Source organism: Providencia rettgeri (assembly GCF_001874625.1).
GTDB lineage: Bacteria > Pseudomonadota > Gammaproteobacteria > Enterobacterales > Enterobacteriaceae > Providencia > Providencia huashanensis.
Genome location: NZ_CP017671.1, coordinates 576715 through 634385, shown reverse-complemented (window position 1 = coordinate 634385; position 57671 = coordinate 576715). Strand labels below are relative to the sequence as shown.

Below are 57671 nucleotides of genomic sequence, written 5' to 3'. Positions count from 1 at the left end.
TAAACCAAACCCCATGGTGCCTAAACCACCAGAAGTCAGCCATTGGCGAGGGCGCGATAATGGATAAGCCTGAGCTGCCCACATTTGGTGTTGCCCAACATCAGTTGTGATAATCGCATCTTCACCCGCAGCCCGCGCAGTAGAAAGAACTAATCCATAATGATTTAACGGGTTGTCTGCCTCGCGGAGATCCAATGGGTATTTATTTTTCAATTCACTAACTTGATTAACCCATTCAGTACGTTCATTACGTTCAACTAAAGGTAATAATAGTTCCAAGATCTGCCCTGCATCTGCGTGAATGGCGATATCTGGTCGTTTAATTTTACTAATTTCCGCTTTATCGATATCCACATGAATGATTTTTGCGTTAGGGCAAAACTTCTCCGCCTTCCCGATTGCTCTATCGTCAAAGCGTGCGCCAATAACAATTAATAAATCAGACTCTTCCATGACCATATTTGTGCTAGCAGCAGCATGCATGCCTAACATACCTAAATATAATGGGTGTCGCATAGGGATAGTGCCAAGCGCCATTAAGGTCATCGTCGTCGGTAATGAGGCTTTTTCCGCAAACGCAATCGCTGTTTCTGTTGAATCAGAACTAATAACCCCACCACCAAAATACAGTACTGGGCGCTTCGCATTATTAATCATTTCAGCTGCTTGCAGAACTTTTTCCATATCAAATGCTGGCGCTTTATCTTTCGGTAATACTTCTGGTATTTCAGTCAGTTCAATAGTGGCAGTTTGAACATCCTTTGGAATATCAATCCAAACAGGTCCCGGACGCCCTGACTCTGCTATACGAAAAGCATCACAAATAACTTGAGGTAATTCATTGATAGAACGAACTAAATAATTATGTTTAGTGACAGGAATAGAAATACCATAGGTATCAACTTCCTGAAATGCATCGGTCCCAATCATTGATGAGGAAACTTGAGCTGTAATACAAACTAGCGGGATAGAATCCAGTTTTGCATCCGCAATGGCGGTCACTAAGTTGGTCGCGCCCGGACCACTTGAAGAAATGCAAACGGCCGCTTTCCCTGTAGTACGCGCGATCCCTTGCGCAATAAACCCCGCACCTTGCTCATGACGAGCCAAAATATGCTGAATTTGCTTACTTTTCCCTAAAGCATCATAGAACGGTAAAGCCGCCCCGCCAGGAATGCCCGAAACAATAGTAATACCATGTTTTTCTAATAAATAGACGATTAACTCTGCCCCTGTAAAACAGGTTTTATGTGGTGATGTAGTGCCCGATCCGCTCATCATAATTATCCTTTGCTAGCCTGCGACCCCAAGCGGAAGGTAATAAAAAACCCCGCTCGGTTTGCGCCGGCGGGGTTTCTAAATCTGCGTTGATTTGTACCCGTTACGGCGCTAAGCCCACGACCACCACCACACGCACGACCACCGCGGCACATGGCGCGGTTAGTAGTAGGTTTGAGTGATTAAAAGTCATGTTCACGGGGTTTTCCTGTTTAGTTTATTTGGTTTAACTTATTTGATTATTGTTCTTGCTTTCTTTAAGAAAACATAAATTTCTGATGATGACAATCATTTTTTTGCGTTTTAATTTCTACTAATCTCAAATGAGATATACATCACACTCCTCCTAAACCAACGAATAAACTGGGTATATCAATAAACTCAGAATTAAATTTTGATTAAATTTTCCTTTTTTACCCTGTATTAAGACTTGACTTAAAGTCAACTTGAAGTAGTACCTTATGTAATATTCTACAGAATTACCCTATTAAAAATATCTTATTACTTGATTTTAATAACTTTTAGTTGAGAGAGGGCTTATGCCAAAATCCGTTTGGTGGTTAACAACGACGCTTGCATTGTTTATAACCGGAAATGCCATTGTACTTTCTGTTGCTGTCGTGGTTGGAGAAAAATTGGCAACAAACCCCACTTACGCAACGCTCCCATTATTAAGCCAGTATATTGGTTTGATCCTCGCAACCATCCCAATTGCCTATGTAATGCAAAGATACTCAAGAAAAATAGGATTTATTATTGGCAACATTGGCGGGTTAATTGGTGCTGGGTTATCTATACTTGGCGTTTTAGAAAGTAGCTTAATTTATTTTTCTATCGGGCTATTTTTCACTGGTATTGCAATAGGCACTGCACAACAATTTCGTTTTGCGGCAATCGAGGAAGCTCCTGTTTCTTTGCGAGCTAAAGCTATTGGGCTTGTTATGAGTGGGGGTATTGCTGCTGCGTTAATTGGCCCAACCCTAGCGGTTACCACCCAAGGATTTTTTGCAGAATACCCTTTTGCTGGCCCATTTATCACATTAGGCATCATTTATCTTATCGCTTTTCTTTTATTATTAATTGTCCCCTTGAAGAAGGCTGTTAAGTCCACAACAGACAAAACCTTAGTTAAACGTAGCTATAAGGATTTGTATTTACAGCCAATTTTAATGCTGATTGCAATTGTTAGTGCTGCAGGTTACGCCATTGTTGTCTTTACTTTTGCCTCAATTCCTTTATCTATGAAGCAACATGATTTCCCCTTTTCTTCAATTGCAATTGTATTTCAGTTTCATGTACTTGGCATGTTCGCTCCATCATTCTTTACGGGCACATTAATTCATCATTTAGGCGCAAAACGCATTATTTTCTGCGGTATTGTTTTATTAATTTTATCTGCTGTTATGAACTTACTCGCTAACCATTTTTATAACTATCTTTTCGCGGGTATTTTTGTCGGTGTAGCATGGAATTTAATTCTTATCAGCACGACCAACCTGCTACCACACACCTATGAAATACATGAACGTGCCAAAGTACAAGGAATGACGGATTTTCTTATTTATTTTTTGGGGGAATTGGCAGCTTAGCTGCGGGTATGTTGTTTTTCACTCTAGGGTGGCAAGTGATGAATATCTTATCCGTTGTTATATCCATCGCAATTTTGGTCGGTTTTTGGCAGTTAAAAAGATATATTCCAACGCACCAATAAACCATTTAATACTCACATTAATTCTGTGCTTATGGTGTAAAAACAAGTTCATGATAGTTTGTTGCTCCATAAATATATCACCATAAGTCAAACAACACTGGTTGAGTACTAATTAAAATTTTGCATTATTGTTATTTCACAAATTAACAGCCTGTATTTATATCTGTTTATCTTTTATTTATTGGTAATTTACATAATCAGAGATATGATTAAAAAGTAACTAGTAGGAAAATATTATGTATAAAGAAATTACTGTTCCCTACCAAGGGAAATACACGGAATTTCAATCTACAGTTGTCAATGAGATATTAGTTTGGATTGAAATGAACTTAACCAATCGTCTATTACTCGACGATATTGCACTAAAATCGGGATATACGAAGTGGCATTTACAGAGGGTATTTCGCAAAGTTGTTGGGATACCTTTAGGTGAATATATTCGCCGAAGGCGGATATGTGAAGCAGCAAAGGACCTCTGCACGACTGATCTTCAAGTTATTGATATAGCACTAAAATACCAATTCGACTCCCAGCAATCATTTGCAAAGCGGTTCAGAGCATATTTAGGTACATCACCGTCAATTTACCGAATTTCCGGTGAAAGCCAAAATGACCCTTTACTACTGGAACCCAAAGTTGCCTGATACGCAATATGAAAATAAAATTTGTATATTCTTTTATTCAACCTTCAATACAAAGCTCCATGTAAGTTAATTACTGGAGCTTTTTCTATTATTACCTTAAGAAAATATTAATTTAAGAAACTCTTAATTTAAAATTAATAATCTCTTAAGGTTTAAAGTTATTATTTAATTTATTAAGATAAAAATAAAGGCCTCACAAGGAAGCCTTCATTATATTTAATATATTCTTCTAATTATATTGATAATTAGAATGGTAGTTCACATAAAGCATGCAAAGATCCATTCAAGCTATTGAAAGAATTTCATTTTATTTTAACATAAGCAAACTTTGTTAAGTTAAACTCAAATATTGTCAACAATTTAGCAAGAACTATGGAGTGTTCACCGCTGAGCGTAAAGATAGCATCTTGACACTTTCGGCGACAAACTGTCAGACCTGGTCTGAACTAGTACAGTTGATGGCCTTCTTATAACAACTGCGAGTCCATTTTATAAGGCGAAAATCAGCTTGGACTCAGGATTTTTGCTAGCAATTATAATTACTTTCTACTCAGCATCTGAAATATGTCTAGGGCTTTTGAACAAGTGTGATACAAATAAGGCTCTAGGATACAAAGCCTTTCGAGCATTACTTCTATTCTAAATATAGCGTCTTCGTTAATTGGTAGATATGCCAATTCTGTGCACCATTGCCCTATAAATTCAGCCCAGTCATTTTTATCCTCAAAGGCAGCAGCTGCAACTAAACCTAGCGAAAGATAGTTTTCTGGCTCAGAATCTACATCAATATAATCACGATATAGTCGGCTTAAGATCATAACTGATGAAGCAATTTTTTCACTTCGAGTCATACAAGCAACTTGTGCCAGACCATTAAGCACCTGATAAACTGAGTCCTTGTCGTTTGCTTCGGCTAATTTGTGCTGTGCACTTTCTAATAGTGAAACTGTACGCTCTAAATGTTTCTCATCAATTTTCCAGAAAAGTGCAGAATTCATCAAAACTCTAAACGATGCTAATGAAACCTCACAACTAACTTGCTCAGCCAGCAAATTCGATATTTCATCGGGAACTTCAGCTGGAACAGAGTTACCTTCCAATGGCCCAGGTAAAAACCAATTCATATTGAATTTTGAACTACTCATTAGTTCTTCTTGCAAACACTTAATCGCCTCATTTTTAGCAGCATTTTGACATGCGATATTTACCCGACCATATAGCTCATTAATAAATTGTTCTGCTGTTAAATATGTTGGTAACCATCTTGGTTCTTCTATTAGATCAATAAAACTTTGACAGTAAAAATAAAGCCCCCTCTGTTGAGTAGCCCATTGTTCTACTTTGTCAAAAGCAACACTTTCTTCCAATGCAGCTTCAACAATTAAGGCTGACTGGGCAAAAGAAGCGAGGCGCCTGTAGAATGGTGGCTTATCTCTGAATATCTGTAGTCGCGCCAGCTCTCCATCAACAAAAACAGTCATAGAGCAAAAAAGACGTAGATTTTCCAGTATTTTTACAGATGAAATACTCTCGAAAAGAGCCTTAAGAGTAGTATCTAATGAATTGGCAAATTTCAAAACCCCAATTTCAAGGCAAGAAACCAAAAGTATTGGATGACAGGTTTCAATTGCCCTCTTTGCGAGAGATTGATACAAAGCTTCGTCAACGATCCCTGTTGAAACAACTCTTGATATTGATTTATGCATACAAACCAATAGATCATTATCAGTCAGTCCATTTTCTATTTTACTGTCGAAATATTGGTTAAACTCATTATTACAAAAGTCCTCAATGTTTTTACTGCCACGATACTTCCCGACAAGTCGTTCATAATAACGAATGTCATTCGGAACCAGTGTCGATACGTTATTTGGCGGTCTTTGAAACTCACTCTTTAGTAACTTCTTAATGCGGATTGGAGATAAATCCAAATCAAGTAACAAGTCAGATACATCATCGTCACTAACAGCCTCCGCTGAAAGCTCAGCTTTCCAGTATTCAATGTCCTCTTTCGAGAGCCAACGATTTTTCGCAACGGTTTCAAATATGCTTAACCGTCTGTCGATATCTCCTAAAAGTGGCCAAAAACTATCATTAACAATCTGCACATCCCCATTGGTTAAAGAAAAGCCTGAACGTTCACCGGGAAGATTACGTAATAACCACATATTATGATTAGTATCTTCCAATGAAAATTCCTCCTCGATATTATCAAAAACACTGCGAATAGCCTTAAAAAGAGCGCTTCTAGCAAAGGCATACTCTTTATCACCAAAACTAATAGTCGCATCTGTTTGTAGCCCTAGCTCTTCGCACACTTTAGTATCCGACAGTAGCTCCAACCTCACCGAACTTGGGAATAAATTGAGAGTGTGAGAAACAATATAAGCACGCATAGAGTTCGAATTACTCATCCTGATCTATCTCCAGTGGATTACTAGCGATATTTTTAATTTTCTGCTTCATCGAATCAATTACAGACTTAAAACTCCACGGATCATTGTCCTTCAAGGGCTCTAAAACAAACTCATCCAACCATGCTTTATAGCTATTCTTTTGCTTGTCTGACAATTGCTCCGGCGACATCAGTACAGAATGAATCGACAAAGCCTCACCTAAATAGGCCATCCCTTCATTTCCCCTTATTTTATGAGATTGGGCCCATTCCCTATACCCCATAAGCTCATACAACCAGCAGGATTTAGCGCGGCTTACTTCGGGAGGAATTTCGTCGGACCACTGAGCTCTTATTGCTTTTGCAATTGTCTTCATAGTTTCATGGAGCCACTGGGCATCTCTTGGGAGTTGAACCAAACCACTAATCCTGATCAAAAACAGATTTTCTCTTATCATTCTTAGCTGTTTAGTTGGCTTAAACTCACCATCTGACATTACTGAATGATTTAGGTGATATTCAAGCTCTTCGTCGGAAATTCTAACAAACGCTAATCCAAACTCCCGAAGTAATGTCCTTGCTTCAAGCTTCTGTTCTTGAGAGATAAGTCCCTTATGGTGTAGCGTCTCAATAAAATCTAATGATGTATAAATTGGTACTGTTTTTTCATCAAATGTAATATTTTGATGCTTATTCATAAATCGATCATCTATCAAAGCTGCATCGCATATTTTAAGCGTCTCAAAAAGCTCTTCTGTTGGCTTGGCATAATTGTTCTTAGAAGCTGCCACTTGGTCTTTATTTAACGGCATTTCGGCAAGGATCACTTTCCCAGATGTAAGCCCACTAGAAAATAGCTTCCTTATGTTTTCTATTTTCGAATCTGCCAGCTCGATGGTTGAATCATAGTTTATCAACGATCTATACCTATCACGCTCTCCCTTGAATACATACACTTCGAATCCGGCCTCGCTGAGCTTGTCGAGCATATCAACGGTAACCAAATAGGTAATTGACAGTGAATCTAGAAATAATTTTGCTCCGCGAGCTACCTCTAAATCAGTAGGCCACTCTTTTTCGTGTTGGTGCAGGTAATTTAAGGCTTTAACACGCTGAGCTTCAGTGATTACAGCTAGGTCTTCGAGCTTTTTGATTAATTGTGAACATGAAATAAGACTGTGATGGAATGAAGAAAGGTCAGCTTCCTCCTGTCTGAAAGAGCCACCGACCTTATACACTGGGCAGGAACACACCACCAATGCCTGCGGCTCATTTGTAGGACTTGTATGCGCCTCTTCAAGCATATATGCAAGCTCTTCACCTACATCTAGCACCAACTCCGGATTGTTGATCTTTTTAGGATGAAAAACGGAAATTCTTCCATCAGATACCAACCGCTCAAAATATTTTGCCTTTTCAATTTGACTCGGCTGGTGAAAAGCAACTTTCTGCTTCTCTTCAAACAACCACTGCATAAACGAATGTGGAATAACGATTTTCACAAAGCAATCAAATAGATGGGTTAGCATCCCAATATTTTCCATAACTAAAGCACTGGATGCATCGACTGCAATCGTCTCACTAATAATAACCTGATCCAGTCTTGTGCCATGAAATATCGGGACTACATTTTTCCGCCTTATATCTTTCGCCTTTTTATTTTCCAGGGGCTGGATCAGATAAAAATCAGACATAGTCCTGTTCAATAGTTCCGCCACTGTAAAAATAGGCGCATCGCCATCAAAATAAGCCTTATAGATCCTTTCATTTTTCTCTCTAGCCTCGGACATCATCTCTTTTAGGTCTTCTAATGAAGCTCTATGCAATGGGCCATTGTCATTAGAGAGAACCATTGCCTTAGTGAGCCATTTAGATGTTTCCTGATTGTCCTCCAAACCCATTGTTGTCGCTATGAAGTATGATGATGCTAACACTTGGGGATCATCCTGATATTTGCCTGTACAGAACTCTAGTATTTGCCTTGTTCGCCTAGGGGAAACAGCCTTAGCTAGCTGGGCAGCCTGTAGGAGTTCATCTGCTTTCAGCTTTTCCCGACAACTCCAACTATCCTCTACAAAAATACTAAGGGATTCCCAGTCACCACCGAATATAGACAAGTTAATTTCTAGCGTTTTAAGATCAGGTAGTTGTGATTTAGACTGTTTTAACCGAGCAATCTGTTCATAAGCACCACTTAAGTCCCCCTTTCTAAATAGACACCAAGCCCAGTGAGCTTGTAGTCCCTCGCTTCTCTTGACGAGATCCATCCTATCTGACAGAAATTGATGAAGCTCAGAAAATTTCCCAAGCGAAGAGGCGGCATTACAGACTCTGATAGCATCAGACTTCTGGCCTGTGCGATCAAAAAGCTCCCGGCAATATAAGTAGTATCTGTCCCCTCGATTGTCCCTTTCTAAAAAATTAACCAACTGAGCAAGATCACTTGTAGCTTCACTTTGTTGATATTGGCTTATTGCTAATGCAACTGGGTCCGCGCCCTTGACTGAATCGATAATATTTTGCAAATTCCTGACTTCGACATCAGACGCCCCCGAATCCCCGGCCTTCTCTAAAAGCTGTTGTGCATCATCAACCAACCCTGATTTCGCCAATGCCTCTATTTCTAGCATACTAATTGCAACGGAATTAACGCTCCTTTCCATTTGATTTCTATGGCGGTTGATATAATCCACTGCTGCCGATATTGGTTTTTGTGTCTGAGCCAATATAAACCGAGCTAAACCGAGAATTGCGTTATTCGCTGAACCTAGTGCTGTCTGTCTATTTACCTCATTTTCAATAGACTCAAAATCAATATCAATTCCAAAAGAAAATGCCAATGGCAAATACTCAAGCGTTTTTTGATTGTAACTTACGAAGTAGCTTTGAAGTTCAGCAATCGCCTGTTCGTGAGTTTCACTGTTTCTAAGTTGTAACCACAGTACATACTGATCCGACATATTCGCTATATCTTCAGCGCCCAGATGCCGTGCATGAACCGAACAAGCTGTGAACAGCTCGACAGCTCGATTTCTAAGTACTATAGATTCAGAATCATCTGCCAGCGGAAAGCGATCTGCTACTAAGGGGATATAAGTCAATACGCTCTCACGGAGCTCAACTGCCTTAATTGCATTTACCAAGAACGTAAGCGCAGAAAGTTGTGCCAGTGCTGGTGCAACAGATAAGGATTCGTCGTCTATCTTTTGCACTAAATCTAAAGCCTTTTCCCATTGATGCTCTGTCAACAAAACAGAGAGCAAAACGACCTGTCCATCATTATCTAAATCGTGAGAGCTTAATCCTGTACTTTCGAACCAGCCCAAAGCAGCGTCGTTTCCCTCCGCCATTTTTTTAATCATAAAAAAAGCAGCATAATTTGAATGGCTACTAACCTTAAGCAAACCAGACGCCGCATCAACATCTTTCGATCCAATAGCATCAATAAAGGCCTGTGCTATCCGTGCCTCCTCCGTTTGACACAGTTTTTTAGAGCTTGATAACCATTTTTCCGCTAACTCGGCTCTTTCCCCTACACACAAGTATCTTGCAAGTAGCGCTAACGCCCTAGCTTTTGCTTGAGGTGTGCCACCGGACAACTCTCCATCAATAATGCTTTCTGCTAAAGCAGTCGCTTTTTCTTCCTTAGGAAAAGATCCAAAAAAACGTAATAAGGTAATTTCGTGAGAAAGCTTTTCTATTTTCTCGTCTTGAAGATGCTGAGCAGTAAATCCTGCACTCTTCATACGTGTTGTTATTTCATGAGCTACTTGTGATGGGAGTTCGATTAATTGATTGGGTAGCTCATTATTTTTCTTTAGCCACACATCAAGAAAATATACAAGAACACTTAAACCTATAAGGGAGGCTCCCAGAGGGTAATTTGGCTGCGCAAGAGGAAACTGATAACCGGGGAAAAAATTCTGGTGGACTAACGCCCAGTTGGCAATATCAATCCATAGAGGGACACTAAGCGACGCTAAACCTACAGTCATTGACGGCCAAATAATATACTTCGCTAATGAGGGCTTCCAATGTGTCTTCAGAAAATCTAACACATCACGGATCGCTTCATTTAGATCAAATTTCATTAAACTCTCCCTGAAGGTGGAATTTCTTTGTCAAACGGCCGGAGGATTTGCGCAGTTTCAGTATTAGAAGGCAGCCTAGCTCCTTCTAGCGGGGCTTTATCAATGTTCATCATTTGTATACCTTTCTGCCGCACATGAAAGGCGATTTGCTGCCAGCGGCGCAGCCACTGTTCTTCCTTTCGCTTGTAGGCTTCTAACTCAGTTTTGAGGCGTTCTACTTCTACCTGAAGCTCTTCAGCCTCTTTAGTGGCCTGCTCTTTAGTTTTCACCAATCCGTCCGACAGTGCTCGTTTGGCGTTGTCATAAGCAGCTTTGATCTCAGATTTGGCCTGGAGCGATTGGCGACTAAAGCCAAAGCGCTCTTCTAGCACAGTCCAGGTGAGTTTAGATCCAAGTTCGCCCAGTGCCCAGCGGTCCAAATCGGTAACGATTGTATTGATGTCACTGTGGGACATTCGCCTGAAGCGCTTAACCATGCTCTACCTCGTTTAAATATTGTTCGGGATCAAAGTGTTCTACCCCGTTATCAGTCAGTTGTACAGCCAGCGTTTTGAGTTTCTTATCATTATGAGCTAACCAATCAGCGCTCTTTTTGGGCTTGTTGCTACTTAACTGTTTCTCAGCATTTTTTCGTGCCAGTACGGTAAGGGCATATTGGCGCTTCTGCTCTTCCAGTCGGCTCTTATCGTCTTTTGCCCAAACATAGTCCTTGCAGTCCGCCGAGCATTGCAAATGGCGTTCACAGGGTGTTTGAGAGAAATTGTGGATACAGATACCCGTACCGACATCATGCACGGCCTGAATTCGCGCTTTCAGGATGGCATCCTGGACTTCTACCGGTACAACTTTGATTTGCTCAGCTAACTGCCCCCCAACCAAGCCTTTTTTGATGTCTTCACGAAGCATCAGTGCTCGTTTTTCGCGGGATGTATGCTGATAAGCTTTGGTGTCTCTTGGATTAGTTCGACCAAACCATTCGGTTTGCAGTAAATCACTTAACCCTCCCTCATCAAGCAAGGTATTGAGCGTGTGACGGAAATGGTGACTGGTAAAATCCACAGCAATACTGCTACTAGAGGTGTATTCAGCTGCAAGTGCAGGAAAATAGCGAAGAAAGGTTGTAAACATAGATTGGCTACAACTTGTAGCAAGCCAGTGTGCGTAGCTCCCACTGGAAAGTCCCAACTGTCTGATAAATAAAAGATCTTCAAGATAATATTCTTTACCAAATTGGTCCGTATGGATGACCGATAGATATGCTTCTGAAAAGTTCCGAAAACAGTATTTAATTATCCCGTTTTTATCTGTGAAGAAAATAGGATTGGCAGGCTTAATGCTCTGCTTGGTTAATGCACTATTATCTGGCCAAACGAGGTTTTGCTTCCTGAGCCAGCCAGTTGTGCTCAAAACAGTATGACTTATCCCCAATTCAGTTAAATCATCCGCATATAGCTTTTTATCTTCCGAGATGCTGTCCAAAAACCTTAGGTCAGGCCCCCTACTTTTTTGCATTTCTTCTGCGGTCGCCCGCACTTTTGCGGTAATTTCTGCTATCTCAATGAGCACATCGCCAACAATAGAGCTTACCTCTGACGGCAAGTACAGCCTACGCTTTGGCGTAAACGCATCTCCTCGGCTAGCTTTCTTCGGGAAGTATTCGATATAGGTATTACCCTCTTCATCAAGAGACAGTTGCTGATTGGGTAATAGTGAAACCTCACTGAATCGTCTTCCTGTGCAAGCAAGTAGCGTCAACATCAGAATATAGAAGCGATACTTATGATCTTGGGGAACTTTTAAGTAGAGTTCACCAATAACTCGAAACACAGAGGAATCGACAAGCTTGTCCGACTTCGTCTCCAGAATCTCTGGATCATCCAACCTTTTGTGATTTATCCCTCCCGTGCTCGCTGGCCGCCTCATCCTAGCGTATTTGTACTGCAATAAAACCCGACATAGACCATTCGAATCACAATGCGCTGCGAACTCTGCAACATGCTTGTGAAGGTTGTAGGCGGTGGTTTCACTGTAGTGTTTTGAGATTAAACCGGACGCATTATCCAGAGCCTCTGGCGTAAGCCCAACTAACTCCTGCCCTAACTGTTTAGCTGCAAATGAGACATATCCAAGCGTGGTTATGAAATTGCGCTGATTCGGTGCTGATTGATGTTTTCTGTGGAACCTGAGAACAAACAACGCTTTGGCAACCAGTTCCCAGCAACCGACTAGTGGCTCAGAACCCAGCCTCGGTGACAGCGAAAAACCAAAAGAAGCTGATTCCGTGTTTTTACCAGTCAACTTGATTAGGCGCCCTGCATTGACTTGCCACTCGGGGTCATCCCAAACAACCGACTCGAACCCTTCAAGCTTCATTAGCTTTGCTTTGTCGATTAAAGATTTTAGGTTTTCATTCCTGTCACACTCCAGACGATCGAGGAAAGGGATGACCTTGGCCTTACGATTAGAGCGACCATCAGACATTGCGACCCCCTTCCTCACAGAGTTTGGCCACTTGTGCGACCGCAGCGATCACCTCGTCAAGCTGTATGCCTAATCGCGCATTCTCGTACTTTTTTAAACGCTCTTTGCGACCGGCCAGCAGGCACTCCAAGACATGCTCATGATCGGCATGACGATATGGCTGAAACTTGGGGCACAAATAACATGAGTAAGGGGGATCAAGATGGCAGACACTGGATTCACCACATACACCAATATCTGCTTGATCGGCAGGGTTTTGATCATCTACAAACGTTAGGTGCTTGTCATCTCGCTCACCATTGACGGCATCTTCATCACTATCGATTAGCCTGCCTTTGAAAAAATTAAGGTACTTCGAGAAGCCTTTCTCGGTTGCTTTGTCTAGGTGCTCAACTATTCTACCAGCCATCTCAAAATAGACATTCACGTGCTGGGTATCGGTATGATCCAGAATTCTGGCCAGCTCACGCTTACTGATTCCCTCAGCTGCTAAACCAGTTGCCAAGGTATAGCGCAACCGCCTTGGCGTAACGCGCATTAACTCGCCAGTAAGCGGTGAGATAATGTTGTGACGTTTTACGAACGCACTAAGCAAACGTGCTATATCGCTGCTTGTCAGATTAAATACGTTATCAATGTCTTTGGATAAAATGGCCGATTTGTTTCCATTCCTGTTAATAAGCAATGGTCGCTCTTCCGGATTCAAAAAGGTCCTATCTGCAAAGCTCAGCGGTACCAACTTACTGATTTCTATCAGCTGCTCAATCATGGCACCAAAATGCGGATCGAGATATTCATCCAAAAGATCGTCTCTCGGATTTACAAATCGCTTTTTAATTCTCGGCATGTGAATTATGTAGCAGGGGTCCTCACTTCTAGGAGCCAGACATTCAAAATCAGACTCACGCAGAAAAGTTAAGTTAGCTGGGTTACGTCCAAATGCTATTGAGAGAGCAACCACAACCCTCTGTTGCAAATACTCTAATGATCGCCCCTCATCCGATTTAAGTGCATTGATTAACAGAGGTAGCTCAAGAGACTTGTGCAGAGGACCACTTTCAGGATCTTCCATCCGAACAGCCTCACCTTTCGGATTTCCTGGCAACTCTAATGCCTCAAGTTCTTGCGCATAAATTTCCGAAAAGCCACATTCTGGCTTGTTGTCCGCACTCCAAATGTACCACTGTATGGGCCTGTACATTGCCCACAACCTTTTTCGTGAGCGGGCGCGATTGATAGCCGTTTCAAACAGACCAATTAAGTGCGACTCTGTATCAACTTGAAATACTGCGTTCCCCCAATGTCTCAGAACTTCTCTCCAAACATCCTGATACGCAGCATAACCCGCATGGGTAGATATTCGTTTGAGTCGGTCGGCAACATGGTCTTTGAACGCGTCTCTGATTCCGGAGTTAATTATCTTTGTGAAATTCAGAGTTGAATTATCCCTCGCAGAATACGGCAATCTCCAAGTATCACCGGATATATCAACTTCCTTTCCTTCACGGGTAATTAGTTTCTCTATTTCAGGCCAAGGCCACTCGACGGCCTGTAGTTTCAATAATTTAGTGTTCACTCCGGCATCCTCCCTGACATTATTTCAGCCTGGTATCGCTTCAGTGACTTGATTGCCTGCTCCTCCACTTCCTGAGCTATGTAAGTATCTTGTGAATCCAAACTACTATCGCCACGAAGCAAGGCTAGGGCTTCTCTTCTGCGCTGCTCATCCATTCCTGAAACACGTAACACCCGTTCAAGCCGGGATGAGAATGCATGCCTTAGAGACTTGGCCGTTAAGTTTTCAGGAAGATGGTCAGTGTATTGCGAGCGCAACAATTGAAAGAACTGTGTAATTGAAGATTGAGACAAAGGCGAACCCTTATCACTCAAGATTAAATAGTCTGATTCCTCTTGGCTTTTACTTTCAAGCACTTCACGCCAAGTAACAATGTACTCATTCAAAGCAAATGCAAGCTGCCTATTCTCAATCGGAATGACTCGGCCATTGCGCTTTATTTGAGGCCTCGGTCGTCTTACATCTAGTGGGTCCGCTGGCCTACGTTCAACCTTTATCGCCGAAATCGCACCAACCTGGACATCTTCTACCCTGAGGCTAAGCAGCTCACCTGGCCTTAAACCACAAAATAGCATCAGCCCAACAGATACATAATTTCTAAATTTTACAGCAGAATCTTGCCCATAACCCTGCTCAGCATCGGGGTTCAATACCGCAAACAAGAAATCAACTTCTGTCTCGTTTAGGCCCTTTCGAAGACTCTTTTTTATTGGTGTGGCAGACATAAAGCTACCATCAAGCATTTTAAGCAAAAATGACTTTCGCTCCCTTAAACGCTCATAGTCTAAGGAAGATAGGGGCAGCTGACTAGTCAGAACGTCCATGCACCAACTGAAAAATTGTCGGATAGTTGTTAACCGTTGATTGAAGGTATTAGGCGCTACTGCACTTATACGCCCATTTGCTTGATCGATTCTTAACGCTTCGACCAAACTACCTTTTAATTCTGCTTCGTTGAATGAGTTCTGAGCCAGCAATTTCGCAGGCAAGTCACAATTTGATTTATCCAGCCAACGATAGAGCACTGACAACTCTCTCAAATTCCGAACCAATGTATTTGTACTGAGTGAGCGTCTGGCAAGAATAAACTCATTAGGTAAGACAACTGGCATACCAGAATCATCCAGCATCATTGGTATCTGTTCGCCCGTTTTGTGTGTGATTAGCTCTATTTTCATTACACCACCCTTATTTACAAAATAAGAATAGCTACGAAACTCTATCTTTACAAGATTATTATTTATACGATTTTATATAACAACAAAGCTGAGGAAAACAAAAAAGCCCTTTAAATGTTTACACACTCAAAGGGCTTTTCATTCCACTCGTTTACTTAAAAAACAATTAGCTAAATAAACAAATTCAAAAGCTACTTAACAATAATTTCTTTATATCATTCAGAATGGAATATCATCATCGAAATCCATTGGTGGCTCATTAGTTTGTGGTGCTGGTGCTTGTGAACGAGCTGGCGCACCACCGCCACTAAATTGTTGAGCAGCTTGAGCTTGTGGCTGCTGAGGCTGACCCCAACCCCCCTGACCGCCTTGCCCTTGTGATGACGAATCACCACCACGACCACCTAGCATTTGCATTGAACCACCGATATTAACAACAACTTCAGTGGTGTAACGGTCTTGACCGCTTTGATCTTGCCATTTACGGGTTTGCAAAGAACCTTCGATGTAGACTTGTGAACCTTTTTTTAAATATTCACCCGCAACCTCAGCTAATTTGCCGAAAATAACCACGCGGTGCCATTCTGTTTTTTCGCGCATCTCGCCGGTTTGCTTATCGCGCCAACTTTCAGAAGTTGCCAGAGTCAGGTTTGCCACAGCCCCACCGTTAGGCATATAACGGATTTCTGGATCTTGTCCTAGGTTACCGATAAGAATTACTTTATTTACGCCTCTGCTGGCCATTTATTACTCCTGATGCATTGAATTTTAATCTCTGGATTAGCCGAGAAGTTTACCACGACCTCGCTGATTTGCACCACGAAATTGAAACTCCCCCTCGAACTTGCGAAACACTTTCCAAATTTTAGTGTAATTTCTGAGTGCAATTTCAGTATAGACACAAAATAATTCACCGTTTCCCCTTCGACAAATTCGTTCTTCCCTTGAGCTTATGTATAATTGTACATTTTTAAGACTAAAACTCCCCACTCTAGACTGTTTAATTCATAGCTAGATGGCAAGCGAAAGCATTACAAAGGTATATATAAGTATGTAACTACCTAGCCAAGCACAACCAACAGCACTAAGAATTTAAATAGGAGTAGTAGAAAAATATGGCAAGTACTGTATATCCATTCAGCCATAATTATGTGATAATGATCGCTTGCGATTGTTCAATATCAAATCATCCGGGAAGTGGTAAATGGATAATATCGAAGTACGCGGCGCACGCACGCATAATCTGAAAAACATCAATCTCGTTATCCCTCGTGACAAACTGATTGTTATTACGGGTTTGTCTGGCTCTGGGAAGTCATCTTTAGCTTTTGATACCCTATATGCCGAGGGTCAGCGCCGCTATGTTGAGTCCCTATCCGCCTATGCACGCCAGTTTCTTTCTTTAATGGAAAAACCGGATGTCGACCATATTGAGGGGCTATCTCCAGCCATTTCGATTGAACAAAAATCGACTTCACATAACCCACGGTCAACTGTCGGGACAATCACTGAAATTCATGATTATCTACGTTTATTATTTGCTCGTGTCGGTGAACCTCGTTGCCCTGATCATGACATACCACTAGCAGCACAAACAGTTAGCCAAATGGTTGACAATGTACTAGCGCAGCCTACCGACCGCCGGATGATGCTATTGGCTCCTGTCGTTAAAGAACGCAAAGGCGAGCACGTTAAGTTACTTGATAACTTAGCAACACAGGGTTATATCCGAGCAAGAATTGATGGCGAAGTCTGCGATCTTTCTGATCCTCCAAAGCTCGAATTACAAAAAAAACACACGATTGAGGTTGTTGTCGACCGCTTTAAAATTCGTGATGATATCGCCCAACGTTTAGCCGAATCCTTTGAGACCGCACTCGAGCTTTCCGGTGGTAGTGCTATTGTTGCCGATATGGATGACCCAAGTGCAGAAGAATTGGTTTTTTCTGCTAATTTTGCCTGTTCGGTGTGTGGTTACAGCATGATGGAACTTGAGCCACGGCTGTTTTCCTTTAACAACCCAGCGGGGGCTTGCCCAAGTTGTGATGGCTTAGGTGTTCAGCAGTTCTTTGACCCTGAACGGGTTATCCAAAATACAGAAATATCCCTATCTGGCGGGGCTATTCGTGGCTGGGATCGCCGTAATTTTTATTATTTTCAAATGATAATGTCATTAGCAGAACATTATAAATTTGACGCAGAAGCGCCATACAGTTCATTAAGTCCTGCTATCCAAAAAATTATTTTATACGGTTCAGGCAAAGAAACGATCGAATTTAAATATCGTAACGACCGTGGTGATGTCACTGTTCGTCGTCACCCATTTGAAGGGGTGCTCAATAATATGGAGCGCCGTTATAAAGAAACAGAATCCACCGCGGTACGTGAAGAACTCGCCAAATACATAAGCAATCGCCCTTGTGTTTCTTGTCACGGAACCCGTTTGCGTAAAGAAGCGCGCTTTGTTTTTGTTGAGAATACAACATTACCTGAAATTGCTGATTACAGCATTGGCCACGCAATGGCGTTTTTCCAAAATCTAAAACTCACGGGTCAACGTGCGCAGATCGCAGAAAAAGTATTAAAAGAAATTGGCGAGCGGCTGAAATTCTTAGTTAATGTGGGGCTTAATTACCTTAGTCTTTCACGTTCTGCGGATACCTTGTCTGGTGGGGAAGCTCAGCGTATTCGTTTGGCAAGCCAGATTGGGGCTGGTTTAGTCGGGGTGATGTATGTTCTTGATGAACCTTCAATCGGCTTACACCAGCGTGATAACGACCGCTTACTCGAAACGTTAATCCACCTGCGTAATCTTGGTAATACTGTTATCGTCGTAGAGCATGACGAAGATGCCATTCGCGCCGCTGATCATGTGATTGATATTGGGCCTGGGGCCGGTGTACATGGTGGGCAAGTTGTCGCTCAAGGCACATTAAATGATATTGTCACGAACCCAGACTCTTTAACCGGTAAGTATTTAAGCGGTGAGCGTAAAATAGAAATCCCTCAGCAACGAGTCCCTATTAACAAAGACAAAATACTCACTGTATTTGGTGCTAAGGGTAACAACCTAAAAAATGTGACGCTAAAAATCCCTGTTGGTCTATTTACTTGTATCACAGGGGTATCAGGCTCTGGTAAATCAACACTAATTAACGATACTTTATTCCCTATAGCTCAACGCCAACTAAATGGTGCAACAACCATTACTCCAGCCCCTTATTTGGATGTAGAAGGTATAGAACATTTCGATAAAGTTATCGATATTGACCAAAGCCCTATTGGCCGTACGCCTCGTTCAAACCCTGCCACCTATACGGGGGTGTTTACACCAATTCGTGAGCTATTTGCCGGTGTTCCTGAGTCAAGAACACGTGGTTACAACCCGGGGCGCTTTAGTTTCAACGTCAAAGGTGGGCGCTGTGAGGCATGCCAAGGTGATGGGGTCATTAAAGTAGAAATGCACTTTCTGCCAGATGTGTATGTCCCTTGCGACCAATGTAAAGGCAAACGCTATAACCGTGAAACGTTAGAAATCAAATACAAAGGGAAAAGTATTCATGAAGTCCTCGATATGACAATCGAAGAGTCTCGTGAATTTTTTGATGCCGTCCCAGCACTCGCTCGTAAGCTACAAACCCTGATGGACGTAGGTTTATCCTATATTCGTCTTGGCCAATCCGCGACCACATTATCCGGTGGTGAAGCCCAACGAGTAAAACTCGCCAAAGAGCTATCTAAACGGGGTACTGGGCAAACTATTTATATTTTAGATGAACCAACAACGGGTCTGCATTTTGCTGATATTCAACAGTTATTAGCTGTTTTACATCAGTTACGTGACCAAGGAAACACCATCGTTGTCATTGAACATAACCTTGATGTGATTAAAACGGCAGATTGGATTGTCGACTTAGGCCCTGAAGGTGGTAGTGGTGGTGGTGAAATTTTAATTTCCGGCACTCCTGAAGAAGTTGCTGAGTGTGAAAAATCACATACTGCAAGGTTTTTAAAGCCTATTTTAGAGCGCGGTTATTAAAAACTAAAGGCACAGGGAAAGCCGCCATGGCTTTCCCTTCATATCATCTGTATTCTTTCTAACCTAACGAATAACTAGTTATTAATACAATAATATCAATTAAATCAGTTTATTGTTCATCCGTCCTCAACAATGAACCTAAATCGCATATGGCTTTCAGTGGATAGCTATTAGAACCAGTTTCTGACGGGGTAGCTCATACTTATTTTATTTTTTGACATCTATTTCATGTGAGGCTGCCGTTATTGATACCGCAACGCTAAAGTTACATGGTGTTATCGATCTCACATCATCGAATCGGGTCGCACAAGAACGTCAAGGGACCTTAACTGGGGATACTGTCTTAAATGTTGAACCCATTAATGATACATTCAGAAATACTTAAGAACTACTCATATATGGGACACTATTTTTCGTCTCAGTGATCAGGTAATGGCTGTTATTACAGATAAAAGATAAAAAAAACGCAGGGCTCAGCCTGCGTTTATTGAATAACTTTCTTTATGGGTAAATAACTATTGGCTAACCGCAGCAAATGCTTCGACAATGCGTTTCACATTATGACGATTGACCCCAGCCATACAAACACGGCCAGTTCCCACTAGATAAACTGCAAATTCGTCTTTTAGGCGAGTAACCTGTTGTTGTGAAAAACCCGTATAGCTAAACATACCGCGTTGTTTTAACAAATGGTCAAAGTTTTGCTCAGGTAAAGCTTTCTTCAGTTCATCAACCAGCACTGTACGCATATCTAAAATACGTAAACGCATTTCTTCCACTTCCGCTAACCATTTCGCTTTTTCTGCGCTGTTGGTCAATACGGCAGCCACAATTTTGGCACCATTTGATGGAGGACTTGAATATAGACGGCGCACGCCTGCTTTAAGCTGACCTAATACACGGTCACGCTCATCTGGGTTTTCGCAAATAACTGATAACCCACCCGCACGCTCACCGTAAATACCAAAGATTTTAGAAAATGAGTTGCTAACAAATACAGGTAACCCTGCTTTGACCATAGTTCTAATCGCGTAGGCGTCTTCGTTGATACCTTCGGCAAAACCTTGGTAAGCGATATCCAAAAATGGGATTAGTTTATGTTCAATCGCCACTTTAGTAACTTCATCCCATTGGGCTGGCGTTAAGTCAGAACCCGTTGGGTTATGGCAGCATGGGTGCATTAAAATGATGCTATTTGCAGTCAATTTTTTGAACGTTGCCAACATTTCATCGAATTTAACACCTTTGGTTTTTTCATCGAAATACGGGTAATAGTGAACTTTTGTGCCAGCACCGGAGAAAATAGACGCGTGATTTTCCCAAGTTGGGTCGCTGCACCAAACCTCTGAATCAGGATAGTACTGGTGTAGGAAATCCGCACCAATTTTTAATGCGCCAGAACCACCAATAGTTTGCACGGTTGCAATACGCTCTTGAGCGATCAGTGGGCTATCTTCGCCAAATACTAGTTTTTGCAGTTCAAGGCGGTAATCTTTCAAGCCTTCCATCGGCAAATACAACGACGCACTGGCAGGGAGTTTGTTTAATGTAGCTTTCGCAGTACCAACAGTACCCAGTTCAGGCGTTTTACCTTCACCATCGTAGTAAAGACCGATACTCAAGTTAATTTTATTTTCACGAGTGTCTTTATTAAATTCATCCATCAACGACAAAATTGGGTCGCCCGGATACGCATCAACATGTTGGAACACAGGACATCTCCTAATCATTATTTAGCATTATTTCGTTTTGTTATTTGAAAATAACCCTTTGCTAACTATTCGTCTACATATTCCATCGCAACTCGTGAGGTTAATTTTGTGAGTAACTCATAGTTAATGATGCCTGTTTGTGCGGCAATTTCTTCAACTGGCAGACCATTGCCCCACAAAATAACGTCATCCCCCACTTTATCTTCGGCATTTGGCCCTAAATCCACGACAGTCATATCCATAGAAATACGCCCAATAATTGGCACTTTTCGTCCATTAATTAACACTGGCGTGCCAGAAGGGACATTACGCGGATAACCATCACCGTAGCCGATTGCGACAACCCCCAACCGTGTATCCCTATCGCTACACCATGTTTCACCATAACCGACGCACTGACCAGCAAAATGCTCCCTAACCGCAATTAAAGATGACTTTAATGTCATCACTGGTAATAAACCGAAACTATCTGCACTTTTCCCCTCTTGTGGGGATGCCCCATACATCATGATCCCCGGTCTTACCCAATCATAATGCGCTTCTGGCCAGAGTAAGATCCCTGCGGATGCAGCGATGGATTTTTCACCGTCTTTGCCTGCTATAAACTGTTTAAAGCAAGCTATCTGATTTGCGGTTGTAGAAAGGAGTGGAGCATCAGCTTGGCAAAAATGACTGACGATATTGATAGGAAGCTTAACATTTTTACAACGTTGCAGCCGTTGGTAAAAACCTTCTGCATCTTTTGGTAGCACGCCAAGACGATGCATTCCCGTATCTAGCTTCATCCAAACTTTCAGTGGGTGTGGAAGGTCGGCCGCTTCCAACATTGCCAGTTGCTCTACACAGTGGATAACAGTATCGATACGCTGTGCAGCCATCACAAGCAAGTCAGATTGCTCGAAGAAACCTTCTAATAAAACAATAGGTTTAGTAATACCATGCTGCCTGAGCAATAAAGCTTCATTGAGCCTCGCTACGCCAAAGCCATCCACCAGCTCTTGAACTGCGATACCGACTCCAGCTAATCCATGACCATAAGCGTTTGCTTTAACAACTGCAATCAATTGGCTATTTGGAGCGATGCTTTTCACCCGTTGCAAGTTGTGTCGCAGAGCGCGGCGGTTTATCAATGCGGTTGCCGCTTTCATTATTTCCTCGTTGTTTCTCTCTAATTTGGCCAAAAATTAAGCTGCACGTTGGCAGCTCAATATATTCTCTATTTGTTATACGCTAAAAAATATCAATTTCCATTCGATATTATTTTTATGGATCATTTAATTTTAATACTCTAATTCTAATGCCCAAATAGTTTGAGTTGTCGCTAGGCGGCGATTGAGCTAAGCCTAGGAGCATACATAAGTATGTGACTAGGATTAGGGAATGAAGCCAACACCGCGACAGCGCAAAAATATGACGAGTAGAACTATTTAATCTTAATACTCTAGCCAATACTCTAAATAGTTTGGGTTGTCGCTAGGCGGCGATTGAGCTAAGCCTAGGAGCATACATAAGTATGTGACTAGGATTAGGGAATGAAGCCAACACCGCGACAGCGCAAAATATGACGAGTAGAACTATTTAATCTTAATACTCTAGCCAATACTCTAAATAGTTTGGGTTGTCGCTAAGCGGCGATTGAGCTAAGCCTAGGAGCATACATAAGTATGTGACTTGCGTAGCTGAGTGTAGCCAGCACCGCGACAGCGCAAAAATATGACGAGTAGAACTATTTAATCTTAATATTCTAGCCAATACTCTAAATAATTTGGGTTGTCGCTAGGCGGCGATTGAGCTAAGCCTAGGAGCATACATAAGTATGTGACTAGGATTAGGGAATGAAGCCAACACCGCGACAGCGCAAAAATATGACGAGTAGAACTATTTAATCTTAATACTCTAGCCAATACTCTAAATAGTTTGGGTTGTCGCTAGGCGGCGATTGAGCTAAGCCTAGGAGCATACATAAGTATGTGACTAGGATTAGGGAATGAAGCCAACACCGCGACAGCGCAAAAATATGACGAGTAGAACTATTTAATCTTAATACTCTAGCCAATACTCTAAATAGTTTGAGTTGTCGCTAGGCGGCGATTGAGCTAAGCCTAGGAGCATACATAAGTATGTGACTAGGATTAGGGAATGAAGCCAACACCGCGACAGCGCAAAAATATGACGAGTAGAACTATTTAATCTTAATACTCTAGCCAATACTCTAAATAGTTTGGGTTGTCGCTAAGCGGCGATTGAGCTAAGCCTAGGAGCATACATAAGTATGTGACTAGGATTAGGGAATGAAGCCAACACCGCGACAGCGCAAAATATGACGAGTAGAACTATTTAATCTTAATACTCTAGCCAATACTCTAAATAGTTTGAGTTGTCGCTAGGCGGCGATTGAGCTAAGCCTAGGAGCATACATAAGTATGTGACTAGGATTAGGGAATGAAGCCAACACCGCGACAGCGCAAAATATGACGAGTATTTAGTCTTCGTCGTTATACGCAGGCCCCGCGTAATTATCAAAGCGCGACCATTGACCATTAAAGGTCAAACGTACCGTACCAATGGGACCATTACGTTGCTTACCAAGGATAATTTCAGCGACACCCTTGAGTTCGCTGTTATCGTGATAAACCTCATCACGGTAGATAAACATAATCAAGTCGGCATCCTGCTCAATAGACCCCGATTCACGTAAGTCAGAGTTAACAGGGCGTTTATCGGCGCGTTGCTCAAGGCTACGGTTTAACTGAGATAGCGCAACAACAGGGACATTTAACTCTTTGGCTAGTGCCTTAAGGGAACGAGAGATTTCGGCAATTTCAAGAGTACGGTTATCGGAAAGTGCAGGAACACGCATCAATTGAAGGTAGTCAATCATGATCAAACTTAACCCACCGTGCTCACGGTAAATACGCCGCGCACGAGATCGCACCTCCGTCGGCGTCAGGCCTGAGGAGTCATCGATATACATATTGCGCTTTTCCATCAAGATGCCCATGGTGCTTGAAATTCGCGCCCAATCCTCATCATCTAACTGCCCAGTACGAATACGAGTTTGGTCAACACGGGATAATGATGCCAACATACGCATCATGATTTGGTTACCTGGCATCTCCAAACTGAAAATAAGCACCGGTTTTTCCTCGGTCATTGCCGCATTTTCGCACAAGTTCATCGCAAAAGTAGTTTTCCCCATTGATGGACGTGCGGCAACAATAATTAAGTCAGAGCCTTGCAACCCAGCTGTTTTTTTATCGAGATCTTGATAGCCAGTAGAAACCCCTGTCACCCCATCGTGCGGTTGCTGATAGAGTTGTTCAATCTTTTCAACGGTTTCAGATAAAATGGCTTCGATGCCTTTTGGCCCTTCGTCTTTATTAGCCCGTGATTCTGCGATTTGGAAAACTTTAGTTTCCGCAAAATCGAGGAGATCTTCACTACTACGCCCTTGAGGATCATAACCCGCATCCGCAATATCATTAGCAACAGAGATCATATCACGCACAATCGCACGTTCGCGGACGATGTCAGCATAAGCATTAATATTCGCCGCACTTGGGGTATTTTTCGATAACTCTGCTAAGTAAGCAAAGCCCCCAACACTATCCAGTTCACCTTGTTGTTCAAGGGATTCTGATAAGGTGATTAAGTCAATGGGCTTGCCCTGCTCAAGCAGGATCTGCATTTGTGCGAAAATAGTACGGTGGGGACGGCTAAAAAAGTCGGCATGAGTGACTCGTTCAGAGACGGTATCCCAACGCTCATTATCTAACATTAACCCCCCTAAAACAGATTGCTCCGCCTCAAGGGAATGCGGTGGAAGTTTCAAACCTTCCATTTGGTGATCCCGGGGGGCATCTGTTTTAAAATTCGATGAGGGTTTTTTAGCCATACATTTGCATCCAAGTCTATAATTAACGAACAGCTTCTAGTATACGCCAATCTGATTTTTGTTGTGGCATTCTTTGCACCTTCACGCGAGAGAATTGCCTGATAACGCTTTCAACAAAAAGCACAAACCAATAATTCTTCTGATTGAAAGATGGCGTTATAGTAAACCTATTGATATTGTAAATAAAATGAATAGTCCTTATTGGAGATTGTCATGGCAAAACGTATTGAGTTCGCACAACATGGCGGCGCTGATGTACTTAACTTAGTAGATTATTCCCCAGTAAATCCGGCAGATAACGAAATTCAAATCGAAAACCGTGCTATTGGTATTAACTTTATCGATACCTATGTCCGCAGTGGTTTATATCCTGTCGCTAAACTTCCCAGTGGCCTAGGTACCGAGGCTGCTGGTGTTGTCGTTAAAACCGGAGCTCACGTTACGGGTTTCAAACCGGGCGACCGTGTCGTTTATGCTCAAGGCCCTTTGGGCGCTTATAGCGATGTACATAATGTCCCAGAGAGTGCGGTTGCGCATCTCCCCGATGGGATAACCTTTGAGCAAGCCGCAGCAAGTTCATTAAAGGGGATGACCGTCTATTATTTATTCCATCAAACTTACCAACTTAAGCAAAATGAAGTATTTTTGTTCCATGCCGCAGCGGGGGGGTGGGCTTAATCGCATGCCAATGGGCAAAAGCATTAGGTGCAAAAATGATCGGTACTGTAGGCTCCGCAGATAAAGCGCTGCGTGCTAAAGAAGCTGGTGCATGGGACGTAATTAATTACCAATCTGAAGATATCGCAGCTCGTGTTAAAGACATCACTCATGGCGAAAAAGTCAATGTGGTTTATGATTCTGTAGGGCAATCCACATGGCTGGCTTCTTTAGATTCACTAAAACGCCGCGGGTTGATGGTAAGTTTTGGTAACGCATCAGGCCCGGTTTCGGGTGTGAATTTAGGGATTTTAAACCAAAAAGGTGGGTTATACGTCACTCGTCCATCACTTGGGGTATATGTCACAAACCGTGCTGAGTTGGACCAAGCCAGCAACGCATTGTTTGACATGATTTTAAGCGGCAATGTGAAGGTAGATGTGCCGCAATCGCAAATTTTTGCTCTGAAAGATGCGCAAAAAGCCCATGAAACAATTGAGTCAAGAAAAACCCAAGGCTCGAGCTTGCTTATTCCATAACATAATAAGTAACGCCGAATAGAGCTGAAAAGCACCTTACGGTGCTTTTTTTATAGGTAAAATATGTTACTCACCCCGGGTAACAAACGCCAACGCTTGCTCAACGACCGCTAAATCCGCGCCTTTTTTATGGGCATTCTCACTTAAATGGCGGCGCCATTGGCGAGCACCAGGAATACCTTGAAAAATCCCTAACATATGGCGCGTCATATGACCTAAATAAGCGCCTTTAGTGAGTTCATTTTCAATATATGGATACATTTCTCGTACTGCATCTACCCCATTCGTAATAGGAAAATGCTCACCAAACAATTGGTTATCTACGGCAGTTAAAATCGATGGGTTTTGATACGCTTCACGCCCGACCATTACGCCATCTAAATGTTGAAGATGCTCTTTCGCCTCTTCCAACGTTTTGATACCGCCGTTAATCGCCATAGTTAAATGCGGAAAATCGCGCTTTAATTGATAAACACGCGGGTAATCTAACTGTGGTATTTCACGGTTTTCTTTTGGGCTCAAACCGGATAGCCATGCTTTACGAGCATGGATAATAAACATTTCACAGCCGCCTTGAGTCGAAACTGTTTCAATAAAATCACATAAAAATTGGTAGCTATCTTGCTCATCAATGCCAATACGTGTTTTAACTGTGATCGGAATAGTTGCCGCATCTTGCATTGCTTTCACACAATCAGCCACCAACTGCGCATCCCCCATTAAACAGGCACCAAAACGCCCATTTTGAACGCGATCTGAAGGGCAACCCACATTTAAGTTAACCTCATCGTAGCCACGCTCTTCGGCTAATTTTGCGCATTGAGCTAATGCAGCAGGGTCGCTTCCCCCAAGTTGTAGAGCAACAGGGTGTTCCTCTTCACTAAATGCGAGGTAATCCCCTTTTCCGTAAATAATCGCCCCTGTTGTCACCATTTCAGTATACAACAAGGTATTTTTGCTTAATAAGCGGTGAAAATAACGGCAATGACGATCGGTCCAATCGAGCATTGGCGCAACGGAAAAGCGGTTTAGGTTATGGTAGCCTTGTTTTGGGGTATTTTGATGCATGCTGCTCTTTTGTGTTGATGTTGAAAGCCATTGAATAGCCCCTAACAATGATAAAGGGCCAATAATAAATAAAGAAGAGTATTATAACATAGACCGTTTGGGATGCGATGTATTCGCACAGATATCAATTAAGGCGTGGATGATATAACAATACCCCGATAGGGATTTCTCCGCTATCAGGGGGCATGTCATTTTTCAGTTGCAATCTTTAAGTAAAATCCGAAATTTTGGACAAAATATTTAATTAAGATTAACAACCCAACATATTATTTAGTTTCTGCGCTCATTGTGACAAAATTACCCATACGTGCACTGGTAATGGTGTAGCTATCTGCACCCGCAGCTTTTGCTTTTGCCGCAATAATCGCTTCTGCTGAGTCTAAGGTATCGCTAGTTGCAGTTAAGGTTGCAGCGGAAGCACCAAAAGCCATTACCGATAATACAGAAGCTGCCATTAAAGTTTTAAACATGTTCATAATATAATTCCTTCGTTCGTTATAGGGGGAGGCAACCCGTGTTGCCTTCGATGGAGGTATGATATCGCCAAACCATATTTAAGTTAAAGCTAATAATATCGCTGTTCATATTCAAATTATTTGAATAATAAAAACGCAATTAAATAAACTCGTTGAAAGAGAATTAAAGTGACCTATCACGTTTTGTGATAGCCTGATTAAATCGTCATTCAGGGTAATAACCCCCTATTCCATAGGATTTTTATATGTCACTTGGTAATCGAAAACTTCCTCATTTTAAATACCACCCAAACCCTATTGAAACCAAAGCGTTTCTCACTGACAAAACTGTCACCTGTGATTGTTGCCAGCAACTTACAGATATTTATTATGAAAGCCCTTTTTACTCCGTTGAGGATATCAACGCATTTTGCCCTTGGTGTATCGCAAATGGCTCTGCTAGTGCAAAATTCGATGGAGAATTTCAAGACCCAGAAAGTGTGGAAGGGATCGATTGTGAATATGATAATAACGGCGAGTTTTTACAGACTATCAACCCCTATCCAAGCGAAATGTTTGATGAGCTAATCAAACGCACCCCTGGTTATCATGGTTGGCAGCAAGAGACTTGGCTGGCTCATTGTAATGAACCCTGTGAATTTATAGGTTACGTTAGTTGGAAAGACATCAAAGATAGGCTCGACGAGTTTGTTTCCCTTGCTGACGATGTGGCTGATTATGGTTTTTCAGTGGAAGAGCTAGCCACTATTTTAGATGAAGATGGAGCCGCACAGGGCTATTTATTCCGTTGTTTACACTGCCAAAAATTACGTTTGCATTTTGATTTCAGCTAATCAATAAAAAGGGCTGCACGAGGCCATATTGACCTCGCATTGACCTTTAAGGAGCCATCAATTCTACGATTTGCTCTGCAAGCTCTGGAGTTGCAGTAGAGAGCAAGCTTCCTGCAAACATGGCTTGTGTGCGTTCACCATTCAGCCCACAAACCTCACCTCCTGCCTCTCGAATACAGGGAATGAGGGCAGCGCTGTCCCATGGTTTCATTATGGTATCAATCGCACCATGAATACGACCAGATGCAACCATAGCATGTTGGTATGCATCATTTGCAAAAATAAAATCACGCGCTTCGCCCACGATGGCATCAAGATGATAAATTTGCGAGCCTTCAGAAGAATTATAATGACTGCTGTGGATCCCAGATGCACTGATTACAGCTTCTGATAATGATTTAGGGGATTGTTCGCCCAATTTCAGTTGCCGTAACGATTGCCCTGAGCTTTCCAACCAGCAACCTTCCCCTTGAGATGCATAGAACATCGTTGATATAGCAGGGAAACTAATGACACTTAGGAGTGGCTCCCCATTTTCAACATAAGCAATTAACGTACTAAAAAGCGGCACACCATAAATAAATGCACGCGTTCCATCAATTGGGTCGATAACCCAACCCGAACTAAACTTTTGTTCACCTTCAAAACCAAATTCTTCACCTAAAACTAAGGTATTAGGTGTACGCTTCGCAAACAGTTCCCTGATTTCTTCTTCAACTCGGATATCCGTTTCAGTCACTACCGAGCGATCGGCTTTATAGTCAAATTTCCCCGCGCTATAGAAAGCTTCTACCGTCATTGTTTTGACTAGTTTAGCGGCTTCAAGTGCGATATCTAACATGAGTATGCTCCTGATTGAAAAAAGAAAACCAGTATAACTGACAGGTCACTAAACCAAAGAGGGTTTAAATGCCTTGTTCACTGCTGAATAAGCCATTCCCGAGCTAAATTTGTTGTAGTGAAACATCACCAAAAGTCATAAAAACCAACGTGTGACCCGCGACACCTCGGTAAACACCTTGCTGGTTGTTTAATTCGCAAGCTAACGCGGTGAGCTGCCAAGCGTCATATTCTTCAATGTCGCTCACTCGTGCGGTCAACAACGGGTTATCACTGCGCTCACCATAGGCTTTAACTGCAATGGCATCATGTGTAAGCGCGGGTTGGATCGAACTATTTGCCCAACTCCACATCCAACTGCCTTGGTTTTGGTCATATGTTCCAACGATTTGTACCGGTGCAGTCGCCATTACATTGTTTGGAGCGTGAAAAATAATCGTCCCTTCGTCTTGGTCTACCGACCAATCGGCTTGGTCCAATTTCCACGTGTCACAATGAAACTGATTTTTAGCTTGTAAGGCATTCATACTGCGTTCAATAAGCGCCTCGTAAGGCATTTGTTCTAATTCGTTATTCATGAGTTACCTAATATTTTTTAACGCATTGATGACCAACTGCCAAAATTTATGGTGGTCTAACTTAACTGCGACCTGTGTATGGCAGTCAGCTGGTGCTGGGTGACGGAAATCAGCTACCGTCATACCTAATGTCAATGACCCTGTTAATTCGATATCAATAGGAACTTTTTGTGTAGTAATAACTGAAGGATCAATCACATAAGCTACAGCGCAAGGGTCATGAACCGGAGGAGCATCAAAGCCTTGAGCTTGTTTGTACATTTTCCCGAAAAAATCCAGAAGTTCCACAACAAATTGCGAACAATCACTACCAATCGCTGCAATTTCATTTACAACATCCGGGGTCGCGAGGGCTTGGTGCGTCAAATCTAACCCCACCATGGTCAGTGGCCATTTTTCATTAAAAACAATATGGGCAGCCTCTGGGTCAATTTTGATATTAAATTCCGCAACTGCGCTCCAATTCCCCACATGGTAGCCACCGCCCATCAGCACCACTTCCTTCACCCGCTCCACAATGCGGGGCTCTAGACGAGCAGCAAGCGCAATATTGGTTAATGCCCCTGTTGGTACTAACGTTACCGTTTTAGGGGGGTGTGACATAATGGTATCAATAATCAATGAAACAGCATGTCTTTCATCTAATTTAAGTGTGGGCGTTGGTAAAATAGGGCCGTCTAACCCTGAGTCCCCATGTATGTCTGGTGCAACTTCGCTATTACGCACTAATGGGCGAACAGAGCCCGCGGCAAAAGGAACCCCCGTGATCTTAGCCATTTCAGCAATCGCTAGAGCATTATAAGTGACTTTTTCGAGGGTTTGGTTACCTGCAACGGTTGTTACAGCCAATAAATCAATGTCTGGATTGCCGTAAGCCAGTAATAATGCAATTGCATCATCATGACCAGGGTCGCAATCAAGAATTATTTTTTTGCTCATACCTTACCTTATCAATAAATGAGGAGTCAGCTATGACTAGTCTGACCCCAATGTAACGAGCTAATAAGATAAAATCTATGCTTACTATCTGAATAACTACAAAATTACTTTAAAACATGTGCATAGACACGTTTTTTCTCACCTTCATTCTTGGAAATATAAACGCCTTGTAATTCAGGAGCAAAACCCGGTAGAGCGTTGATCCCAGCTTCAAGAGCTTTGAAGTAACGCAATACAGGGCCTGACCAAACTTCCCCTGGCACAACACACAATACCCCAGGAGGGTAAGGCAAGGCTCCTTCAACGGCAATACGCCCTTCTAATTCATCCAAGGGTAGTAACTCACAGTTACCCCGAATAAATTCAATATGGGCTTGCTGAGGGTTCATTTTTACCTTAGGGAAATGTTGCTTACGGAACATTTCTTTTTGCAATTGCTTAATATTATCGTCAACGCTGAGTTGGTGCATTTCTTGGCACAGACGGCGTAACGTATAACCATGGTAATGGCTTTCATAACGCTGATAAACCGACGGTAATACGTCAACTAATAATGCATCTTCATCGAGTAATTGCTCAAAGCGAACTAAATGAGACACCAGCAATTCCAGTTTTTCGCGCGTTTCCGCTGGTGTTAATAGAAATAGAATGGAGTTTAAGTCGCATTTTTCAGGGATCACACCATGTTCACGTAAAAAATGCGCCAAAATAGTCGCAGGTACACCGAAAGCCTCATATTCACCACTTTCGACGTCGATACCCGGTGTCGTTAACATTAATTTGCATGGGTCAACGAAGTATTGATCCTGTGCATAACCATCAAATGCATGCCAACGTTGCTTAGGGATAAAATTAAAAAAGCGCTGCTCACTCGCAATTTGCTCAGTAGGATAATCCTGCCATAACTTGCCATCAACCATTTCAGGAACAAAGGGCTTAAAGTAACGACAGTGCTGAAGTATGGATTTTCTGACTTCAATGCCCACTTTTACGCAATCCATCCACATCATATTGCCGGCAGCGCCTTGATGTATACGTGCATTGACATCCAGAGAAGCAAATAGTGGGTAAAATGGGCTCGTAGAGGCATGCATCATAAAGGCATTATTGAGTTTTTTATGAGAAACAAAACGCTCTTGACCTTTGATGTGATTATCTTTTTTATGGATCTGTGAAGCTTGAGAAAACCCGGCTAACTGCTTATGGACGGACTGAGTGACCATAATACCAGGGTCATTTTCAGTTAATTCGAGCAGTAATGGCGAGCACTGACGCATCATCGGTATAAATTGCTCATAACCAACCCATGCAGAATCGAATAAAATATAATCACATAAATGCCCAATTTTATCGACCACTTGTCGTGCGTTATACACTGTTCCGTCATAGGTGCCTAATTGGATCACCGCCAATCGAAACGGCCGTACAGCTTGCGACCGTTCTGGCATAACATCTGTAATTAATTCACGTAAATAAGTTTCTTCAAAGCAATGTGCATCAATACCACCGATAAAGCCAAATGGGTTACGCGCCGTTTCAAGATAAACCGGTGTCGCCCCCGCTTGGATCAATGCGCCATGATGATTTGATTTGTGGTTATTACGGTCAAATAATACGAGGTCGCCCGGTGTTAATAAGGCATTTAATACCACTTTATTCGACGATGAAGTGCCATTTAGGACAAAATAGGTTTTATCTGCATTGAACACTTTAGCCGCAAATTTTTGGGCTTCTTTCGCAGCACCTTCGTGGATCAGCAAATCCCCCATCGCAACATCTGCATTGCAGAGGTCGGTACGAAAAAGGTTTTCACCATAAAATTGGTAAAACTGCTCCCCCGTAGGGTGACGACGGAAAAATTGCCCCCCTTGGTGCCCAGGGCACGCAAAAGTCACATTATGACCCGCAGCATAATCCATCATTCGAGCAAAAAATGGAGGTAATAACTGCTCAAGATACTGATTAGCAGCATCAAGTAATTGGCGGCTATTTTCTTCACGCTCAGCAGGTGCTGGCGGCAAAATGGCCGTTAAATAAGGAGGTAATTTTTCATCCGTTGGTAGCTGTTTATCACTAATGATAAACAGCGGAATACTGAGCTGACTCTCAGCAACCCTTTTCCACAGCCCTTGGTTGGCATCTTGTTCAGATAGCACAACAGCAGCAATATTGTTTAACTGTGCATCGCGAATATCTACCCACTGAAATTCACCAGTAAAATAGATAGCGACCCCCTGGCTACATGCCACATTGATTTTATTCATAACAGTCTGGCTCTTAGTTAGCTGAGGAAAAGAGGCGGTCAATATACTTGATAGGTAGGGGAATTGGAATGACCTGCGCCTTGGCAAAAAATCAGCAAAACAAAAAGTCGATTATTTTTTATAAGCCTCTGGTTAATAGCATAAAAATGCTAACAGCTAGCAGCTCAATTACCGAAATTTTATTTTTACATTTCAAAGATATAAAGATAAACCGACTAATTAATTAATAATTAACAATCAATTAGTCGGCTAATTTATCATGTGCGGAACGTTAGTTGTTTTTTTCCACATACAATGTTTGAGATGGGAATGCGAAGTCAGCATTATGACGTTTTACGATATCGATTATCTTTAAATATACCGCTTGCTGCGCAGCTAACCACTCTGCCCATACGGTTGTTTTCGTAAAACAATACACCATAATATTTAACGAAGAATCGGCAAAGGCATCAAAATATACTAATAATGTTTGCCCTGTATCGATATTTTCATCTTGTTTTAGCATCGTGCGTATCTCATCAACAATCGCACCAATTTTGTCAGCGTCTTCATAACGCAAACCAATTTCTGTTTTAATACGTCGATTAGTCATACGCCCAGGGTTTTCCACACTAATTGAAGAAAAAACTGAGTTCGGTATGTAGAGAGGTCGATGGTCAAAAGTAATAATTTTTGTGATCCGCCAACCAATTTCGACCACGGTACCTTCAATATTTCTATCTGGTGAACTGACCCAATCACCAATATTAAAAGGACGATCAAAGTAAAGCATTAATCCCGAGAAAAAGTTACTGAGAATGTCTTTACCTGCCATACCAATGGCGATACCACCAATACCACCAAATGCCATCAGCCCTGATAAGCTCATGCCAAAATGTTCACCAAAAAGCAGTACAATGATAACAAAAACTGTCGTTTTAAATACCCTAGCCACAATACGTGCTGATGTAGGGTCACTCCCTTTTTGAATTTGTTTCTTTTCTAATCGATTCGCTAATTGAAACAATTTTCGCATTAAAATTAAGGCGATAGCTGAAATTGTTAAAAAATTAACTAAAGACGTTGAAATAAAACTTAAATCAAAGTCTGTTGCTGCCATATCCACATACTGGGCCAATACAATCACAATGCCACAGAGTACAACTGTTTGAATAATATGGATAAGAATGCTTTTATTTTTGTGCTTATGCCTTTTATGGAGCACTTCAAAAACGACATACAGTGCAAGGCATGCTGCAATCAATGTCATTCCAATCGCATATTTTTCAAGTAACGCTTCTATCATCTCTAACCGCCCTAAAATTTAACCGACAGGTATTATTATTGTGAGTTAGTTCATTTTTGCTGCATGTTGTTATCAATTCATTTTGTTATTAAGATAACAATAATAAATATAATTTTCCCAATAATTATCAATTACTTTTTCGATAATCCAATAATGAATAACACACTATTTTCCCCTAACGAAAAAGAAATCTGCAACGTCCAGAAGCTGCGACCACAACAAAAATACACGTATTTTGTAGGCAAAATAGCCGATTGGGAGCAAGTTTGGGCAATCAGTGATGGAAATAGCCTTATTACAGTAAGAAACGGTATGCATGACCTTTCCCTCCCTTTATGGCCAGCTAAAGCATACGTAGAGCAGTGCTTAACCGGCGAATGGGCTCATTTTTCACCCATATTATTTTCCCTTGAGCATTTGATGACGGAAGTATTACCAGATATGCATGAAGCAAATATTAAAGTTGCAATAATGATGCAACCTGATAGAAAAAACATACTACTTTATGATGCAGCGAGGCTACTTTCTGATTTACAAGAAGAATGTCAACAATATGAATAAGGCAGCGAATCGCTGCCTTTTATCAAAGATCCCCTGAAAAATCGTCAATGACTATTTTTCAACCCCCGTTGTTACGGTAAATTGACGTGTTTCACCCGCTTGTAACCAAATTAATGTTTGGTTATTTTTTGCCGCCATAAAGCCTTCTGGCCGGCAAGTTGCAGGGAGTACAAACGCGCCAACCTTTTGGTCTCCATTATATAAAATCCAGCGGGTGGCATAATTAAGTTCATTCGAGTTAAAACGTGTGATGAACGTATTCCCATCTGGCGATGTCATCCTGAACTCTGGCTCGGTAGTATATTGGCTCAAGTTATCCATAAAGAAAACAATTTCAGGGTCACACATATCTGGTTGGTCAAGTTGATTTAACGTCACTTTGCCTGATTTTAAGGACTCATTAAACTCAAGCCACTGCTCGGTTGGATGTACATGACCCGGTATTGATTCACGCAGCTTAATCGCATGTTCTGGGATATTTTGCGTCAATGTTGCCTTATCTACATAAGCATAATTCATATGGCACATATACTGGAGTGGCATAGGAACAGACGCCAAGTTTGTCACTGACATTTGTATATCAAATAACGTACTGTTTTCCTTTAATAAAACTGATGGGGTAGCGCGATAATGATGACCAAAACCCATCACATACTCATATTCACCGACAATTTTTAAGCTATCTTCTGTCAGCTCAAGCCAACTGCTATCCATTGATGCACAAGGCATTTCTCCATGCAATGGGTGAGTATCCTCTGGTGAAGGGCAGCCATTACTGATTAAACCTGAGTGAAAAGCAAAGCAACCATACGTTTCTACGACTGTTGGGACACGTTTCGGGGCTGAAAACATATTTTCCATTTTCAGATTTTGGCCACAAAATTCAGCATCCCAAATCATTTGCCCTAAAAAAGGTAAAATAGTTAAATAACCTTGCTGATTTTCAATACGTAAACCTTCTACGCCCGTTTGATAACGGAAAGCTGTCGCAGCAAATTGGTCATTTTGTAAAATAAGGGTCGGTTTTTCCGTAAATAAGCTTCTGTGAAGTGGTATTAGTGTATTCATTTTCATACTCACGGTTTGATTAAATGGATGGAATTGGGTAGCTCACACTACCCAAATTGATTCGCTGAATTATTTTGCTTCTTGTTTTGCTTTAAAACGGCGTTCACCAACAAAGTAAATACCAACATAAACAAAGCACAACATAGAAACCAAGAATGAAAGCTGTAAAGAGTGCAACATATCAGCGACATAACCTTGTACCGCAGGGACAACTGCAGCCCCAACAATCGCCATCACAATGACCGCACCCGCCATTTCAGTATGTTCATTATCGACTGTATCCAAAGTGCCCGCATAAATAGTCGCCCAGCAAGGTCCAAATAAAATGCTCACCATTACAGCGGCGTACACCGCGGTAAAACTTGGAATAAATGCAACATAAATAAGGAACAGAGCACCAATCACAGAATAGATAATTAATACTTTTTCTGCGTTAAAACGAGTCATTAAGATATTGGCGATAAATTTACCAATAAAGAAACACGCAAAGCTATATACCATGAAGTTCGATGCATCACGTTCGTTAATATCGCCCATTTCTAACGCTAAACGAATAGTGAATGACCAAACAGCAACTTGCATCCCAACATATAAGAACTGAGCAATAATCCCTTTTCTAAAACGGCTATTTTTGGCTAAATACTTTAACGTATCGATCGCAGAGGGGCGTTTGTGATCCTGAGTTTCTGCAACTTTACATTTAGGAAACTTAGTAATAAGGAATAAGATCATCACCACGACCAATACCATGATCATATAACGATAGGGTTCGAGTGTATTTTCTAACATCGCTAGGCGGAATTCATGAATTTGTTCCGCATTCATTCCCGCCATTTGGCTTTGCAGGCTATCTCCTTCGGAGAAAACGAGATATTTACCCAGTAAAATCCCCCCAGCCGCACCAATAGGGTAAAAGGTCTGGCTAATATTCAAACGAAGTGTAGCGTACTGTTTTGGACCAATCATCGAACTATAGGTATTTGCTGCGGTTTCAAGGAAACTTAAACCAATAGCAATCGCGAAAATTGCCGCTAAAAACATCGTATAGGTTGCCATATGTGAAGCTGGGAAGAACAAACTACACCCTGCGATGTAGAGGATTAGCCCCACCATAATAGTGTATTTATAGCTGGTTTTTTTGATCACCAAAGATGCAGGGATCGCAATCAAAAAGTACCCACCATAAAACGCACTTTGCACCAAAGCTGATGCAAAGTTACTAAGTTCAAAAACACTTTTAAACTGTGTGATCAAAATGTCATTTAATGCCGCTGCACAACCCCAAAGAGGAAAAAGGCAGGACAGTAGGATAAATTGAAATAGAGGAGTCTTACTCAGGTAGCCATCCGGTAACTGAGTGATGTTCTTAATGTTCATAGTAACCCTTATAATTTTATAATTTATACCCGATGACTTGCTATTCAGTTCTAGTGACTGATTAATACATCAAAGGGTATACAGCTACGTTGACTATTATTATTTAGCTATTTGTTAACTGTGTTGATTTGCACAAATTCCGTAAATTGCTCAACACTTGGATAAGAAGATTGAGTCCCTTTCCCTGTCACACTAAATGCAGAAAACATCACTGCTTTTTTCAGTGCTTCTTCAATATTCCCGGTGTGTACATAATAATGAGAAAAACAGCCAATAAAGGCATCTCCAGCGCCACTGGTATCAATGGCATTTACTTTGATAGCAGGTATATACAACTCACTATCGCGCGTCATCCACAAAGCCCCTTTATCACCAAGTGTGACAATCAGGTTTTTTAGGCCTTTATCCAATAGTGATTGTGAAGCTCGGCGGATGTTGTCCATCGTGTCGACTGGCATATTGGTTAGAATTTCTAATTCCGTTTCATTGGGTACAAAGAAATCACAACGGCAGGCAAAATCTAGATCGAGCGTTCGTTGAGCGGGGGCCGGGTTAAGTAATACGGGTATCCCATGCTTGTTACCAAAAGCGATCGCGTGATACACCGTTTCGAGTTGGACTTCTAATTGTAGGACGATCAGTTTGCATTTTTTTAGATCTTCAGCAGCCCGATCGATATCCTCTGGTGATAAAAACTTATTCGCTCCTTTAACGATCAAAATACTATTAGACGAATTTTGATTAACAAAAATTGGCGCGACACCACTTGAAGTACACGGAACTTTTTCCACATAGCGCGTGTTAATCCCGTAAGATTCAAGATTACGGATGGTGTTATCTGCAAAGATATCATCGCCGACTTTAGTTAACATAATCACTTTAGAATTCAATTTAGCCGCAGCAACAGCTTGGTTCGCACCTTTACCGCCGCAACCAATTTTGAAAGCTGGCGCTTCTAGCGTTTCGCCTTCTTTTGGCATTTGATCGATATAAGTGATCAAATCAACCATGTTTGAACCAATAACTGCTATATCCATAATGTCCCTCGTGTTAAATAAATCACATAATGATATGATACTAACATTATCATGTTGCAAAAATATCATTTGTGATTAGGATCTCGAATAACGAATGATCAAGTGTTACATCTACCACATTTCCTCATTCTTTGTTGTCTTATCCACATTTATATAGGAAAGTTGAAAATGCAAGACTTAGCAAAATATATTGATCACACTTTACTCGCTGCTAATGCAACTGTTAGTGATATCACAAAATTATGTGCAGAAGCGGCAGAGCACCATTTTGCCTCAGTATGTGTCAATACAGGATATGTGCCTTTAGCCAGTGAGCTGTTAAAAAACAGCGACGTTAAGGTTTGCTGTGTGGTAGGCTTCCCTTTAGGTGCATGTTTAACTGAAGCTAAAGCTTTTGAAGCGGCTGAAGCCGTGCGCCGTGGAGCTGATGAAGTTGATATGGTCATCAACGTCGGGATGCTAAAAAGTGGTGATTTAGACTTTGTTCGTCAAGATATTGAAGCTGTTTTTGCCGCTTGCGGTAACGCAACACTCAAGGTTATCTTAGAAAACTGCCTACTAACAGATGAAGAAATTACACAAGTTTGTGAAATTTGCCGCACAATTAAAGTTGGTTTTGTGAAAACTTCAACAGGTTTCAGTACAATGGGGGCGACTGAACACCATGTTGCTCTAATGCGTAAAGTAGTCGGCAACGAAGTTGGTGTAAAAGCGTCTGGCGGCGTTCGCGATCGTGAAACTGCCATTAAAATGATTGAAGCTGGTGCTAACCGTGTTGGCGCTAGTGCAAGTGTTGCAATAGTCACGGGGAATAATGACCAGCCAAGTGACTACTAAATGCTGGGGCGCGGTCTAACCGCGCCAATTTTATGTATTACAAAAGGACTGTAGGGTGATAGAAACTAAACAAAAAGAACGCCTTCGCCGCTTAAGTGAATGTTTAAAACGTTCAGGACGCATTCATTTAAAAGAAGCCGCTAGAATACTCGAAGTATCAGAAATGACCATTCGACGAGACCTTAGCGCAGATACCGAAGGCCCTATCCCAATGTCACTACTCGGTGGCTATATTGTTTCTGTTACCCAACCCGCCAATTTAATCGCTCAAGAACAACAAGCGGATATTTTTACCCCAGACCAAACCGAAGCACTGTATATTCCAAACCTTGCCGCGAGTATGGTTACTGAAGATGATGTGATTTTCTTTGATAATGGTATTGAAATGGCAACATTGATTTCTCTTATCCCAGAGGAGATCAGTTTCACTGGAATTTGTTACTCACATAACGTTTTTTTAGCGTTAAGCCAGAAGAAAAATGCCACCGCCTTGTTATGTGGTGGTGAATATCGGCCAAAAAGCGATTCCTTTTACAACCCTTCATTACCTTCACTACTCGATTCAATTAACCCCAAAAAAGCCTTTATCTCTGCGGCTGGCGTACACGGGAACTATGGTGTGACTTGCTATAACTTGGATGATTTACCCATGAAGAAAAAAGCCATGGAAAAGTCCATTCGTAAGATTTTATTAGCGCCCTATAACCTATTTGATGAAGTTGCTACCGCCAATATGGGGGAATTGTCACAATTCGATGTGATAGTCACCAATCGCCAACTTTCCGATGAATACGAAACTTACTGCCGCAATGGTTTTGTGAAAGTGATTTTTTAAAAAAATTATCATTAAGCGGGCCGTTTATTACCCGCTTAAATTAAATTTTCACGGTTAAATAATCCTCTGCCATTATTGTGGCTGGGAATATTGCTTGGCACTCAGCAAGTAACCTTGGGATATCATGAGTCATATAACGCCCACTCAAATGGGTTGCAATAAAGCGTTTTACCCCAGCAGCACGAGCTAATCGAGCCGCTTGTTCCGTAGTTGAGTGCCCGCGTTCATTGGCTTTTTCCGCAAATGCTGCTTCTAAAGTGGTTTCATGCACCATAACATCTGCATTTTTAGCGAGTGCTAGCCCCTGGTCGGTTGGCTGAGTGTCACCAAAAATTGCAATCACTTTACCAGAGATAGGTTCGCCTAAATACTCCGCGCCATTCACAGTTCGACCATCTTCCAAAGTGATTGTTTTACCCGCTTTTAGGTCTTGCATCCACGGCCCCCGAGGGATGTTATCTTGCGCGAGTCGCTCTGCATCTAAAGCCCCGCTCTTTGCATGCTCTTCAATACGGTAGCCGTAGCATTCCACTCGGTGGTCAAGGGGGTAAGCCGTCACAATCAATTCGCCATCATCAAATAACTGCCCAGCTTGAATTTCAATGATGTTGAGTGGATAAGTCATATAAGACTCACTCACACGCAAAACGGTTTCAACATATTGTTTCAACCCTTTCGGACCATATAGCGTCAAAGGTTCTGTTGCGCCCCCCATTGAGCGGCTGCATAACAAACCCGGTAGCCCAAAAATATGATCGCCATGTAAATGTGTAATAAAGATCTTGTCAATTTTTGGCGTTTTAAATGGGCTATTTAAAATACGGTGTTGTGTGCCTTCCCCGCAATCAAATAACCAATAGCTTTTTCGAATACCGACCAAATTTAATATCATACTGGTGACATTACGCTCTTTCGTTGGCACACCAGCACTGGTTCCTAAAAATGTAAGCTCCATACTACCCTCATCTAATCCATTGTTTTTATTATAGTAAGATTTTTTCCAATGACAATTTTATTGATTTTACCCAGTCACTTATTCGATATTTTTCAATTATCAATAAACGCGGTCATTCCAAATAATTCCAATATAAAAACCGCTTTTCCATATTATTCCAAGTAATTCCCAAGCGTTTTTCTCAATACTTGTTCCAAAATAACGGAAATGAATATCCAATCTAGGAATGTATTTAATGAATTGCCCTAAAGACAAACGCTCTCATCCTTTAGCCTTATTTATGGCAGCTTGGTCATTGACCATTATGCCAATGTTGCCTAGCTATGCAAAAATGCTCGAACCGAAAGAATTACCGCTTTTAGGCAGCACGGTAGAAAACCCTGAAAATAGCACCATGGAACGTGACTTAGCACAATACAGTAAAACAACTGCAACACTGCTATCTCAACAAAAAAATAGCAATGATATCGCTGAGATGGCACAAAGTTACGCGTTTAACCAAGCCGCTAATGTTGCAATAGACGAAATTACCCGTTGGTTATCAAAAGCCGGTAATGTCAAATTAAGCCTAAATGTTGATAAAAAATTATCCCTTAAAAGTAGCCAATTTGACTGGCTGATCCCTTGGTATGAACAGGCTGATATGCTGTTATTTACCCAACATAGCATTCATAATACCGATGGAAGGTTACAAAGCAATAATGGTATTGGGTTACGCCAGTTCAACGACCGCAACACAGTTGGTATCAATGCTTTCTTTGACCATGACCTTTCCCATTATCATTCCCGTTTAGGCATCGGTGCCGAATATTGGCAAGATTATTTAAAACTCACGGCGAATAGCTATTTACCTGTTTCTGGATGGCGTAGCACATCGGCATTATCTCAAGCCTATAATGCACGCCCTGCCCGCGGTTGGGATGTACAAGCAGAGGGGTGGTTACCTGCTTACCCTCACCTCGGCGGTCATCTTAAATTTGAACAATATTTCGGTCAGGATGTTGCTCTTATGGGGAAAAATAAACGCCAAAAAGACCCAACAGCAGCCTCAGTTGGTGTCAATTGGACCCCAATTCCCCTAGTCACCTTGAGTACTCAGCATAAAATCAGTAGTGGATTACATGATACCAGTGCCAAAATGCAGTTTACTTGGGCATTTGATAAAGCATTCGCTGAGCAAATGGACCCATCGAAAGTAGGCGACTCCCGTCGAGTGTCTAGTAACCGCCACGATTTCGTTAATCGAAATAACAATATTGTTCTAGATTACCAAAAGAAAACTGTTATTCAGTTAAAGCTCCCAGAAAAAACACAAGGTGAAGCAGGCCAAGAATTACAACTTGTACAATCAGTTACAACTCAATACCCCCTTAAAAAAATTGTCTGGAACTCCCCTGAATTATTCGCTGCTGGGGGTGTTATTAGTTCATCAGGTCAAAATGCTAGGTTAAAATTGCCAGCATATAAAATGGCCTCAACCCCTTCAGAAAGTAAAAAATTGAACCGTTATCATTTAAGTGCCGTTGCTTATGATATTAATGGGAATACATCATCAACAAGTGAAACACTGATTGAAGTCACGGATACCATCGCCACAGCAACCAGCCCAGCACAAATACAGGGTATTAATATCAGTAAAACAGCATCATTGGCGGATGGCAAAGAAGCAAATATAGTTTCCGTTTATATTACCGATGCTAAAGGTAAGCCTATCGCAGGGAAAACCGTCAATTTTAGCGCCACGCTAGGTAAAATTGACGCTCATGGTGTGACAAACCAACAGGGAATGATTGACATGCCCCTGACCAGTATGATGAGTGGTATCAGCGAAGTTACCGCATCTGTCGATGGTCATACTGAAACCGTTGCCGTCTATTTTATCAGCGGTCATTTAAACAAAATTAAAATTCTTAACACCAGTACAACCTATGCTGGCGCAGAGACGACCATTTCACTCAGACTCATTGATGAAAATGACAACCCTATTTCTGGTGCCGATGGGATCATTATGATCAATATGGGTAATAAACAAATCCCAGTAGAAATCGAAGAAAACTCCGCCAACCTAGGTGAATATAGTGGAATACTTGCAGGGCAAATGGAAGGTGATTACACCATAACTGCTTCTTTACAGGGAAAAACGTCACCAGAGTACACTTTAACTGTAAGCTCACCACTCACCGTCGATGCGATCAACCCTGACGGCAGCGGCCCTCAAGGTCAGTTAGGTGTTGTTGCGCATGTAGAAATCACCACAAGAGCAACCAGTAATTTGAACGTCGGTGATGATTTACTACTTACCGTTACCCTCAGTGATGCATTTGGTAATACACTTGAAGGTATAGACCCTCGTAATATCGACCTTGGAAACCATAACGCTAATCTTGTCGGTTGGTATGAAGAGCGCGATGGGGATTATTCTACCGACTTAACATTAACAGCAGCCGGTAACCTTGATATTGCAGCCTCAATCAATGGCCACTCAACACAAACAACGGTCTCAGTAAGCCAAGTAACACCTTAAACACCCTATTTCCCCCCGTATATAGGGGGGAATGAAAAAACCTTACCAATCAATTGGTAACCATACCATTCCAAACTTTTCCACAACGCTAACTTAATTTCCGTTTAAGTCCAATAAATTCACAAGCATATACACCACTCCCCCCTGACAATAGCAACGTTAATATTGATATCAGGAATAAGTTCGATGGCTCCCCTTTCGTCAAAATTGAAACCAACGTTCTCGAATCGCTTGGCGCTCGCCGCTGCCATTGGGTCTATCGCCATTATGCCGGCCATACCCAGTTACGCCCAAATACTCAGTACGGACAACTTACCTACATTGGGGAGCGATGCCTTTCAATTTGACCCGCTTCCCTCCTCTGATGGTACTGAACGCTTTCTGGCTAAATATGGGCAGAATGCGGCAAACTTGACCTCTGAGGAAAACAAGACAAAAAACCTCTCGGAAATGGCACAGGACTATGCTCATCAAAAAGCAGCTGATGTTGCCACCGATGAAATATCTCACTGGCTGTCAAAAGCCGGTAATGCTAGGCTCAATATTAACCTTGATAAACAACTGTCGATTAAAAATACCCAATTGGACTGGTTGATACCTTGGTATGACCAACCCGATTTGTTACTGTTTTCCCAACACAGCATTCACCGAACTGATGGCAGGCTGCAAACTAATCACGGTATAGGGTTACGCCACTTTAACCAAAACAGCATGATGGGTCTGAATACCTTTTTTGACCATGATTTATCCTATCATCATTCCCGCTTAGGATTTGGCCTAGAATACGCACAGGATTACGCCAAAATCAGCGCTAATAGCTACTTAAGGCTATCTTCTTGGCGCAGCACATCAGAATTAAAAGATGATTATGATGCGCGCCCTGCCAATGGGTGGGATATTCAAGTCGAAGGGTGGCTTCCTACTTATTCAAACTTAGGCGCTAACTTAAAACTAGAGCAATATTACGGTGATGACGTCGCTTTATTTGGTAAAAATAAACGTCAGAAAAACCCTATGGCCACCACTGTTGGTGTGCATTGGACCCCTTTCCCATTGCTGGGTATTAATGCAGAGCATAAAATAGGAAATGGCAATACCAACGAAACTCGTGTAAACCTCGGTTTAACTTGGCTATTAGGCAAAAATCTAGCGCAGCACCTTGACGCTTCAGCAGTCGATGCAACTCACCGTATTTCCAGTAACCGTCATGATTTTGTTAATCGCAACAATAATATTATTTTGGAATATCAAAATAAAAACTTAATTTTGCTGTCATTACCTCAGGTTATTCAAGGCGTGACCGGCGAAGAAGTGTCTATTATTCGCAACTTAATCTCAGAGTATCCTCTCGAAAAAATTATTGTTGAAGCCCCTGAGTTGGTAGCGGCAGGTGGTAGCATTACGCTAAATGGTCTCAAGAGTTCAGTGAAGTTGCCCTCTTACAAAATAGCGGAAAATGACGTTAAAAACCAACAACTCAACCAATATCGCCTAACAGTAACCGCTTATGACATTAAGGGGAACATGTCACCACAAGCTGAAACCTTAGTTGAAGTGTCCAATACTGGCTTGCTCGCTATCATCCATAAAAATGGTACAAAAAAGAGTAATGTTATAGCAAATGGTCGAGACCCAAATGTATTCACTGTAGTTATTAAGGATTCGCTTGGACATACCGTCCCAAATGCAAAAGTGAATTTTACCCTACCCGCTGGGCTTACCTCGTTCAATCAAAAAAATACAAGTTATTATTCGTTATTTAACCATTTTATGTGGAAAGCACAGGTCGCAAAATCCGCTTCAGAACAAGAGTTCGCCATTATAGCTAATAGCAAAGGAGAAGCTTCTATTCAATTTACAGCTTCGGTATCAGGGAGCTACGCCTTAAAAGCCAGTACGCAATATGGTGCAGAAATTAACGAACAGTTTAACTTTAAACCCGATATTGATCAGTCGTTTATCGGCAGTATAGAGATTATGCAAAACAATGCGTTAGCAGATGGGAACAGTAAAAATAAAATTAAATTTCATATTGTGAATAATAGCCGACAAAGTATCGCAGGTGCACAAGTGTATTTTAGTGGTAAAAATGTCGCTATTTCACCGACGATACCTACCGATGAGCAGGGAAATACCGAATTAGAAATCAGTAGCTTAACTGCTGGAACAACAGAAATCATTGCCACTCTTAATGGTGATAGCAGGGTCATACCGGTTAATTTTATAGACAAAAATGCCACGTATCACAGTCAAGAAAACCGTATCGTTTATAAGGGGGCCTTATTTAGGCAGCCCACTCATAAACCTGCAACCCAAACAGACTCATTGTGGCATTTATTCGGTCAATTATTTTAATTATATGGATACCCCTCACTTGAGACCACGCCATAAAATAAAAATAGTGGTTTAACTCTTAGCTCATTATTACCCCTTAAATGGGGCTTTTTTTTATTTTTTAGTAACGAACTGATGACGGTCACAAACCGCGACTAAATTTAATATTATTCCAATAAAAATAGCGTTTATACCATCTATTGATTAATTTGAAATGCATAATTTCCAACCCATTATTTCACCCTTTAGATAACTGATTTTGTTCAGGTAAGATTAATTCTCAAGCAACATAAATAGCATTTACTCGCGTTATAAACGGTCGCTTTTTATTAGCAATAAAAGCCACTCATCCCCCATTTTTTCGCCTTGCAAATTCCGCTTCTGTTTAAGTCAAACTAATTCACAAGCTCTTACCTTTATAAGCATTCCACAATAGCAAAGTTAAAATTAAAACTAGGAATGAATTAAATGAGCCCCACTACATCAACAGCAAAGCCAACATTGAGACACAGACTCTCAAATGGTTTTGTGATATTTACTGCTATTTGGTCTTCGGCTGTTATGCCTGTTATGCCAAGCTACGCAAAAATGTTAAGCCCTGATGAATTGCCAACACTAGGTGGTGATTCACTCCCTCTTGATGACAATAAAACCGAACAGCTTATTGCTGAGTATAGCCAAAGTGCCGCTCGTTTTATTTCGGATAAGAAAAAAGCTGCAGACCTCGCTGAGCTAGCACAGGATTACACGCGTAATAAAGTTACCAACGCAGCAACAAATGAAATCAACCATTGGTTATCCCAAACGGGGAACGCCAAATTTAGTGTTGACGTAGATAAAAAATTAAAAATTAAAAATACCCAGTTAGATTGGTTAATCCCTTGGTATGACCAACCTGATTTATTACTGTTTACCCAACATAACGTTCATCGTACTGATGGCCGCTTACAAACCAATAATGGTGTTGGCGTCCGTCACTTTACCCCGGATAGTATGGTAGGCGCGAATGCCTTTTTTGACCATGACTTATCTCGTTATCACTCTCGTGTCGGTTTTGGGGTTGAATACGCACAAGATTTCTTAAAATTGAGTGCCAATACTTACCTGCGTACCTCGTCATGGCGGGGGGCGTCTGAATTAAAAAATGACTACAATGCTCGCCCAGCTAACGGTTGGGATTTGCAAGCTGAGGGCTTTTTACCATCATATCCGCACCTTGGTGGAAACCTGAAGTTTGAGCAATATTTTGGGGATGATGTTGCTTTATTTGGCAAAGATAAGCGCCAAAAAAACCCACTGGCAACCACAATTGGTATGAGTTGGACCCCTTTCTCACTGGTAACCTTAAGCACAGAACAGAAAATAAGTGGAGGATTGAGTGAAACCAATGCCAAAATGGAATTCACTTGGACATTGGGTAAAAGCTTAGCTGAACACCTTGACCCGACTAAAGTCGTTGAGTCGCGCCGTCTATTAGGTAGCCGATATGATTTCGTTAACCGTAATAATAATATCGTATTGGAATATCAAAAGAAAACCTTGATATCGCTTTCTCTTCCTGACATGGTCCAAGGAAAAACAGGGGATATACTCCCTATCATCAATTCCCTTAGTACCAAGTACCCTTTAAAAGACATCACAGTCCAAGCCCCGGAGTTTTTAGCTGCTGGCGGAGAGATCTTACTTGATGGTGCAAAAACAAAAGTTAAATTGCCCACCTACAAAGTGGCAATGACCAAAGAAGAAAGCAAGAAAAATAACCGCTATCGATTCACAATAACCGCATCTGACCACAATGGAAATCACTCTCCACAAGGAACGACATGGGTTGAAGTTACCGACTACGGCGTATTATCAATTAACCCAAACGAGGTCATCAAACAAGGTAACGCGATAGCTAATGGCCAAGATATCAATACATTAACCATAATTGCCCGGGATGCTTTAGGAAATATCGCACCGGACTCCGTCGTGACCTTCACCTTGCCTGCTGAGCTCAAACTGGCTACGCCAAAAGCCACCTCGTCACAAATGGCTTTTTCTAATCTATTTAAAAAAATGCAGGCGGCAAAATCAACCACCCAAAGCAAATATCGCGTTATCACCAATATGAAAGGAGAAGCATCGATTCAATTTACCTCTCTCGTCACAGGTAAGCACCGAATTCAAGCGACTGCAAACGGCGGCGTACCGGTTGAAGCGGCTTTTTCCTTTATTGCAGATACCCGCCAAGCGCATATTAATCATTTTAATATCCTCAGTGATAATGCGGTTGCAGATGGAAAATCTACAAATAAAATTCAATTCCATATCACTGATAACCATGCACACCCAATTCAGGGTGCCATGCTGCAACTTGATGCTGAAAATGCCAATGCCACACAGCTAAGCCCAACCGATGAGCAGGGTAACACTGATGTTGAAGTGGACAGCAAAATAGCGGGAACAACTAAATTGTCCGCAACACTCAATGAACAACGCGTTGAAGTAAAAGTGAATTTTGTATTTGGTCAGCTAGCCAATGTCTCCATTTTAGACCTTGAGAAAACAGCCGCGGGTACAGATAGTATCATCATGATTTCTTTAACTGACCAATATAACAACCCAATTTCTGGGGCTGATGGTAGCGTAATAGCCAACATCGATGGTCAACCAACCCCCATTACAATAAGTAAAACTTTTGCAGGTAGTGGCGTTTATATCGGCACATTACCGGGACAACAAAGCGGTACACCAAACGTAACGGTGACTATTGGTACACACACATCTTCCCCAGAAGTTCTAATCGTTGAGTCTCCGAAGCCAATTACTCCTCTCACGCCAGATGGGACAGGAAAAAAAGGGGAAAAAGGTGTTGTTGATAATATAACTATAACGCCTAGTTCTCCCTACTCTTTGCAATCTGGGGATACGCTTGATGTTACCGTCACCATTAAAGATGCCTTTGGTAACGGCTTAACAGATTTAAACAGCAATAATATCAATATTGGCAAATACCAAGGCGATACATTGAAATGGATTGATAACGGTGATGGTTCATACACCACCTCTTTACCATTAACCGAAGTCGGTACCAATGATTTAACTGTTTCTGTTAATGGAACAATGAGCCCAGCCACTAAAGTCGAAGTGGGCAACGCCACAGGCACTAAAAATGTCGATAACGTGAAAGTCACCAACATCAGTAAACCCGCAGCAGGTGAAAATGGTACCGTGACTTTCCAGTTAAGTGATAAACACAACAACCCCATAGTCGGCGAAAAAGAAATTACCGTTAATATTGATGGTCAGCCACACACTTTGCCAGTAACAGAAACCTCCTCAGGTACTTATGAAGCTATTATTCAGGGGCAAATTGCAGGCAACCATTATATTTCAGTGGTCGTTAACGGGAAAGAGTCCCCCAAAGAATTGCTAATTGTTGATAAGCCACAACCTATCAAGCCTAAAGACCCGAGTGGTATAGGGCAAAAAGGTGAGCAAGGCGTCGTCGATAATATCGCCATCACCACAGGTGATACCAGCCATCTACAATCTGGCGATAAGCTCGAAATCACCGTAACCATCACAGATGCCTTTAACAATGGTTTGTCAGGGCTAGACACTAATAATATCAACATTGGTAAACACAAAGGCGATACGTTGAAATGGGTCGATAACCAAGATGGCTCATACTCTACCAATATTGAATTAACAGAAATTGGCAATAATGACCTCACTGTTTCTATTAATGGCTCTACCAGCCCACAGAAACAAACCCAAGTTAGCCATGCCAAAGGAAAAGACAAAGTTAGCAAAATCGTTATTACCAATCCCCCTACCCCAGCAGCGGGCGCGCAAAGCACACTGACTGTCAAATTAACCGACAAAAATGGTAACCCTGTGGTTGGTGAACAGGAAATGGTGATTAAAATTGATGGCAAACCCTACACTTTACCTGCAAAAGAAGGAAAGCCGGGTATTTATGAGGTCACATTGCCAGCGCTACAAGCAGGCAAACATGATATTCATGTTAGTTTGAATGGCACCACATCAATTAAAGAAAAGTTGCTGGTTGAGCAGCCAAAATCAATTTCCCCGAACAACCCAAACGGAACGGGCCAACTAGGCGAGAAAGGTGTTATTGACAAAGTGGCTATCACGGTTGATCACACTCACCGTTTTGAATCCGGTAATCCTCTTGATGTCACCGTAACGGTGTCAGATGCCTTTGGTAACGGTTTAGCTGGTTTAAATACCGATAATATCGATGTCGGTAAACACAAAGGGAATACCTTAAAATGGGGAGACAATGGCGATGGCTCTTATACCACTACCTTGACCTTAACCGAGGTTGGCAGCAATGATTTAACCGCCTCAGTCAATGGTACCCGCAGCCCACTCACAGAAGTACAGGTTAATAACGCCACAGGGGCGTCCCATGTCGACCAGGTGAAAATCACCAAAACAGAAAAACCAGCGGCAGGCTCAAATAGTATTGTGACTATCGAGTTAACCGATAAACATGGCAACCTAGTGGCCGGTGAAAAAGAAATAACTATCAATATTGATGGTCAAGCCCATAAACTGCCAGCGAGAGAAAGGAAACCGGGTATTTATGAGGTCACGCTACCAGCACTGCAAGCGGGTAATCATAGCATTAGCGCGAATGTGAATAGTAAGGTCTCAACTGAAAATACAATCGTGGTCGCGAAACCAACACCAATAAAATCGAATAATACCGGAAAACTTGGGGAAAAAGGTGTTGTCAACAACATTGCCATGACAATGGGCGATACCAGCAACTTACAATCTGGCGATCAGCTTGGGATCACAGTAACTATCACTGATGCCTTTCATAACGGTTTAACCGAGATCAATACCCATACTATCAACCTTGACGGGTTTAACGGCAAACCAGTTTGGAAGGATGAAGGCGATGGTTCTTACACCACCACCATCACATTAACAGAGATTGGCTCAAAAGATTTAACCGCCTCAATTAACGGTCAAAAAACCCCTGCGACGGCCATTCAAGTCAGCAACGCTTCGGGTAAAAATAACGTCAGTAAAGTTGAAATTACCAAAATAGAAAAAGCAGATGCAGGTTCTAATAGCACACTGACTGTTAAATTAACCGATAAAAATGGTAACCCTGTGGTTGGTGAACAGGAAATAATTATTGAAATTGATGGCAAAAAACACACACTACCCATCAAAGAAATCGCCCCTCAAACCTATGAGGTTATTCTTCCAGGGCAACACGAAGGTAAGCATAGTATTATCGCGGAAGTGAATAATAAGCTGTCAGGCGTAAAAACACTGGTAGTTGAGAAATCAAAACCCATTAAATCAATAAACCCAACTGGCAGTGGTCTGCAAGGGGCAAAAGGTGTTATCGATAAAATTACCATGACCACCGGTAGTGTAGCCAATCTGCAATCAGGCGACGCACTCCGTGTGATGGTAACGCTAACCGATATATTTGGTAATACATTAATAGGGATCGACACCAGTAATATTATTCTTGATGGCTATAATGCTGGAACACTACAATGGATTGATAACGCTAACGGAACTTACTCAACCACCTTGCCATTAACTCAAATAGGAGACTATAAATTAACCGCTTCAATTAGTGGTCATAAAACACCTCACACACCAATTAACGTCGCTAATACGACAAATAGTGCCAAAGTGAGCAATATCATCTTTGACGCTATCCCCTCTAGTGCAACAGGTGACAATAGAGTTATTACACTAAAAGTGACTGATGCTAATCAGTATCCTGTGACCCAAATAGCAAATGAAATACAAGTCACCATTGAAGGGGAGACAAACACTTTACAATTAGCAGAATCAACAACAAACAAAGGCACCTACATGGCTGTTTTGCCGGCGCAAATGCCTGGCACTTACATAATTAATGTCAAAGTTAACACGAAAACCGAGACAAGGATCTGGGTGGTAGGAGCAGCAAACACTATTACCGCCTCCCCGCAGGGCCAATTAAATGAACGCGGCACCCTCAACACCATTGAGTTTCAAATATCACCCCATAATGGTCTAAAAGTTGGCGACACCCTAACCCTAACCGCGACCATGAAAGATGCGTTTGGTAATACCTTAACAGGTGTTGATACAAAATTAATTAACTTACTTAAAAGCAAGAATAAAAATGCGCCATGGCAAGATAATCAAGATGGTTCTTACCGTTCAAGCCTACAGTTAATTCAGTTTGGAAAAGCGTCATTAAAGGTTGAGGCCAATGGCATCCAAAGTAATGAAGTGGCTATTGATGTGGCCTATAGCGAGCAAGTCAGCCATATCACCGCATTAAGTTTAGAGCCTATTTCCAATAGCGAAGCAGGTAATCAACCCACTATTACGGTGAAAGCTATTGATAATCAAGGTCATGCAATTACAAATATTGCAAATGCCATCACTGTAGCGGTAAACGGTCAAAAAGTGGCTGTCACCTTGACTGAATCTACACAAAATAAAGGCTCTTACATTGGCACCTTGCCAGCAATGACGGCAGGGAAATACACTGTCGAAATCAAAGCTGGTAACCAAACACAATCAAAAGAGTGGACTGTCAATGGCGCAACCACTATTACAGCCAATCCCAAAGGCCATACTGGTGACCGTGGTGTCGTTAACAATATAACACTCAATACGTCGTCAATTACCGCACTCAAATCTGGTGACTCTCTAAAGCTAACGGTCACCGCAAAAGATGCATTTAACAACCCCCTTAAAGGGATTGACCTGAACAGCATTACGCTAACGCACAACCAAAAAACCAACGTGACGTGGAAAGACAACCAAGATGGCACTTATACCACTGATTTATTGCTAACCCAACTCGCTAGCGACACAGTAAAAGTGAGCATCAATGGGCATGCCCAAAACGTCAATATTGTGGTGAATAATGCGATAGAAAGCACAAAAATCACCCATGTTGTACTTGAGCCTATCTATGCAAGTGAAGCAGGTGAAACTCAAACTATTACAGTAAAAGTTACTGATAATAATAAGCACCCGGTTACTGCAATTGCTAACCATATCACTGTTAAGATCAACAAACAGTCTCGATCAATACCTTTTACTGAATCCTCAACCCACAAAGGCATTTACACCGCCGCATTACCTGTAGAAAAAACAGGAGATTATACTATTGAGGTGAGTGCTAACCGTCACACATCAACAAAAACGTGGCAAGTAAAACAGCCTACGACCATTAAAGCGACAGCAAAAAATGGGAGTGGCGCAGAAAATCAACGTGGTGTAGTTAAAACTGTTAAATTAACCTCTTCGTCGCCCAACGGTCTCAAATCAGGGCATTCGTTACAATTAACCGTAATACTAAAAGATGCCTTTGGTAACACCCTTGAAGGTGTTGATAGCTCAGCTATTCAATTGCGGAACAAGCAAGCAAGCACTGTCAGTTGGTCAGACAACCGCAATGGAAGCTATACCATTATTTTACCGTTAACCGCTATTGGTGAAGATCAATTAATGGTTACCGTAAATAAGAAAGACAGTTCACCGCTGAAAATTAACGTCGATAATGCGACGGGTGCAACTCAAATTCATAAGGTCGAAATTAACAAGCTACCTAGCCCAGCAGCAGGTAAAAACAGCACCATCACGATTGTATTAACTGATGCAAACTCCCTGCCTGTCACAGGAGTGAACGGTAGTGCAATCCTTTCTATTGATGGTGTAGAAACGTTAATTAATATCACTGAAAAAGCCAAAAACACGGGGATCTACACCTCATCGCTTTCAGGTCAAAAATCCGGCGATCATAAAATAAAGGTTACGGTTGGTGGTATTCATTCAACAGAATCAACCTTACACGTCAGCGCACCAAACGCCATCACCAACAATAAGCATGGCGCAGAGGGTGAACATGGCGTGGTAAAAACCGCTGAGCTCACAATCGCACCGGCTCAAGGCTTTAAATCAGGGGATAATGTAACACTGACACTGACGTTAAAAGATGCGTTTGATAACACACTGGTAGGGGTTGATACCTCAGCAATTAAGCTTACCCATAACCAACGACTGACTCCAGTTTGGACAGATAGAAAAAATGGCACCTATACCGCAGCATTAAAGCTGACAAAATTAGGTCAAGACCAGCTCTTTATCGCCGTGAATAACGAACAAAGCCAGAGCGTTTCCATTTATGTCTCCGCGCAAGCAGACAACAAGGCTATCCAACAAATCAACATTACTGATGTTACCCAAGTTGCAGCAGGAGCAAACAGCGCCTTTGTGGTTGCATTAATCGATGATCAGGGTAACCCTGTCAATGGCATCGATGACGTAACGGTGAAAATCGATAAGCACCCACCAATCTCTGTTTCAGTCACTCAACAAACGGATGGCAGTTACACAGGAACATTACCGGGGCAACTCAGTGGTGCTCATGAGGTGGTTATTTCTACCAATGGGCTAACATCCAAGCCAAAAACGCTAAACGTGGCACAAGCCGATACCGTTACCGCAACGGCAGATGGCAGTGGCATAAAAGACAAGCAAGGTGTTGTTAGCAGCGTGGTACTAAGTGCATCAAAAACAGCGTTAACATCTGGCGCGAATGTGCAACTGACCGTCAGCTTAAAAGATACCTTCCACAACCCACTCAAAGGAGTTAGCAGTAAACATATTGCGCTACAACATAGCCAAATGGGCAGTGTGGCATGGGTAGATCACAATAACGGCAACTACACAGCAACATTGCCGTTAAATAAACTGGGGCCTGATACACTGAAAGCCACAGTAAACTCAGTAGCAAGCCAAGCTATCACTGTTCACGTACAAAATACCAACCAAGTGACGCAAATTAGCACACTGGAGCTTAGCCCTATTACCCCAACAGCAGCAGGTAACTCGCCAACACTGACAGTGAAAGCCGTTAATATCTATAACCATGGCATCACGGGTATTGCTGATAACTTTAAAGTTTCACTTGATAATACGTCACAGCACCTAACTTTCACTGAAGATAGCCAACAACTAGGGACTTATACCGCCACCTTACCGCCTAAAAAAGCCGGTAGCTATACAGTTGAAGTTCGTGCGAATACACACACAGCAACACAAACCTGGGTGGTAAACGCTGCAACGGTCACCAAAGCAACCCATCACGATGGCTCTGGGGTTCAGGGTCAGATAGGTGTGGTTAATACCGCTGAACTGGCCATAAAAACCACCGCCAACCTCAAATCAATGGATACGATAAAACTAACGCTGACGTTAAAAGATGCGTTTGATAACACACTGGTAGGGGTTGATACCTCAGCAATTAAGCTTACCCATAACCAACGACTGGCTCCAGTTTGGACAGATAGCAAAAATGGCACCTACACTGCGGACTTAATGTTAACGGCATTGGGTGAAGACCTCTTAGTCGCCAAAGTTAACAGCACGCAAAGTGATCCGGTTAAGATTGACGTGAAAAAAACACAAGGAGATAAACACATCAACAAGGTTGTTATCACCCATATAACCCCTTCTGTAGGCGCAGGGGCAGAAAGTACCTTAACGTTTACCTTAGCCGATGTTCAAGGGAACTCGGTTGACGGCATCCAACAGGTTGAGGCCGCAATCGATCAGCTTAAACCGAAAAAAATTAACGTCAATCAACAAGCGGATGGCAGCTACACAGGAACATTAGCGGGGCAACTCAGTGGTGCTCATGAGGTGGTTATTTCTACCAATGGGCTAACATCCAAGCCAAAAACGCTAAACGTGGCACAAGCCGATACCGTTACCGCAACGACAGATGGCAGTGGCATAAAAGACAAGCAAGGTGTTGTTAGCAGCGTGGTACTAAGTGCACCAAACACAACGTTAACATCTGGCGCGAATGTGCAACTGACCGTCAGCTTAAAAGATGCCTTCCACAACCCACTCAAGGGAGTTAGCAGTAAACATATTGCGCTACAACATAGCCAAATGGGCAGTGTGGCATGGGTAGATCACAATAACGGCAACTACACAGCAACATTGCCGTTAAATAAACTGGGGCCTGATACACTGAAAGCCACAGTAAACTCAATAGCAAGCCAAGCTGTCACTGTTGACGTACAAAATACCAACCAAGTGACGCAAATTAGCACACTGGAGCTTAGCCCTATTGCCCCAACAGCAGCAGGTAACTCGCCAACACTGACGGTGAAAGCCCTTGATATCAATCAACATGGTGTCACGCAAATTGCTGATGACTTTAAGGTCACGCTCAATGGTGCACTGATAGACGCCATTTTCACTGAATCCTTAACTTCAAAAGGGGCTTACACCGTGACCTTGCCACCGCAAAAAGTCGGTAAATATACGGTTAAAGTGACTGCCTATAAACAAACCGCACAGCAAACGTGGGAAGTTAATGTGGCTTCTGTCATCACGGCAACCAACACCTCGGGAACGGGTACGCAGGGTGCACGCGGCGTGGTCAAAACCGCCGAGCTCACAGCGGTATCAACTCAAAACCTGAAATCAGGGGATAGTGTAAGACTGACGCTGACCTTAAAAGATGCGTTTGATAACCCTCTAAGTGGTATTGATGTTAAAAACATCAAATTAACCCACAACCAAACCGGTAATGTGCTTTGGGTTGATAACAAAGATGGGACCTACATTGCGGACTTAATGTTAACGGCATTGGGTGAAGACCTCTTAGTCGCTAAGGTTAACAGTTCGCAAAGTGATCCGGTTAAGATTGACGTGAAAAAAACACAAGGAGATAAACACATCAACAAGGTTGTTATCACCCATATAACCCCTTCTGTAGGCGCAGGGGCAGAAAGTACCTTAACGTTTACCTTAGCCGATGTTCAAGGGAACCCGGTTGACGGCATCCAACAGGTTGAGGTCGCAATCGATCAGCTTAAACCGAAAAAAATTAACGTCAATCAACAAGCGGATGGCAGCTACACAGGAACATTAGCGGGGCAACTCAGTGGTGCTCATGAGGTGGTTATTTCTACCAATGGGCTAACATCCAAGCCAAAAACGCTAAACGTGGCACAAGCCGATACCGTTACCGCAACGACAGATGGCAGTGGTATAAAAGACAAGCAAGGTGTTGTTAGCAGCGTGGTACTAAGTGCATCAAAAACAGCGTTAACATCTGGCACGAATGTGCAACTGACCGTCAGCTTAAAAGATACCTTCCACAACCCACTCAAAGGAGTTAGCAGTAAACATATTGCGCTACAACATAACCAAACGGGCAGTGTGGCATGGGTAGATCACAATAACGGCAACTACACAGCAACATTGCCGTTAAATAAACTGGGGGCTGATACACTGAAAGCCACGGTAAACTCAATAGCAAGCCAAGCTGTCACTGTTGACGTACAAAATGCCAACCAAGTGGCGCAAATTAGCACACTGGAGCTTAGCCCTATTGCCCCAACAGCAGCAGGTCACTCGCCAACCCTAATGGTGAAAGCCCTTGATATCAATCAACATGGTGTCACGCAAATTGCTGATGACTTTAAGGTCACGCTCAATGGTGCACTGATAGACGCCATTTTCACTGAATCCTTAACTTCAAAAGGGACTTATACCGCCACCTTACCGCCTAAAAAAGCCGGTAGCTATACAGTTGAAGTTCGTGCGAATACACACACAGCAACACAAATCTGGGTGGTAAACGCTGCAACG

At 42.1% G+C, this 57671-nt stretch carries 34 protein-coding genes and 1 pseudogene (2 of these 35 only partly in view); 12 read left to right on the top strand and 23 right to left on the bottom strand.

Going from position 1 to position 57671, the window contains the following annotated elements; genetic code table 11:
* Both ilvB and ivbL read right to left on the bottom strand, forming a co-directional pair.
* A protein-coding gene (gene ilvB, locus RB151_RS02710) for an acetolactate synthase large subunit (protein WP_042848851.1) crosses the window boundary here: on the bottom strand, positions 1 to 1278 show its 5' portion. 420 nt of this gene lie to the left of the window's left edge; the window shows 1278 of its 1698 coding nt (coding positions 1–1278); it begins with the start codon at positions 1276 to 1278; its stop codon lies off the left edge, out of view.
* A 103-nt stretch (positions 1279 to 1381) separates the two neighbouring features.
* Positions 1382 to 1471, bottom strand: coding sequence for an ilvB operon leader peptide IvbL (gene ivbL, locus RB151_RS23135; RefSeq protein ID WP_105880933.1), 90 nt, complete (start codon positions 1469 to 1471; stop codon positions 1382 to 1384).
* 346 nt (positions 1472 to 1817) lie between these two features.
* On the opposite strand from ivbL, the gene RB151_RS02705 reads away from it, so the two are divergent.
* Positions 1818 to 2867, top strand: coding sequence for an MFS transporter (locus tag RB151_RS02705; protein WP_237071505.1), 1050 nt, complete (start codon positions 1818 to 1820; stop codon positions 2865 to 2867).
* 358 nt (positions 2868 to 3225) lie between these two features.
* Complete coding sequence (locus RB151_RS02700; protein WP_042848854.1) at positions 3226 to 3633, top strand: helix-turn-helix domain-containing protein; 408 nt, start codon at positions 3226 to 3228, stop codon at positions 3631 to 3633.
* Between the two features lie 539 nt (positions 3634 to 4172).
* On the opposite strand, the gene RB151_RS02695 is transcribed toward RB151_RS02700, so the two are convergent.
* From RB151_RS02695 to RB151_RS02665, 7 genes are all read right to left on the bottom strand, one after another.
* Positions 4173 to 6047 carry a hypothetical protein gene (locus RB151_RS02695; RefSeq protein WP_071547678.1) on the bottom strand — a complete coding sequence of 625 codons (1875 nt, stop codon included), beginning with the start codon at positions 6045 to 6047 and terminating at the stop codon, positions 4173 to 4175.
* A complete protein-coding gene (locus tag RB151_RS02690; protein WP_071547677.1) occupies positions 6040 to 10119 on the bottom strand; it encodes a PIN domain-containing protein in 4080 nt (1359 codons plus the stop codon). Before RB151_RS02690 ends, RB151_RS02695 begins: the two co-directional genes overlap by 8 nt.
* Positions 10119 to 10595, bottom strand: coding sequence for a protein kinase (locus tag RB151_RS02685; RefSeq protein WP_071547676.1), 477 nt, complete (start codon positions 10593 to 10595; stop codon positions 10119 to 10121). Before RB151_RS02685 ends, RB151_RS02690 begins: the two co-directional genes overlap by 1 nt.
* Positions 10588 to 12600: an integrase gene (locus tag RB151_RS02680; protein ID WP_071547675.1), complete on the bottom strand. Its 2013-nt coding sequence runs from the start codon at positions 12598 to 12600 to the stop codon at positions 10588 to 10590. The genes RB151_RS02685 and RB151_RS02680 overlap by 8 nt, the downstream gene beginning before the upstream one ends.
* Entirely contained in the window at positions 12593 to 14176 is a 1584-nt protein-coding gene (locus RB151_RS24110; RefSeq protein ID WP_071547674.1) for a tyrosine-type recombinase/integrase, read from the bottom strand. The genes RB151_RS02680 and RB151_RS24110 overlap by 8 nt, the downstream gene beginning before the upstream one ends.
* On the bottom strand, positions 14173 to 15354 hold the full coding sequence (locus RB151_RS24105) for a tyrosine-type recombinase/integrase (RefSeq protein ID WP_071547673.1): 1182 nt from the start codon (positions 15352 to 15354) through the stop codon (positions 14173 to 14175). Before RB151_RS24105 ends, RB151_RS24110 begins: the two co-directional genes overlap by 4 nt.
* A 219-nt stretch (positions 15355 to 15573) precedes the next feature.
* Positions 15574 to 16098 carry a single-stranded DNA-binding protein gene (locus RB151_RS02665; RefSeq protein ID WP_042848855.1) on the bottom strand — a complete coding sequence of 175 codons (525 nt, stop codon included), beginning with the start codon at positions 16096 to 16098 and terminating at the stop codon, positions 15574 to 15576.
* A gap of 460 nt (positions 16099 to 16558) precedes the next feature.
* Here RB151_RS02665 and uvrA point away from each other — a divergent pair, with 460 nt between their 5' ends.
* Together uvrA and RB151_RS24100 are read left to right on the top strand one after the other, a co-directional pair.
* Entirely contained in the window at positions 16559 to 19393 is a 2835-nt protein-coding gene (gene uvrA / locus RB151_RS02660) for an excinuclease ABC subunit UvrA (RefSeq protein ID WP_042848856.1), read from the top strand.
* A 214-nt stretch (positions 19394 to 19607) separates the two neighbouring features.
* Complete coding sequence (locus RB151_RS24100) at positions 19608 to 19778, top strand: hypothetical protein (RefSeq protein ID WP_158516012.1); 171 nt, start codon at positions 19608 to 19610, stop codon at positions 19776 to 19778.
* 130 nt (positions 19779 to 19908) lie between these two features.
* Here RB151_RS24100 and RB151_RS02655 read toward each other — a convergent pair whose 3' ends face one another.
* The 3 genes from RB151_RS02655 to dnaB form a co-directional block, all read right to left on the bottom strand.
* Positions 19909 to 21105: an aromatic amino acid transaminase gene (locus RB151_RS02655; protein ID WP_071547672.1), complete on the bottom strand. Its 1197-nt coding sequence runs from the start codon at positions 21103 to 21105 to the stop codon at positions 19909 to 19911.
* Positions 21106 to 21170: 65 nt separating this feature from the next.
* Entirely contained in the window at positions 21171 to 22253 is a 1083-nt protein-coding gene (gene alr, locus RB151_RS02650; RefSeq protein ID WP_042848858.1) for an alanine racemase, read from the bottom strand.
* Positions 22254 to 23587: 1334 nt separating this feature from the next.
* Positions 23588 to 25000, bottom strand: coding sequence for a replicative DNA helicase (gene dnaB / locus RB151_RS02645; protein WP_042848859.1), 1413 nt, complete (start codon positions 24998 to 25000; stop codon positions 23588 to 23590).
* Positions 25001 to 25213: 213 nt separating this feature from the next.
* On the opposite strand from dnaB, the pseudogene RB151_RS02640 reads away from it, so the two are divergent.
* Positions 25214 to 26196: pseudogene (locus RB151_RS02640) on the top strand (quinone oxidoreductase).
* 66 nt (positions 26197 to 26262) lie between these two features.
* On the opposite strand, the gene dusA reads toward RB151_RS02640, so the two are convergent.
* Both dusA and RB151_RS02630 read right to left on the bottom strand, forming a co-directional pair.
* Positions 26263 to 27264, bottom strand: a complete 1002-nt coding sequence (gene dusA, locus RB151_RS02635) for a tRNA dihydrouridine(20/20a) synthase DusA (RefSeq protein WP_071547671.1) — start codon at positions 27262 to 27264, stop codon at positions 26263 to 26265.
* Positions 27265 to 27530: 266 nt separating this feature from the next.
* Positions 27531 to 27740 (bottom strand): YdgH/BhsA/McbA-like domain containing protein, encoded by a 210-nt coding sequence (locus RB151_RS02630; RefSeq protein ID WP_042848863.1) that lies wholly within the window; start codon positions 27738 to 27740, stop codon positions 27531 to 27533.
* 245 nt (positions 27741 to 27985) lie between these two features.
* Here RB151_RS02630 and cbrC point away from each other — a divergent pair, with 245 nt between their 5' ends.
* The gene (gene cbrC / locus RB151_RS02625) at positions 27986 to 28573 is read left to right on the top strand and encodes a PF03691 family colicin E2 tolerance protein CbrC (protein ID WP_048608749.1); all 588 of its coding nucleotides are present in this window, start codon (positions 27986 to 27988) and stop codon (positions 28571 to 28573) included.
* 46 nt (positions 28574 to 28619) lie between these two features.
* Here cbrC and RB151_RS02620 read toward each other — a convergent pair whose 3' ends face one another.
* From RB151_RS02620 to RB151_RS02600, 5 genes are all read right to left on the bottom strand, one after another.
* The gene (locus RB151_RS02620) at positions 28620 to 29414 is read right to left on the bottom strand and encodes an inositol monophosphatase family protein (protein WP_042848865.1); all 795 of its coding nucleotides are present in this window, start codon (positions 29412 to 29414) and stop codon (positions 28620 to 28622) included.
* Positions 29415 to 29517: 103 nt separating this feature from the next.
* Positions 29518 to 29991 carry a DUF6882 domain-containing protein gene (locus RB151_RS02615; protein WP_071547670.1) on the bottom strand — a complete coding sequence of 158 codons (474 nt, stop codon included), beginning with the start codon at positions 29989 to 29991 and terminating at the stop codon, positions 29518 to 29520.
* A 3-nt stretch (positions 29992 to 29994) separates the two neighbouring features.
* The gene (locus RB151_RS02610; RefSeq protein WP_042848868.1) at positions 29995 to 30930 is read right to left on the bottom strand and encodes a nucleoside hydrolase; all 936 of its coding nucleotides are present in this window, start codon (positions 30928 to 30930) and stop codon (positions 29995 to 29997) included.
* 104 nt (positions 30931 to 31034) lie between these two features.
* Positions 31035 to 33194, bottom strand: a complete 2160-nt coding sequence (locus RB151_RS02605) for an ornithine decarboxylase (RefSeq protein WP_042848869.1) — start codon at positions 33192 to 33194, stop codon at positions 31035 to 31037.
* 271 nt (positions 33195 to 33465) lie between these two features.
* A complete protein-coding gene (locus RB151_RS02600) occupies positions 33466 to 34479 on the bottom strand; it encodes a mechanosensitive ion channel family protein (RefSeq protein ID WP_042848870.1) in 1014 nt (337 codons plus the stop codon).
* 153 nt (positions 34480 to 34632) lie between these two features.
* On the opposite strand from RB151_RS02600, the gene RB151_RS02595 reads away from it, so the two are divergent.
* The gene (locus RB151_RS02595) at positions 34633 to 35040 is read left to right on the top strand and encodes a DUF2750 domain-containing protein (RefSeq protein ID WP_042848879.1); all 408 of its coding nucleotides are present in this window, start codon (positions 34633 to 34635) and stop codon (positions 35038 to 35040) included.
* A gap of 51 nt (positions 35041 to 35091) precedes the next feature.
* Here RB151_RS02595 and RB151_RS02590 read toward each other — a convergent pair whose 3' ends face one another.
* The 3 genes from RB151_RS02590 to rbsK form a co-directional block, all read right to left on the bottom strand.
* Positions 35092 to 36108, bottom strand: coding sequence for an aldose 1-epimerase family protein (locus RB151_RS02590; protein ID WP_071548814.1), 1017 nt, complete (start codon positions 36106 to 36108; stop codon positions 35092 to 35094).
* 69 nt (positions 36109 to 36177) lie between these two features.
* Entirely contained in the window at positions 36178 to 37485 is a 1308-nt protein-coding gene (gene fucP, locus RB151_RS02585; protein WP_042848871.1) for an L-fucose:H+ symporter permease, read from the bottom strand.
* Positions 37486 to 37592: 107 nt separating this feature from the next.
* The gene (gene rbsK, locus RB151_RS02580; protein WP_042848872.1) at positions 37593 to 38522 is read right to left on the bottom strand and encodes a ribokinase; all 930 of its coding nucleotides are present in this window, start codon (positions 38520 to 38522) and stop codon (positions 37593 to 37595) included.
* Between the two features lie 168 nt (positions 38523 to 38690).
* Here rbsK and deoC point away from each other — a divergent pair, with 168 nt between their 5' ends.
* Both deoC and deoR read left to right on the top strand, forming a co-directional pair.
* Positions 38691 to 39359 carry a deoxyribose-phosphate aldolase gene (gene deoC, locus RB151_RS02575; protein ID WP_042848873.1) on the top strand — a complete coding sequence of 223 codons (669 nt, stop codon included), beginning with the start codon at positions 38691 to 38693 and terminating at the stop codon, positions 39357 to 39359.
* 55 nt (positions 39360 to 39414) lie between these two features.
* Positions 39415 to 40194 (top strand): DNA-binding transcriptional repressor DeoR, encoded by a 780-nt coding sequence (gene deoR, locus RB151_RS02570; RefSeq protein ID WP_042848874.1) that lies wholly within the window; start codon positions 39415 to 39417, stop codon positions 40192 to 40194.
* A gap of 40 nt (positions 40195 to 40234) precedes the next feature.
* Here deoR and rnz read toward each other — a convergent pair whose 3' ends face one another.
* Positions 40235 to 41149 (bottom strand): ribonuclease Z, encoded by a 915-nt coding sequence (gene rnz / locus RB151_RS02565; RefSeq protein ID WP_071547669.1) that lies wholly within the window; start codon positions 41147 to 41149, stop codon positions 40235 to 40237.
* A 235-nt stretch (positions 41150 to 41384) separates the two neighbouring features.
* On the opposite strand from rnz, the gene RB151_RS02560 reads away from it, so the two are divergent.
* From RB151_RS02560 to RB151_RS02550, 3 genes are all read left to right on the top strand, one after another.
* Positions 41385 to 43673: an inverse autotransporter beta domain-containing protein gene (locus tag RB151_RS02560; RefSeq protein ID WP_071547668.1), complete on the top strand. Its 2289-nt coding sequence runs from the start codon at positions 41385 to 41387 to the stop codon at positions 43671 to 43673.
* A gap of 186 nt (positions 43674 to 43859) precedes the next feature.
* Positions 43860 to 46028: an inverse autotransporter beta domain-containing protein gene (locus RB151_RS02555; protein WP_071547667.1), complete on the top strand. Its 2169-nt coding sequence runs from the start codon at positions 43860 to 43862 to the stop codon at positions 46026 to 46028.
* Between the two features lie 447 nt (positions 46029 to 46475).
* Positions 46476 to 57671: the 5' portion of an Ig-like domain-containing protein gene (locus tag RB151_RS02550; RefSeq protein WP_071547666.1), read on the top strand. The gene runs 5565 nt beyond the window's last position; only the first 11196 of its 16761 coding nucleotides appear in the window; it begins with the start codon at positions 46476 to 46478; its stop codon lies off the right edge, out of view.

Coding starts and splice junctions, on each gene's coding strand:
- ivbL (WP_105880933.1), bottom strand. CDS start 1,471: ATGACTTTTAATCACTCAAACCTACTACTAACCGCGCCATGTGCCGCG.
- RB151_RS02705 (WP_237071505.1), top strand. CDS start 1,818: ATGCCAAAATCCGTTTGGTGGTTAACAACGACGCTTGCATTGTTTATA.
- RB151_RS02700 (WP_042848854.1), top strand. CDS start 3,226: ATGTATAAAGAAATTACTGTTCCCTACCAAGGGAAATACACGGAATTT.
- RB151_RS02695 (WP_071547678.1), bottom strand. CDS start 6,047: ATGAGTAATTCGAACTCTATGCGTGCTTATATTGTTTCTCACACTCTC.
- RB151_RS02690 (WP_071547677.1), bottom strand. CDS start 10,119: ATGAAATTTGATCTAAATGAAGCGATCCGTGATGTGTTAGATTTTCTG.
- RB151_RS02685 (WP_071547676.1), bottom strand. CDS start 10,595: ATGGTTAAGCGCTTCAGGCGAATGTCCCACAGTGACATCAATACAATC.
- RB151_RS02680 (WP_071547675.1), bottom strand. CDS start 12,600: ATGTCTGATGGTCGCTCTAATCGTAAGGCCAAGGTCATCCCTTTCCTC.
- RB151_RS24105 (WP_071547673.1), bottom strand. CDS start 15,354: ATGAAAATAGAGCTAATCACACACAAAACGGGCGAACAGATACCAATG.
- RB151_RS02665 (WP_042848855.1), bottom strand. CDS start 16,098: ATGGCCAGCAGAGGCGTAAATAAAGTAATTCTTATCGGTAACCTAGGA.
- uvrA (WP_042848856.1), top strand. CDS start 16,559: ATGGATAATATCGAAGTACGCGGCGCACGCACGCATAATCTGAAAAAC.
- alr (WP_042848858.1), bottom strand. CDS start 22,253: ATGAAAGCGGCAACCGCATTGATAAACCGCCGCGCTCTGCGACACAAC.
- dnaB (WP_042848859.1), bottom strand. CDS start 25,000: ATGGCTAAAAAACCCTCATCGAATTTTAAAACAGATGCCCCCCGGGAT.
- dusA (WP_071547671.1), bottom strand. CDS start 27,264: ATGCATCAAAATACCCCAAAACAAGGCTACCATAACCTAAACCGCTTT.
- RB151_RS02630 (WP_042848863.1), bottom strand. CDS start 27,740: ATGAACATGTTTAAAACTTTAATGGCAGCTTCTGTATTATCGGTAATG.
- cbrC (WP_048608749.1), top strand. CDS start 27,986: ATGTCACTTGGTAATCGAAAACTTCCTCATTTTAAATACCACCCAAAC.
- RB151_RS02620 (WP_042848865.1), bottom strand. CDS start 29,414: ATGTTAGATATCGCACTTGAAGCCGCTAAACTAGTCAAAACAATGACG.
- RB151_RS02615 (WP_071547670.1), bottom strand. CDS start 29,991: ATGAATAACGAATTAGAACAAATGCCTTACGAGGCGCTTATTGAACGC.
- RB151_RS02610 (WP_042848868.1), bottom strand. CDS start 30,930: ATGAGCAAAAAAATAATTCTTGATTGCGACCCTGGTCATGATGATGCA.
- RB151_RS02605 (WP_042848869.1), bottom strand. CDS start 33,194: ATGAATAAAATCAATGTGGCATGTAGCCAGGGGGTCGCTATCTATTTT.
- RB151_RS02600 (WP_042848870.1), bottom strand. CDS start 34,479: ATGATAGAAGCGTTACTTGAAAAATATGCGATTGGAATGACATTGATT.
- RB151_RS02595 (WP_042848879.1), top strand. CDS start 34,633: ATGAATAACACACTATTTTCCCCTAACGAAAAAGAAATCTGCAACGTC.
- RB151_RS02590 (WP_071548814.1), bottom strand. CDS start 36,108: ATGAATACACTAATACCACTTCACAGAAGCTTATTTACGGAAAAACCG.
- fucP (WP_042848871.1), bottom strand. CDS start 37,485: ATGAACATTAAGAACATCACTCAGTTACCGGATGGCTACCTGAGTAAG.
- rbsK (WP_042848872.1), bottom strand. CDS start 38,522: ATGGATATAGCAGTTATTGGTTCAAACATGGTTGATTTGATCACTTAT.
- deoC (WP_042848873.1), top strand. CDS start 38,691: ATGCAAGACTTAGCAAAATATATTGATCACACTTTACTCGCTGCTAAT.
- rnz (WP_071547669.1), bottom strand. CDS start 41,149: ATGGAGCTTACATTTTTAGGAACCAGTGCTGGTGTGCCAACGAAAGAG.
- RB151_RS02560 (WP_071547668.1), top strand. CDS start 41,385: ATGAATTGCCCTAAAGACAAACGCTCTCATCCTTTAGCCTTATTTATG.
- RB151_RS02555 (WP_071547667.1), top strand. CDS start 43,860: ATGGCTCCCCTTTCGTCAAAATTGAAACCAACGTTCTCGAATCGCTTG.